Here is a 57,671-nt window from a genome sequence, read left to right as displayed (position 1 = left end):
CCTAGTGAAGACCCCGAGGAACCTGGTTTGCCGGACGAATTCCATTTATTGCAACCTGAACTCCTGCGCCAAACGTTTTGTCCTCCTACCTATGAAGCCGACGAGATCTTTGCTGCGAGTGACTTGAACCTGTATTACGATCTGCGCCATCCCCAATGGTATAAACGTCCAGATTGGTTTGCGGTATTAGGAGTCCCGCGTCTTTATGATGATCAAGACTTGCGCTTAAGTTATGTCATGTGGCAGGAGGGTATTGCGCCTTTTGTGGTGCTGGAATTGTTATCCCCAGGCCCGGAAAAAGAAGATTTGGGCCGCAGTTTACGGGATGCGAGTCAACCACCGAACAAATGGACGGTCTATGAGCAAATTTTGAGAGTTCCCTACTACTTTGTTTTTAATCGCTACACAGACGAGTTACAGGCTTTTGGCTTAGTCCACGAACGATATCAGCCGTTATCTGTGACAGGGCCTGGGTTTTGGTTGGCAGCCGCTGAGTTAGGCCTGGGGCTTTGGTGGGGACGGTATCAAGGTGTTGAGCGGTTGTGGTTGCGCTGGTATGACCGAGATTCCCAATGGATTCTGACTTCGGCTGAACGAGAGGCACAACGGGCAGACTTGGAACAGCAACGGGCAGATCTGGCAGAGATGGAAATCATCCGACTGCAACGACTTTTAGAACAAGCTGGCCTGAATCCTGATCCCTGACAGGACTCTCTTGTCTCCAGAACTAGGCTTGTAAATCCGAGTCCTTTCTAATGCCCTACACGCTTACTTTTTAGGAATTTTCTTATCCCGAACTCAGGTTAAAATAGCTCTAAACTTTTATAGAAAAGTATCTCCTTTCACTTGAACACCCCTGATGAAATTAGCAAATATCCTCAAAGACTCAAATTACAAGCTGTTGCAGTTTACGACCGCTGAGATTGAGCAGTTAGAGCAGAGCATTATTCTTAAAGAGGCTAAAAACGGTGAAGCTCCCTATACCGATTGTTTAGTACGCAAAAAACAAATCAAGCTCACACCAGAAGAAGTGATTCGGCAACTTTATTTACGAGTCTTGACCGAACGGTTGGACTATCCTCTCAGCCGCATTCAGGTGGAGTATGGAGTTAATTTCGGACGAGAAGTGAAACGGGCAGACATTGTGGTGATGGATAAAGACCGGCCCAATGCAGTGTACATGATTGTAGAGCTAAAGAAACCAAAACTTAAGGATGGGAAGGGACAGCTTCGCTCCTACTGTAATGCTACCGGGGCGCAGATTGCTGTTTGGACAAATGGGGAGCAAATTTCCTATTACCAGCGCAAGGATCCTAATTACTTTGAAGACATTCCAAGGCTACCCAATGCGAATGAAACCCTAGCGGATATTCTCAAAATCAAGTTTACGCTGGAAGATTTGATTGCCAATGACAAGTTAGTAAAGGAGAATAAATCCCTCAAGACATTGATTGAAGAAATGGAAGATGAGGTGCTGGCAAATGCTGGGGTAGATGTTTTTGAGGAATTGTTTAAGCTGATTTTTACTAAACTCTATGATGAGTGGTTTGCTGGGCAGGGTAACAGGCGATCTACGCACTCTCTTGAGTTCCGCAATACGGGACAAACAGAAAGTGATCTACATGCTAAGATTCAATCCCTTTTTGATAAAGCCAAGAAAAAATGGGAGGGTGTATTTAGTGAAGATACCAAGATTAGTCTGACGCGCTCTCATTTATCGGTGTGTGTATCGTCTTTAGAAAACGTTAAGTTATTCAATTCCAACCTTGAAGTTATTGATGAAGCCTTTGAGTATTTAATTAACAAGAGTAGTCGGGGTGAGAAAGGGCAGTTTTTTACACCTCGTTATGTCATTGATATGTGTGTAAGAATGCTCAATCCCCAAGAGGATGAGTACATCATTGATACAGCAGCGGGGTCTTCTGGCTTTCCAGTTCACACAATTTTTTATGTCTGGCGGCAGATTTTAGATGATGAAGGTTTAGAGGCAAGTCATTTATTTTCTTTAGAAGACAAGCCGCCTCGGTGCAAAGAGTATGTGGAGGATAAAGTTTTTGCGATTGATTTTGATGAAAAGGCAGTGCGCGTGGCCCGGACGTTAAATCTGATTGCGGGTGATGGACAGACGAATGTGTTGCATTTGAACACGCTGGATTATGAACTTTGGGATGAAGTGACAGAGCAGGAGAATTGGGATGATGTTTATCATGAGGGTTTCAGACGACTCAAAAAACTGAGACCTAAAGGCAGCAAGGACTATCGAGAATTCCAGTTTGATGTGTTGATGGCGAATCCGCCTTTTGCCGGAGATATTAAGGAACCGCGGATGATTGCCCGCTATGACCTGGCGAAAAAGTCAAATGGGAAATGGGAAACCAAGGTTGGGCGCGACATTTTATTTATTGAACGCAACCTGGATTTTTTGAAACCGGGGGGCAGAATGGCGATTGTGCTTCCTCAAGGGCGGTTTAACAACTCTTCTGATAAACACATTCGAGACTATATTGCAGCGCGCTGTCGAATTTTGGCGGTGATCGGACTACATGGCAACACGTTTAAGCCTCACACAGGGACAAAAACTTCGGTGTTGTTCGTGCAGAAGTGGAATGATGACTCCAAAGCTGGCGCACTCTGTCCCCAACAGGATGACTACAATATCTTTTTTGCCACAATGCGGAAGTCCGGGAAAGATAATTCCGGTGAAAAGATTTATGTGAAGAAGCCTGGTGATTCGGGTGGTTTACTCTTTGATAACCATAATCATTGGATTGTTGATCATGATTTGTTTAACCATGAGGGCCTGACAGAAGACGGGATTACGGAAGCCTTTATTGAGTTTGCCAAAAAGGAGAATCTCAGTTTTTTTAAACCCGGCCCATCTGTTACGCCGTTTGATGCTGTGAGGTATCAGCAGTTAATGGATGGGCTTGAAGCAGTTCAAATTTCTTTCAGTCAGTTGGAAAAGTCACTAAGATTTGACCCAGAATTTTACAAAAAGGAACATCTTGAAGTAGAAACAATCTTAATGAGAAAGGAACCTCACAGGTTGGGAAGTCTATGTAATCTTTTTGATGGCCCCTTTGGCTCTGAATTACTTGCTGATACCTACGCCGCAGATGGAATTCCTATTCTAAGAATGCAGAATGTATCTAAAATTGGCTCTCTTGAGCTAGATGATGTACTTTTTGTTTCAGAAGAAGATGCTGGTAATCTAAAAAAATATGAAGCTTTTCCTGGAGAGGTAGTTTCTACGAAGATCGGCTTCCTAGGGTATTCAACCGTCTTAACTTCAGCGTACCAAAAATATATTTTTAGACGAGAGCTAACTAGGTTCAAAATCAATAAAACTATCAAGCTAAACCCATATTACTTAGCTACTTTTTTTAACTCAAAGTTTGGTCGTAGCCAATTTTATAGATATGCAAGTGGTACAACAAGAGACAGAGTTTTATTGATTAGCCAAAGAGAAATTCTAGCGGTTATACCTCATGTTGATTTTCAAAATCTTATTCAGAGAACTATCCGATATTCGTACAACTTGAAACAGAAATCGAAAGACATTTATCAACAAGCTGAGAATTTGTTATTGTCGGAGCTTGGTTTACAGGCCTGGCAACCCACGGAAGAAGCCATTGCAGTTAAGAGTTATTCAGAGTCATTTCTGTCTTCTGGTCGCTTTGATGCCGAGTATTACCAGCCAAAATTTGATCAACTGATTGAACGACTGGAGGAAAAAGTTGAGCTAACTGCCCTCGATAATTTACTCATCCTTAATCAACGTGGGAAACAACCCGAATATATTGAAGAACAAGATAAAAATAAATTAGGTTTGCCTGTTGTTAATTCCAAGCACGTCCGAGAAGGCGAAGTCATCCTGGCAGATAATCGCTATGCCTATTTACCGGAAACCGATGATCCACTGACGATTCAAACTGACGATGTTTTAATCAATGGTACAGGTGTTGGCACAATTGGACGGTGTGCGCCTTACCTCTATGAGCAAGAAGCTTTACCAGATAACCATGTCACGATTTTGAGAACGGATTCACTCGATCCGGTTTATCTGTCAATTTACCTCAACAGTATTATTGGAAAGTTATTCGTTGAAAAGCATTTCAAGGGATCATCTGGTCAGATTGAACTGTACCCTAACGAAATTGCTCAATTTTTAGTTTGGGAAGCACCTAGTTCTATTCAACAGAAAATCAGAAACAATGTTGAAGCCTCTCACCAAAAGCGGGAGCAGTCGAAACAGTTGTTAGAAATTGCTAAAACAGGAGTAGAACGCGCGATTGAAACCGATGAAGTCATTGCAATAACTTGGATTAACCAGCAGCTAGAAGTCTTGGGGATAGAATTAACATGAAACTTAAAAATATTGAAATTCCTGTTGATAAAATTTCAGCACTCTGTCAACAATGGCATATTTCTAAACTTTCGTTATTTGGCTCAGTTTTGCGAGATGATTTTTCACCCACTAGTGACATTGATATTTTAGTTGAGTTTGAATCTGGCTTTACCCCTGGTTTCTTCAAGCTATATCAAATTCAAGAGGAACTTTCAGCTTTATTTGATAACCGACCCATTGATCTGATCACGACTAAATTTCTTAATCAACGAATTCGTGATCGCGTTTTAGCCACAGCTAAGGTTTTTTATGTCGCAACGTGATGACCTAGTTTATATTGGACACATGATGGATACTGCCAGAAAAGCGATTGATTTTGTAGCAGGTTTAAGCCGAGAAGACTTTGATGATAATGAGCAACTGAGATTAGCAATCACTTATCTATTACAAATTATTGGCGAAGCTGCTCGAAGAGTTTCCTTAGAGTTTCGAGATACCCATCCAGAAATTCCCTGGAAAGCAATCGTTGGGATGAGAAGTAAGGTTGTTCATGACTACTTAAACGTAGATGAAGATGTAGTTTGGGACACTGTAAAAAATGATCTTGCTCCCTATAGTTCTGGAACTAGAAAAACTTTTGCTCAAATTTTAAACAACTGCTTGAAATTTATAAAACAGGAGTAGTTCAAGCAATTGAAACTGATGAAACTACCGCAACAACATAGATTAATTAGGAACTTCAAATTTTGGGTATTCACTTAAATTAAAGCCACAAAGTAAAACTTTAAGTTGTGAAGTCAGACCCCCCAACGGAAAATAGCTGAACCCCAGGTTAAACCCGCCCCAAACCCCGCGGTGGCAATGACATGGCCTGGTTTTATCTTGCCTTGATTAATAGATTCTGCCAAAGCTAAGGGAATTGAAGCTGCTGAGGTATTGCCGTAGTTGGCCAAATTACTAATAACTTTCTCTTTGGGAATCTCTAAGCGTTGGGCGACCGAATCTAAAATTCGTTGATTCGCTTGATGAAGGACTAACCAATCCATATCAGCAGCGGTAAGGTTCGCTCGATGCAGGGTTTTTGTAATCACTTCTGGGACTTGGGTAACGGCAAAGCGATAAATTTCTTGACCGTTCATGTAGATGGGTTGATATTTCCCTTGGGCAATTTTCGTGTGGACTAAGGCCTGGGGTTCCGGTTGAAATGCCAAGGTTAAATGGTGATTTAGTTTGCCATCACTGCGAAGTTCAAACCCAAGGAGCGCGTTTTCATTGGTGGGAGCCGCATCCAGAATCATGGCCCCGGCCCCATCGCCAAACAAAATACAGGTGCGCCGATCCGTCCAATCCACCCAGCGGGAAAGAATATCAGCCCCAATCACTAAGGCCCGCCGGTAAGTGCCTGTTTGCAAATATTGGGAGGCAGTCACCAGGCCAAAAATAAATCCCGAACAGGCCGCGGTGAGATCAAAGGCAACGGCATGGGACGCGCCAATTTTTGACTGGATTAAACTGGCACTGCCAAATAAATCATCTGGAGTTGAAGTGGCCAGGATGATTAAATCAATCGTGGTCGGATCAATCTTGGCCTGGGTGATCGCGTTTTGGGCCGCAGTTGTAGCGAGTTCCGTTAGGGTAATGTCTGGGGTGGCAATCCGGCGCTGGCAAATTCCGGTGCGGGTCTGAATCCACTCATCGGAGGTTTCAACTAAGGCAGTTAAGTCATGATTACTCAGGGCAACAGGGGGGGCGGCGGCTCCAATACCAATAAAATTTACGCCAAAGGGCAACTCCACTAATCTCCCTCTCCAACGACACTGGATGCTTGATAACAGGCCTGGATCCGTTGCGAGACTTGGTGCTCGACCGCTTCTTGGGCCAGACGAATGGCATTAAAAATGGATGGGGCCTGGGCACTGCCATGACTGATGATGCAAATTCCATCCACCCCCAAGAGCAAACCGCCCCCATGTTCGGCATGATCAATCCGTTGTTTGATATTCCGTAAGTTAGGGCGTAACAGGGCTGTTCCTAAGCGACCCCGCCAACCTTTGGGGAGTTCTTCCCGGAGAATTTGAACTAACACGCCCCCGAGGGATTCAGCAAATTTCAATAAAACATTCCCGACAAAGCCATCACAAACTACGACATCAAACTGCCCCGACATGACATCACGCCCTTCTGCATTACCCAAAAAGGAAATCCGGGGATTGTCCCGCAACAAGCTGTGGGCCTGGAGGGCGAGGTCATTGCCTTTGCAGTCTTCTTCGCCAATATTGAGCAGGCCAACCTTGGGTTCTTCAACCCCTAAAACAAATTGACTGTAAATGGAACCCATCAAGGCAAATTGTTCAAGGTAGCGGGGTTTACAGTCCACGTTGGCCCCAACATCGAGAATTAAGACCGATTTACTGGGGAGGAGGGTCGGGAACATGGCTCCAATCGCTGGTCGGTCAATCCCGGGTAATTTTCCCAGTCGGAGTAATGCCGCTGCCATCGCCGCCCCAGAATGTCCGGCCGAAACCACCGCATCAGCTTCCCCTTTCTTCACCAAGGTCATGGCGACATTGATTGAGGCATTGGGTTTGCGGCGCAGGGCAATCAACGGCTCTTCATGCATTTCCACCACATCAGCGGCGGGGACTATTTTTAGCTTAATCCCGCTTTCATGTTCATCTAAATACCGCTGGATTGGCTCAGGATCGCCCACCAGGATAATTTCTGCTGCCAATTCTGCTTGGGCCCGAATCGCTCCAGCAACTATTTCGTCGGGGGCATAGTCGCCGCCCATGGCATCTACCGCAATCCGTGGACAAGTCATTCCTAAACTCTTGTGACAAAATCCTTCAGAATTTTAGCAGATGAACTTGCCCTCCCTTGCACTTTAGGCGCGTAAATGACGGAAAACCTCGGATCGTTTGGCTCATTTCCCAGGCCTGGCCAGGGGCCCCTGTTACGGCAAGTTTCTCCAGAAACCCAGGACTTTTGGTTATCAACATCGGCATCAACCCTGATTGGACGGGATCCGCAAAGCTGTCAGGTGGTTCTAGATTCCCAACGCTATGGGGCTGTCTCTCGCCATCATGTTTCCTTACGACCCGGCCCTGGGGCTACAGAACCCTGGATCTGGCAAATTGAGGATTTGAACAGTATTAACGGGACATTTTTGAATCACCGCCGCATTACGGCCCCCCATGTGTTGACCCCTGGTGATCGGTTTCGGTTGGGCACGGAGGGGCCGGAGTTTGAGTTTAATTACATTGCTGCCACTGAAATCCCTGCAACCCTGACCCGCCCGCCTGTGAGTACCTTAACCCTGTCCCAATTAATGCCCCTGTTAGCGGCTGGCCAGGATTTAGCCCGCAAGGCCTATTTAATGCCGGGGATGGTGACGGTGTTGGCCGTGATTTTGCTATTTATGACTACGGCTAATGGCTCCCTGTTTAAGGTGGTGTTGGCGGTTTATCTGGGCCTGGCAGGGTATTACTTTATCTATCAACTCTGTGGCAAACCAAAACCAATTTGGGTCTTGGCGGCGGCGGTAATTTTGGAAATTTTATTAATTCGGAGTCCCATTACCCTTGGCCTGGCCTGGTTTTTTCGGCAGGTGCTACCGGGAACAGTCAATCCAAGTCAGATGAATTTTGGGCAGCAGTTTATTGGTTACTTTTTTGGGGCGGGGCTGCTGGAGGAGTTACTCAAAGCAATTCCTGTGTTGATGGCCTGGGGGTTGGGACGGCTGTTGCGCTCTCCTCGCCGGGAACAGATTGGGGTTTGGGAACCGTTGGATGGGATTTTATTGGCCACAGCCGCTGCCTTGGGCTTTACGTGGTTAGAGACGCTGGGGCAGTATGTCCCCAATTTAATTGCCCAAACGGGAGATTTAACCGGCTTACAGGTCTTGATTCCGCGGGTCTTAGGGTCGGTGGCCGGACATATGGCCTACAGTGGCTATTTTGGTTATTGTATTGGTTTGGCGGTGCTGTACCCGCGACAACGTTGGTTTATCTTGGGCTTGGGTTGGTTTGTGGCGGCTTTAATTCATGCCCTTTGGAATACTTCGGCCACCAGTTTTGGCCCCTTGGGCTTAGTCGGGGTGGGCATTTTGGCCTATGCGTTACTAACCGCAACAATTCTTAAGGCGCGTCAACTCTCCCCGACGCGAGCCTTGAACTTTGCGACCCGTTTTTATGACCGTTAACATCTCTCACCCGGCCTGGCGGTATATTCCCCCGATAACGGCGACCGGTTTAACCCAAATGGCTATTGATACCTGGCTTTGGCAACAACAACAACAGGGCTTGCTCACGTCTTGTCTGCGATTTTATCAGTGGGAGGGGGCGGCAATTTCCTGTGGCTATCATCAGCAAGGCTTACCGGAGCATTGGCAAACCTTGGCCTGGGAGAGAAAACCCTTAGATATCGTCAGACGACCCACAGGGGGGCGGGCTGTTTTACATCAGGGGGATTTAACCTATGGCCTGGTGACAACCCTAGCAGCACCCCAGAGACGCTTAGCCTACGAAACCCTCTGTCGGTTTTTGATCAAAGGTTGGGGCCGTTTGGGCATGGAGTTATCTTTCGGGTCTGACCAGAGGCATGATCAGCGGACTGTGAACTGTTTTAGCCGTGCCACCAGAGCAGATTTAGTCTTGGCGGGGGGCTATAAATTAATTGGTAGTGCCCAGGCCTGGAGTGGGTTAACTGTTTTACAACATGGTTCAATGCGGCTACGGCCTGATCCAAATTTATGGCAACAGGTATTCCAAGCCCCGTTAATTCTGCCTAACTGTCAATTCCCTGATCCTGAAATTATTATCTCAACCCTCTGCCAGGCCCTCGAGGATGATTTGGGGATTTCCCTAGTCTCAGAACCCTTAACTCCAGCGGAATGGCAAGCCATTAAAAATATCCAGAACAACCCGCAATTCACCTGCTCAAACTAATACCAAACCTAAGCAAACAAAGTTGTTGTCGAATTTTTGTAAGAAAGGCTACAATCAATGAGGTTTTAGCTAGAATATTGCAGAACAATGTTGAAAGCCTCACCGGATTAGGGGTTGACCAGCCTGGGATGTTTTTACATCACGCTAAAGTTCAGGCTAATTCCCACTCTCGGTGACCGGCTTCAACCTTAGTTTTACGACTATCGCCAATTTTTCATGTCACTTAGAGAGAAGAGATGAGGACACCCGCATGACCCAGGCCACTGTACTCGAGGCAACCCCGGCGGCCGAAATGGCCCTTGATGCATTACTCATTGAGGCTGAGGATGAACTGGATGAAGAGCTTGATGAGTTAGAAGATGATGAGGCCTCCGATGATGGTGAGGGCAAAGCGGGTAAGGCTAAGGGGCGGCGGCGGGCCACGGCCAAGAAAAAACATTACACCGAAGATTCCATTCGCCTCTACTTACAAGAAATTGGCCGGATTCGCTTGCTGCGGGCCGATGAAGAAATTGAACTGGCACGGAAAATCGCTGACCTATTGGAACTGGAGCGGATTCGTGACCGGATTAGTGAGCAATTAGACTGTGACCCAGAGGACTTAGAGCGACATCCCGAACCCTGGGCCAGTGAAGTTAAGATGACCTTGCCCGCATTTCGGCATCGCTTATTTATTGGGCGGCGGGCGAAAGAAAAAATGGTCCAGTCGAACCTCCGTTTGGTGGTGTCCATTGCCAAGAAATATATGAACCGGGGCCTGTCCTTCCAAGATTTGATTCAAGAAGGGAGCTTGGGCCTAATTCGGGCAGCGGAAAAGTTTGATCACGAGAAAGGCTATAAATTCTCCACCTATGCCACTTGGTGGATCCGCCAGGCCATCACTCGCGCCATTGCTGATCAATCCCGAACCATTCGCCTTCCTGTCCACCTTTACGAAACCATCTCTCGGATTAAGAAAACCACTAAACTCCTCTCCCAAGAAATGGGCCGCAAACCCACCGAGGAAGAAATTGCCGAACGGATGGAAATGACCATTGAAAAACTCCGGTTTATTGCCAAGTCGGCCCAACTGCCAATTTCCTTAGAAACCCCCATCGGTAAAGAAGAAGATTCTCGGTTGGGGGATTTTATTGAGTCCGATGGCGAAACCCCAGAAGATCAGGTTTCCAAACATTTGCTCCGGGAAGACTTGGAAACAGTTTTATGTACCCTCAGTCCGCGGGAACGAGATGTTTTGAAACTGCGTTATGGCCTGGACGATGGGCGGATGAAAACCCTGGAAGAAATTGGGCAAATTTTCAATGTAACGCGGGAACGGATTCGCCAAATTGAAGCCAAAGCCCTGCGCAAACTCCGCCATCCCAACCGTAATAGTGTCCTGAAGGAATATATCCGCTAGGTTTTAGTCATCTCCCAATGTGGTGTTCAAAGCCAGTGATCAGTTGTTTCATGTTCCCTGGTTTTGAGCTTTGGCAGTTTTGGGCCCAATTTTGAGTCGGATGCTGGTTTATGGGTGATCTGCATCGCGCCTCGGAATGGGACTAGGCCTGGAGAGATTGGATTGCCCCTCGAATAATGGCTGGCGGAACTTGATCGTGGATGATCACTTGACCAATGGCCTGGGGCAGAATAAAGCGGACTTGACCATCTTTAACTTTCTTGTCGCTGCTTAACAGGGTGAGCACTGTATCCAAATCTAAATCCCCAGGCCAGGCCGAGGGCAACTTAACTTTTTCCACCAACTGCATCTGACGACTTTGATCCACTTCTGTCCACAGGCCCATCCTGACCGCAATTTCCCCCGCTGCTAACATTCCCAGGCCCACCGCTTCTCCATGATTAAACTGCCGATATTGGGTAATACTTTCTAGAGCATGACCGAGGGTGTGGCCGTAGTTGAGAATCGCCCGTAACCCTGATTCCCGCTCGTCTTTTGTCACCACATCTACCTTGGCCTGGCAGGAACGAATCAGAATTTGACCTAAGAGATCATCCCCCAGAGCTTCCACCCGGTCTAGGACAAGAGCATTTTCCAGCAAGTCAAATAACTCTGCATCCCAGATCACCCCATATTTAATCACTTCTGCCATGGCTGCCCGAAATTCTCGCCGGGGGAGGGTTTGCAAGGTATGAGGATCAATCAGGACTAAGCGGGGTTGATGAAAGGCCCCAATTAAATTTTTGCCCTGGGGATGGTTAACGCCTGTTTTCCCTCCAATTGCGGCATCCACCATCGCTAATAAACTGGTGGGAACTTGAATCACGCCAATCCCTCGCAACCAAGTCGCCGCCGCAAATCCGGTCATATCCCCGACCACACCGCCCCCCAAGGCCACCAAGGCCGAGCCGCGTTCCAGTCTGTGAGCTAAGGCTGCATCATAGATTTTCTGGAGGGTTTTCGGGGTCTTGTAGCGTTCACCGGCCGGGATCAGGCATTTCTCCACATCTGCCCCTGCATTGAGCAATGAGTCCATGATGTCTGGCCCATAATGGCGAAAAATTTGCGAGTTAGAAACGACTAGAAGCTTTTGACCGGGTTTAACCAGTCCTTGGGCTTGGAGAATTGATCCGAGGTCTGCTTGTCCCCCAGCTTGAATCACCACTTTGTAGGCCTGGTTGGGCAGATTGACGGGAATGGATCGAGATAACATCGTTAAACTAGCTTTAGGGTTTATGACTCTAGCATCCCATAGATGGAAATAGGAGTTTAGGGCGATGACAGTTGATGGCATGGCAATTCATACTTCTTTGGAGGAGCGAGTCACCGCAGCAGAAAAGGCAATCGTAGAACTACAAATGCACGTTCTAACATCTCAGCCAATCAATTGGCTACAAGAAATTACCGGGTCTTTTAAGGATGAGCCTGAGTTTGAAGAAGTGCTTGCTTATGGTCGGGCAGTGCGTCAGGATGAATCGCTTCTTAAACTGCAAGACGAGTCATGAAATATTTATTGGACACAGATCATTTGAGCATTCTTCAGAGAAAAGCAGGGCAAGACTACACAAACCTTTCGACTCGCATGGCTCAATATGCATTGTCAGATTTTGCTGTCTCGATTGTGACATTTCAAGAACAGATGCTAGGTAGCCATACTTACATTAACCGTGCCAACAATCTGGAGCAATTAGTCAAAGGATACGAGCGGATTCAACTCGGAAAGATGGATGCTCGGATTGCAGCGATCGCGTTGTGCCGTGGCCTAATCCTATTAACTCGTAATCACCAGGATTTTAGCAAAGTATCAGGGCTACTTATCGAAAATTGGACAGTTTGAAGTGTCAATGGAAATAGAATTGGTTCTAATGACTTGCTTCTCTTAGTTACTGATAATTAAAGAGTTGTGATTAGAGTTTTTATATGGAATGGAAGATTTGGCCAAGTGTGGAATTTGAGCAACGAGAAAGTTTACCATCAACACCAGGAATTTATGTTGTAGTTGATGCCTCTGATAAAGTTTGGTATGTTGGGCTTTCAACTAATCTTTGTTCTCGTTGGGAAGGAAGAAAACATCATCGGCATGATCAACTTAAACGAACAAATATGAGGCGACAGTATCAAATTCATTGGAAAAGTATACCTATTCATCAGCTCAAAGAAACAGAAACAGAGTACATTAGTAAATTTAAGCCATCTCTAAACTTCACTCAAGTTAAAAACTACACAAGACCAAACTTAAGTGCAGATGAGGAATTTACGCGTATATTAAAGGTCATTACTGATAAAGCCACAAACTCGCCAAGATATAGATCCGCAGTTTTAGGATATTATAATCAACTTGAAATCAATAAAAATGACCAACTAAATGAAGCAATATCTATCTTGATTATTATAGGATACAAGGATTGCAATATAATTGAAAAATCATATTTGAAGTCTCAAAAAAGAAAAGGAATTCTGTTTAGAGATTCATGGTGTGCTCATAAAAGTTATTGTCATCAGGATAAATTATCAATAAATCCCCTAAAAATCTATAGCTTTTCCTTAAATCCAGTCCTTTATGAGTTTGTTGCATTCTCATCTATATCAAACTGGCTTGAAGAACATGAAGATAAGCTGATGCTATTTGATATTTGCAATCAACCAATTTTCGCTCTTAAAAATCCAGCAAATTTACAAGAGGCCATAACCATACAACAAGAGAACTGGGATATTTATTATTCCCATTTCAAGCGACGTAGGCAATTGACTCATGAGGATTACATTGCATATCGAATGCCGGAGTTGAAACCCATTGAGCAGCTTTTGGGGGTTTGATAGATGACTATTGCATTGATTACTTTGAACCAGGCCAGCCTGATCACCGCCCGCAAAATTACGGCCCAGTTCCCCCATGCAAGAATTTATGGATTAGCCAATCGCACCCAGGCCCCGGATATTGCCTATACAGACTTTGGCGAGACCGTGCGGGAATTATTTCAAGCTGGAGTGCCGATTATTGGGTTTTGTGCGGCGGGAATTTTGATTCGGACATTAGCTCCACTCCTAAGCAATAAATGGCAGGAACCCCCGGTATTGGCGGTGGCGGAAGATGGGAGTGCGGTTGTACCGTTGTTGGGGGGTCTAAAGGGGTCTAATCAGTTAGCGCGACAGATTGCCAATATTTTAGAAGTAAATGCAGCCATCACCACGACTGGAGAGATTCGCTTTCAAACTGCCTTACTTGCACCACCCCCAAACTATCAGCTCGTTAACCCTGAAGATGCCAAAGATTTTTTAGCGGACTTGCTGGCTGGAGCTTCAATTAAACTCATCGGAACAGCCCCTTGGTTAACCGAGAGTAAAATTCCCTTTTTAGCATCCGACCAGGCCAGTGATCTTGTCATTGAAATTACTAACTTAGAAACACCCTTATCTGAATTTAATCCCAGTTCTAAGCAGTTAATTTATCGGTATTATCCAGAATTGACTGAAGCTAAACCCGGAAAGTTAGTCATTGTTGGTACTGGGCCGGGGGATTTGGCCTGGATGTCGCCGGAAGTGAAAACGGCTTTGCTCTCAGCTACGGATTGGGTCGGCTATAAAACCTATTTGAACTTAGTTGAATCCCTGCGTTTACCCCAGATTAACCGCCACGAATCTGATAATCGGGTGGAATTAGATCGGGCAGAAATGGCCTTAGACTTAGCCGCAACGGGAAAATCTGTCGCAGTCGTGTCATCAGGAGATCCGGGCATTTTTGCCATGGCGGCGGCAGTGTTTGAAGTCTTGGAGCAGCGCGCTAAACCAGAGTGGGAAGGCATTGAACTTGAAGTCTGTCCGGGAATTTCCGCGTTCCAGGCCGCCGGGGCATTAGTGGGCGCACCGATGGGGCATGATTTCTGTGTGATTTCTTTGTCCGATATTCTCAAGCCTTGGGAGACCATTGCCCAGCGAATTACCGCCGCTGCCCAGGCCGATTTTGTCATTGCCTTTTATAATCCCGTCTCGTCCCAACGCACCTGGCAATTAGAAACCGCAAAGGAAATACTCTTAAGGTATCGCCCCCCAGAAACCCCCGGCAGTTTAGGGCGGAATTTGGGCCGGCCTGGGCAAACCGTAATCATCCAAACCTTAGAAACCTTAGATGTTAGTCAAGTGGATATGCGAACGGTTGTGATTATGGGTTCGAGTCAAACAAAACTGATTCAGCATAACTCCCGCCAGTGGGTCTATACACCGCGTTTTTATCCTGATTCTGTCTCTGAGTTATCGTGAGCCAAGGAGTCAAAAGTAAGACCCTTAACTGCCACTGATTAAATCTAATGCTTGCTGTTGGAGTTCTATTGGATTTATTTTTTCTAACAGTTGCATTTCTGTATAAATCCCCCCAAAGGCCTCCAATGCTGACTTTCTTAAAGCAATATCAAAGGCATCATTAAGAATCTCATTTAATTGTTCTGTGTTGGCATAGAATCCCCCTGCTTTTCGCCGCTGATTGATTCGTTTAATACTTTTGATACTGTTGTAGATTGAAAAATCCCAAGAGCGGGTAGTCCGTTCCTCGGCGGCCTGCTTAATTAAATGCACTAACAAGACCACGGCATGGCTGTAGATTTTGGCTAATTTGTCTTCCCTGGACATTTCTTCTAGTTCATCAATCAATAACAGGGCTTTTTTATAGTCTTGATTTTCAACCAGTTCTCGTAACTCCATTAACTCATCCATCGCTGATTAACCCCTGTACCTTTAGGAATGGTTTAGATAACATTCAGGCTTGCCCCTGCCCCATTTTCTAATGATATTTGTCCCCGGGCCTGGATAGCTTTAAAATAAACGCCCCATAGGCAGGTCTAGTCCCTCTACAATAGACAAAGCTACCACGTAAATCATGAGCACACTTAACAAAATGGCCCGCCTCGAAGCCCAGATCAATCCAGAAACCCAAGCTCTTTTACAAAAAGCCGCTGATCTTAAAGGCTGTTCCCTCACGAAATTTGTCATTACCATGGTTGAAGCAGAAGCCTATGGAGTCATTGTCAAACATCAAGTTATAAAACTCAATCAGGCGGATAGTCAAGCATTTGTTGAGTCTATGCTAAATCCACCTCAACCTGATTCCGCTCTAAATGCTGCGACTCATTTTTATCAAGATATGTGTTAGGTACATGAAGCTTAAAATTAACCCTTAGATAGTCAGAAGCACTTTCCTTGGTCTTTGCTCGATGAAACCTTTACTAAACAGTTACCACGCTATCCTTTACTGCCTACGACCATGTTAGTCTGTCTGGGGGTTAATCAGAAACAGTAAGGAAAGAGACTTGGTGAACTGATCTTGATTAATTCAATCAAAAGGGCTTTAGTTAGTTCTGTTCATGTGGCATCATTGGCTGTAATTACTGAGGCATTGGATGAACGAGTAACACATTTCCATCTTAAATATGAATTTCAACAATTTCAGAAAAATCTACACAAACTATATCTGCCGATAAGAACCATGTAAAATCTGTATCAAAATCTGAATATGCAATTGAAAATAAGAGTATGGCATTAGTGATTGCAGGTGAACGGAGCGGAGTTGGCAAAACAACCGTCACTCTCGCGCTTTTAGCAGCCTTAGCCCAACAGCACTCCAAAATAATTCAATCCTTCAAAGTTGGCCCCGACTATATCGATCCGATGTTTCATCGCCGCCTGACGGGTCGCCCTTGTCGGAATTTGGATGTCATTTTAACCTCAGAAACTTACGTTCAAGATTGCTTTGCCCACCATACGGCTGCTTGTGATTATGCTGTGATTGAGGGGGTAATGGGCTTATTTGATGGGGCTAGTTCTAGTCTGATTAACCCGGCCATCCCTTGGGATCGAGGCAGCACGGCCCATATTGCCGATTTATTACAGTTACCCATTGTTTTAGTGGTAAATGCCGGGGGAACCTCGCGCTCGATTGCGGCCCTTGTGCATGGCTATCAAACCTATGCCCCCCAGTTAAGGATTGCCGGTGTTGTCTTGAACCGAGTTAGTAGTGAACGTCATTTAGAGTTGTTGTCAAAGGCCTTATCAAGCCTGAATATGCCACTGCTGGGGGTGTTTTATCGGCAAGCAGACATTACTATCCCGGATCGCCATCTGGGCCTGGTTCCCACCGATGAACTTCCTGAACTGCCAGCGTTGATTCAGCGTCTCGCCACCTTGGGCCAGGCCAGTTTTGTTTGGGATCACCTACTTCCCCTCTTAAGCCCACCAATCCCACAACCGTTAATCTCTGACCTAGACCATTCAACCCCTAAGTCAGAACGATTGACCTCTAAGCTGGACATTTCAACCTCTGAACTAGACTACCCGACCTCTGAGCTACAACTTGCAAGTTCTGAACCCCAACATCAACCTGAGGCCCCCTGTCGGTTAGCCATTGCCCAAGATGCCGCCTTTAACTTCTACTACGCCGATAACTTGGATATTTTGGCATCTGTGGGCTTTGAACTCGTGGCCTGGAGTCCCCTCAAGGATCGGGAATTACCGAACAACATTCACGGCCTATATTTGGGCGGTGGGTTCCCCGAAATGTTTGCCGCTGAGTTGAGTGCCAATCAATCCCTCCTCCAGCAATTACATCACCTCATTTCCCAAGGCTTGCCAACCTATGCCGAATGTGGCGGGCTAATGTATCTCTGCCAGGCCATTGTGGACTTTGAGCAACATTCTTATCCAATGCTGGGAATTTTACCCACCACGGCCCAAATGGGAAAACGGCTCACCCTCGGTTATCGGCAGATCCAACCCAATCCAGGCCTGGTTAACGCCCTCATTCCCGATGCTCAGATCATGGTTGGCCATGAGTTTCATCGCTCAACCTTAACAACCCGACCGACTCTTCCCCTCTATCACCTGACCAACTATGACGGGAGCAGGCCCCAAACAGAAGGCTGGCAGTTAGGCAATGTCTATGCGTCCTATGTCCATTTGCATTTTGGGGGCTGTCTGAATGTGCCAAAACGGTTTTTAGAACTCTGTCAAACCTATCGCCAAAGCAATCACCTGTAGCAACAATGCAACTCTCAGGCATCATAGTGATCACAAAACAGCAAATTAGTCGTCATCGTGTTAAAGAGACCGCTATCAACGAGTCAAAATTCTTATGATCCGGGTAAGAATATATTATATATCCAAGGAAATAGCCAACTCAAAAATGCGTCACGCGCTACTGTTCAGGCCCCCGCCCCCCGCTATGGTACAGGGTATGATGAGCTTGTTTTGTGGAGTATCCCCCCGTGTTCCAGGCCTGGCCCCGTCTTGTTTTGAGTGGCATTTTGATCATTTTTCTAGCTATTTCTAGCTGTACTCGCAGTGATCAAGAACTTCCAAAGATATTGCAAGTTGGCATGGAACCTACCTTCGCTCCCTTTGAATTTCAACCAGGGGGAGGCGAGGTAATTGGCTTTGATGTGGACTTAATGCGGGCGGTGGGGGCAGCGGCTGGCCTGGAGGTGGAATTCAAAACCATGAACTTTGATGGTCTGATTCCGGCTTTAGCGGTCGGACAAATTCAAGCAGCGACTTCTGGGATCACAATTACGGCGGATCGGCTCAAGGTGGTGGATTTCTCGCGCCCCTACTTTGAAGCTACCCTCGCGATTGGGGTTTTACCGGCCAACCGTAACCTAAAAACCTTTAAGGACTTAGAAGGTAAAAGAATTGCGGTTCAAATTGGTACGGCTTCTGCAGACGAGGCTAAAAAAATCCCCAACGCCAATGTGATTATTTACGACTCCACCGATTTGAGTATCCAATCCCTGATTAGCAAAAATGTCGATGCCATCATTAACGACACACCGACCTTGCTTTACAGTATTGCTCGCGGTGGATTCAGCCAAATTCAAGTCTTTCGGCAAGAAGAAACCAGACAATATTATGGAGTCGCCACCCAACAGCAATCTCCCTACCTAAAACTGATTAACCAAGGCCTGGACAAAATTCTTAAAGATGGTACCTATGACAAAATTTATACCCAGTGGTTCAAGGCCCCGGCTCCAGCCCTCCCAGCATTGGCCCCAGCCCAACAAGAAAGGGTTTCCACGCAATCAGGACTGTGGGACAGTCTGAAAACTTCCCTTCGTGCCGTTCCTGCCCTGCTTCAAGGCACTGTGATCACCCTCCAACTCACCACCGCATCCATTGTTTTGGGAATTGCGGGGGGCCTGGTTTTAGCCTTGGTGCGTCTATCTCAAAACAAATGGGGCCTGGGACTGAGTGCCATCTACATTGACTTTTTCCGGGGTACACCGCTACTGGTGCAAATTTTCATGATCTACTTTGGGATTCCGGGAGTTGTCCAGGGCCTGGGCTTAGATTTTAGTCCCAACCGCTTTGTCGCCTCTGTGGCCGCCCTCAGTTTGAATGAAGCCGCCTACATGGCCGAGATTTTACGCAGTGGCCTCCAAGCGGTCGAAAAAGGACAACAGGAAGCGGCCGAGTCTTTGGGATTTAGTGGCTGGCAAACCTTACGTCATGTCGTCTTTCCCCAGGCCTTTCGGCAAATGGTTCCGGCCCTGGGGAATGAATTTATTTCGATGCTGAAAAACACCAGTTTGGTGGCCGTGATTGGCTATGAAGAACTGTTTCGGAAAGGGCAGTTAATTGTCGCGGATGAGTATCGGCCCTTTGAAATTTACACTACTGTCGCGATTATTTACTTGATCATGACTGTGATTGCGGCCCGTGGGTTTGATTATTTGGAATACCGGCTCTATCCTGACAAACAGCCCCACAAGATCATCACCTCGGTTAAATAATCGCCGCCTAAGCAATGACCCTTGGCCTGCTCATTTTTACCCGCTACCCTGAACCTGGCCGCAGCAAAACCCGGTTAATTCCGGCCTTAGGAGCCACAGGAGCCGCCCAGTTCCACCAAAAAATGGCCGAGCATACCCTTCACCAGGCCAGAACCTTTGCCCAAGCCATCAAATCTCGGCAAATCACCGTTTGGTTTACCGGGGGAAATGTCAAGCTGATGCAGGCCTGGTTAGGAACCGGAATCAACTATCAAATACAACCAGAAGGAGACTTGGGAGCGCGATTGCTCTATGCCTTGGGCCACCACTTTCAAACCACTGACCACCCTGCCTTAGTCATCGGGACTGACTGCCCAGAATTAACGGTTCCCATCCTCACCCAGGCCCAAGAGGCATTAACCAATCATGATCTTGTCATTGGCCCAGCCCAAGATGGCGGCTATTACTTAATTGGCCTGAAAAAAGTCATTCCAGAATTATTTCAAACCATGGCCTGGGGTAGCGATCAAGTCTTTAGAAAATCCTTCGCCATTGCCCAAGATTTAGGATTATCCACCGCCCTGTTACCCGAATTAACCGACATTGATCGCCCCGACGATTTACCCCAGTTAGACCTGGCCGGGTTTGGACATTGGCTAAAGGAATCATCACCATAGGCTCATTGTTCTGATTGATAGAGAGGAGAGTAATTCAAGGTAGAAATCTAAGATAGATTTAAGATTAGGAGAAGTCAACTTTACTGTGGTTGGAGTGTTGTATGTTATTCACTCGCGAAGCTCTTAAGCAAAACATTGATCAACTTACTAACGAGCAGCTTCAACAGATAGCAACTCTTGGAAAATCGCTCCTCCTGTCAATGTTGAATAAGATTTTGATGAGCGATACCAAAACTTTTAACCATGTAGTCTCAATAACTAAGAGATTTCTCTGGCCTGTGATTAGATATTAGACAACATGACCGCCGCTAGAGAGATTGTGAACTATGCCCGCGCAGTTATACCAGGCCGATGCCATTTTATGGGGATTAGCCTTCATTATTGGGCTGTACTTGGGGGGTTCCCCTTGGGGGTGGGTCATTGCATTAGTCCTCGGGCTTCTGATGAGTTTTTGTCGCAACCAGGCCCCGATTTGGCCCAAGTTTTGGCGCAGTCTGCCCCCAGACCGGAGTTGGTTAATTGCCACCGGAATTGCCTTAATTGCCATGGCCTATATGTTTTTGCGAACCCCTACCCCTGGCGCAACGGATATTAGTCGAGTCGTGACGCGGTTAACAGCCATGGGGGGTGAGCCGACCGTGATGGTAGAAGGCAATGTCCAAACCTATCCCCTCCCCAATCGAGCCGGTAAATTACGGTTTTTTCTGGAAGCTGAGCGGTATCAACACGTTCCAGGGCGTGGCGGTGAATCCTTATTACAGGGGCGGGCCAGTGGGCGATTGTATGTAACCATAGATGCCAAAGATGGGGCAGACATTCGGCCGGGTCAAACCATTGCGGTGACGGGCTTTCTCTATCAACCCAAAGCGGGCGGCAATCAGTTTTATCGAGCCTTTAATTTTCAGCGCCAACTGCAACTGGAACATACCTTTGCCGGATTAGCAGGTCGCCAGGCCAAAATTCTTAAAGCCGGATCACCCTGGGGCCTGTGGGCATTACGAGAACGCATCTTTATGGCCCAAGGGGAAAAGCTGGGGGCTGAACAGGGGCCACTCCTCAGTGCCATGTTGCTGGGTAGTCGGGCAGTCGGGGTTCCCTTTGATATTCGCGACGCCTTTCGCCGAGTAGGTCTGTCCCATGCCATTGCCGCCTCTGGATTCCACACCTCAGTCATTTTGGGGGTAGTCATGCTCCTAACCCGGCCTTTGCCCAAAAATCGCCAGTTACAAGTGGGGGGCGCGGCCTTAATTTTATTTGCAGCCCTGAGTGGGTTTGCCCCTTCCGCCGTGCGGGCCGTATTGATGGGTTTAGCGGGCCTGGCAGCATTATCAGGAGAGACCAAAACTCAACCGGCCAGCTTATTGTTGGCAATTGCGGTGGGAATGTTGATTGTGAACCCACTCTGGAGTGAAGATCTAGGGTTTCAACTCAGTTTTTTGGCCACCCTCGGCTTAATTGTCTCGGCTCCTGCGATTGAAGCACGTCTCAGTTGGCTCCCCGGCCCAATGGCGAATCTAATGGCAATTCCTTTAGCCGCTAACATTTGGGTCTTTCCCCTGTCCCTGGCAATTTTCGGTGTGTTTCCCACCTATGGCCTGATTGTGAATGTGATCACGACCTTTTTACTCTCAGTGGTGACGGTGGGGAGTTTTATCAGTGGCCTGGGGGCTGTCCTTTGGCCGACATTGGGGGGACTCCTGGCCTGGGTCATGTACTATCCCATCGTGATTTTGCTCTGGCTTGTGGATTTCTTTGGCAGTTTACCCTACAGTCTGCTGGCGTTGGGGGCCTTGGGCTGGACACAGGTGTTTGCAATCTATGGGCTGATTTTGTTGGTCTGGCTGCATCCTTGGTGGCAAAAGCGATGGGTCTTGGCGTTGGGGACTAGCCTAAGTTTAGTGATTGTGCCATTTTTACTCGTGCAAACTAATACCTTTCGAGTCACAGTTCTCGATAATACCCAAACCCCAATTATGGTCATCCAACAGCCGGGCGGGAATGTCGTGATCAACAGTGGCGATCTCACCAGTGCCGGGACATCCCTCGGATCATTTTTGGCAGCGCAGGGGATTAACCAAATTCATTGGGCGATTGCGACAACTCGGCAAAGTCAAGATCAAGGCGGTTGGGCCGATTTAGCCAAAATAACCCCGATCATTCGCCTCAGTGAAGTGCCAACTGCCAGTAGTGATCCGGACTATCGGGAAATGCTCACCCAACTCCCAACCGAAAAGCAATCCCTACGTTTAGATCAAGAGGCGCAACTGGGGGATGTGGCCATTAAGCTGCTCCGGGCCGATCCGGCGGTGATTCAAATGCAAATTAAGGACAAAAAATGGCTCTTGATCACCGAACCCCCGCGATCTTTAGGACAGTCAGTCTGGCTTCGCTCTGCCAATTTACCCAGGCCAGATGTCTTGTGGTGGTGGGGGCGTAAGTTTGATCCCAATCTCCTAGACATTCTCCAACCCCAGGCCCTCGTTTTAACCACCGCCCAACTCTCCTCAGGAGTCCAAGATGAACTCAAATCCCGCCGGATTCCCTTTTATTGGTCAGGGCAAGATGGGGCCGTCCAATGGCAGCCGAGCGGCAAATTTTTACCCAACCAAAGTACGGGGGATAGCGGCTTATAGTGATGATTTTGAAATAAACTCTAGCCTTACAGTACAGATTGTTCACGGCTCAACAGAAATTAACCCTGCCAGACAAACACTTTGGCTTCGTATTCTGCCAAGTCAATCATCATGTTATCGGCCCCAGACTCAACATCATAATCGCCTGTCCATTCGTGCCAGGTTCCATTGGCTGGGAAGTGAGAAATGGTATAGCCAGCCCAGAAGTTACCCGAAAAATTAGCAACAACCGCAACCCGTGAGCCTTCCTCATTCCAGCGCGTGTAAGCAAGCACATGGGAATTGGGATCCTGGTGAAAAAAGTTAATATTTTCTGCATAGAGAGCCTGATTGTTTTTGCGCAGATGAATCAACCCTTTATAATATTCAAACAAATCCCGATTTAAATCATTTCCTAACAGATCCCATTCAATTTTGGCCTGCTCTTGGGTGTTATGTTTACACTCACCAAATTCTTCTCCCATCCAAATCAAGGGCACACCGACCGCCGTCATCAGGATCGCCGCGCCTAACTTTGCTCGCTTAAAGGCTTCTTCATTAAAAATATTCCGGTTACCCAGTTCTGCCAGGACATGATTGTGATCGTGATTGGTCAGATAATTGACTACATTACTCGCACCCATAAAGCCCTGGCGTTTGCAGTCAATCACATCTTTAAGTTGTTCAATATCAAACATATCGCTGTAAATATGTCCGGAAATGACCCCCCGGAAACTATCGTGCCAGCAACCATCCATTGGGCCATCGACATTTGTAATACTAGTTGTCTCTGGAATATGTTCGGCAATGTTATAAAATGGCCTAACTCCGGCTGTTTTTTTAGTCTCGGCAACGATCCAATGCATAAAGTCATAATTGGCAATTTGCCGGGCCGCATCATAGCGAATGCCATCCACATGATATTCTTCAATCCAATAGCGAACAACATCACCAATGAATGTCCAGGCCGGTTTAACATCTAGGTTTTCATCATAAAAGTCATAATTAAATTCTGGCCCCCAGTTATTATCAGGATCCCGGGGAGAATGATGGTACCAGTAATCATGGTCAATCTGCGTCAGGGGGCTAGACGATTCTGAGTGATTGTAAATCCCATCCATAATGACCCGAATCCCGCGGGCGTGGCATTCATCAATCAGATTTTTTAACTCGTCTGTCGAGCCGTAACTTGATTCTGCGGCAAAAAAGTAACGCGGGTTATACCCCCAGCTATAATCACCCGGATATTCTTTGAGCGGCATCAGTTCAATGGCATTAATACCCAGGTCAGCGAGAAAATCTAACTTTTCGACAACGTGTTTATATTTACCGCGCACATAGCGGTCTGGTTCGCCCCCAGAAAAGTCAGCCACGTGCAGCTCATAGATGACTAACTCGCGATCGCTGGGCAAGGGCTTATTGTCATGTTTCCAAATGTAGGTATCAACAATTTTTTGGCCATTTTTGATTTGGACAACCCCATTTTGGGTTGAATTATCAATATCTGTAGCATAGGGGTCAACAACCTCTAACCATTGATCCGGCTCGACAAACCAGCTTTTTGACTGAACCCGGAATTTATAGTGATAGGTGCCATCCTCCAGCTCAACTTGAGCGCGGAAATAGCCATCTTCTCCTTGTTGCATTGGAATATCTTCCCAGGCCGAGAATGACCCAATCAAGGCAACTGCTTTGTTGTAGGGGGCAAATAATTGAAATTCAATCGGGTGTATCATAAAATCCCCTATGGTAAAAAGCATTGATTAGAATGAATATTGACCTGCGATCTAAAACCTTTTTCAAACTTGGGAGATGTAGGGGAATGAGGCACACTGAATCTGTTAATTCTATCCTCTCTCGATTGGTTGGTGATTGGTGAGAAAATTGTGGGGGCTTCAACGTTGGTACTATCTTTGCTGATAAAGTTCGCGTTTGATTGACAGCCATCCCAGGCCCTGATGGGTAAACCCTCGTTGAGTCAAAGGCCGCTAGAGATACCCAATGGGTTCTATAAAAAGGGCTTAGGCGGCCAAGTAGGTTTCCACGGAGGTCACTAACTTGCTTGTCCAATGCTCAGCCAAGGTAGCCGAAACCGCCTCCACCATGACCCGAATTACTGGTTCTGTTCCCGAAGCCCGCACGAGAATCCGCCCTTGATCGCCCATGTCAGCGGTGGCTTGCGCAATCAGGGTTTGGAGCGGTTGACAGTCTTGCCAGGCCAGGCGGCGTTCCCGATCCATAACCTTGACATTCCGGAGAATTTGGGGATAGGACTCAAAGCTGACATCTTTCAAGTGCCGCAAGGAACAGCCCGCCCGTTTGACCAAGGCCGCCAAGTGAATTGCGGTTAACAGCCCATCCCCACCAATCCCGTAATGGCGACAGAGGATATGGCCCGACTGCTCACCCCCCAACATGGCCCCGTAACGCAGCATTTCCGCATGGACATATTGATCTCCCACCGCTGCCCGCACCAAGGTCCCACCCCGTTGCTCCCAGGCCCGCTCAAAGCCTAAATTGGACATCACCGTCGCGACAATTAAATCGCCGGGGAGTTGCTGGGCCTGCTGTAACGTTTGGCCCCAGAAATAGAGAATATGATCTCCATCAATCGTCCGTCCCAGGCCATCCACCGCCAAAACCCGATCCGCATCCCCATCAAAGGCAAAGCCCAAATCGGCTTCAAATTCCTGTACGGCCTGGCGGAGGGGGTCTAAATGGGTCGAGCCACAGTTGACGTTAATTTTTTCCCCATTGGCCTGGTTATGGAGGCAAATGACTGTGGCCCCCAGTTGCTGAAAAATTTGTGGTGCTAAGGAAACCGCCGCCCCATAGGCCAAATCCAACACCACCTTCATCCCTGCCAAAGGTTGATCTGTCCCCAAGGAGCTTCTCAAGGCCTGGCCATAGGTGTGGAGTAACTCTGGCCGATTCAGGTTATGGCCCCAATGGTGACTGGTTTCCCAGGCCCCGCCCTGATTCAAATGGGTTTCAATCGCCCTTTGCAATTCTTGGGACAGCTTATTGCCCTGGGCATCAAAAATCTTAATTCCATTATCTTCTGGGGGATTGTGACTCGCAGAAATCATTGCCCCCCCCACCGCCTCAGAATGATGCACCAAATAAGCGACACAGGGGGTTGGACATAGGCCGACTTGCCAAACCTCTAGGCCCGCTGCTGTTAAGCCCGCCGCCAAGCCCATGGCCAACATATCGCCAGAGGCGCGGGAGTCCTGGCCTAAGATGAATGGCTGCCCAGGGGATTGAGATGGGGCTAATTCCCGCCCGGCCCAGTAGCCCAACTCCATCGCCAAGTTAGGAGTTAATAATTCACCCGCCCGCCCCCGAATACCATCGGTACCAAAGCGAACCAGGGTAGATTTAACCGCAGACATGATTTAGTCACTCCTCAGGTCAGTCAAGATGATGGCGGGCAGACAGGGTATCGTTAAGATGAGGGGCCACAAAAGAAATACTTACTCTTCTGCTAAACTTGCGCCATCATGCAATCATGAGTTGGCCCGTAAACTTAACATAAGTTCACCCACGACCGAATATAGCATTTTCTTTATACTTCTCCGCTATTTTTTGAGTATTTCTGCTTATGCCCCTGGCACAGTCCAAATTACCTCCTAAGGGAATCTACTCCTTTAATTACCAGCCCTATCAGCGCACCTTTGGCCAAAATGGGCGGGGCTTGGCCTTGATGATTTTTGTCTCCCTGCTCTTGTTTGGGGGGATTGGGACGCGCCTAGCCTATTTGCAAATTGTGGAAGGGCAACATAACCGCAAATTAGCCGATGAAAACCGGATTCGTCTGATTCCTAAACCTCCAGAGCGGGGCAAAATCCTTGATCGAAAGGGGCGCATTTTGGCGGGGAATCAATTTTCCTATTCGGTGTTCGTCTGGCCCATTGCCAAGAAACGGGCGGAATGGCCCCAAACCCTCGAATTGCTCTCCGAAATCCTCAATGTCCCAGCGGCAGAGATTGAAAAAACCATTGAAAAAGCAGGCTATAACTCCCCATCCCTGTTACGGGTTGCCAAGGGGATTACCCAGGCCCAGATTGTCGCCTTAGAGGAGCATAAATCCCAACTGGCAGGGGTGGAGGTAGATCGGGAGGCCCAGCGGTTTTATCCCCTTGGGGAAGTAGCCTCCCATGTCTTGGGCTATATCGGTGAATTAGACGAAGAAGAGTTGGCTCAAAATAAAGAACGGGGTTATCGTCTCGGGGATGTCATTGGCAAGATGGGGATTGAGGCCAGCTATGAATCCCAACTACGGGGTACTTGGGGCGGCCAACAGGTGGAAGTGGATGGAGCCGGTAAGGTCTTGCGGATTTTAGGCCAAAAGAGAGCCAGGCCGGGAAATGACTTAACCCTGACCCTCGATTTAGATGTTCAAAAAGCCGCAGAAGCAGCCCTGGGGAATCGGCGAGGAGCGATTGTGGCCCTGGATCCGCGGGATGGCAGTGTCTTAGCCATGGCCAGTCGGCCGGCCTTTGACCCCAACTGGTTTGCGAATCGGATGACAGAACGCCAATGGCAAGAGCTACAGCAGCGGCAAAATCCCTTTGTGAACCGGGCCATCCAAGGCTTTCCACCCGCCAGTACCTTCAAAATTGTCACCACCACCGCAGGGTTAGAGTCGGGTAAATTTAGCCCAGATACGGTTTTGATGACCTACGCCGCCTTGAATAGTGGGAGTTTTGCCTTTCATGATTGGAATCGGGCTGGGTTTGGCCCCTTGACCTTTGCCGGAGCCATGGCCTGGAGCAGTAATACCTTTTTCGGGCAAGTGGGGCGGCGTGTGGGGGAAAAAACCTTAATTGATTGGGCCCATCGCTATGGGTTTGGACAAAAAACGGGTCTGGATTTACCAGGGGAAGCGGCGGGGTTAGTCCCAGATCTGGCCTGGAAACGGAAAACCTTTGGCGATGATTGGTATGACGGGGATACCTTAATTTTTTCCATTGGTCAAGGTGCGCTCCAAACGAGTCCTTTGCAGGTGGCAGTGATGTTTGCGGTTCCGGCCAATGGTGGGTTTAAGGTACGGCCCCATTTTGTCCAACTGCCCAATAAAAGCCCCCAGGCCTGGCGAGAGTCTCTTAATCTCAAGCCCAGCACCATTCAAGTTTTGCACCAGGGATTGCGGCAAGTGATCACCAATGGCACAGGGTCAGGGTTAAATAATCCGAGCATCCCCCCCTTGGCTGGTAAAAGCGGTACAGGAGAGGATCCGCCGCGCCCGCTGCACACTTGGTTTGGGGCCTATGCCCCGGCAGACAAGCCAGAAATTGTTGTGGTTGTCTTTTTAGAAAACTCTGGCGGTGGCGGTGGCTCAACGGCTGGGCCCTTGATGTTACAAACAATGCAAGCCTACTTCAAAGCAAACCCGCCTCCCAAAAATACCCCGCGTTAACAGGATAGTCATTTTGATCGTCGGCTATGGCCGGGTTGGGTGGGCATAGGGATCATCATCTAATGCCAATATTCCAGGTTCCGGCTGAGTTGTTGATAAAGGTGCGGCTGAATGGGAGGAGAAATTAACAGCCGAGGGAGCAAAGGTGAGACGCAATCGCTTTTTAACGAAACAGGTTGTACTTGAGAATGCAGATAATTGCCCAGACACCATCTTGCCAATTAATTTTTTTACCTTCTTTATAGCTCCTGCCGTAATAGGAAATCCCCACTTCATAAATACGACAATTGAGTTTGGCGACTTTTGCTGTAATTTCTGGCTCAAAGCCAAACCGATTTTCTTCAATCCGAATTTGCTGAATGATCTCTTTCCGAAAGGCCTTATAGCAGGTTTCCATATCCGTTAAGTTAATGTTAGTAAACATATTGGAAAGTGTGGTTAAAAACCCATTCCCAACACGATGCCAATAATAAACCACCCGATGCGGTGCAGCCCCTTGAAATCGTGAACCATACACTACATCGGCCCGTCCTTGTAAAATGGGTTCCAGCATCAGCGGATAGTCCTGGGGAGAATATTCCAAATCCGCATCTTGAATAATGGCAATATCCCCGGTCATCTGCCCCAGGCCAGTTCTGAGAGCGGCTCCTTTACCCAAATTCCGGGGGTGATAAATTACTTGTGAGACTAAGGGTTCAATATCCTGTCTGAGAATCTCTTGTGTCCCATCACTAGAGCAGTCATCAACGACAATAATTTCTTGATCAACAATGGGGGAATTATGAATAGCATCAATGACTTGGCGAATGGTGGCAGCTTCGTTATAACAGGGGACGATCACGGATAATTTCAAATTACTCACTCCGGCATTGTTCACTAAACTGGTTCTGTGGCAAACCCAAGCAAATAAGCAACACTAACCAGGCCCAGAAGGCTAAAAATAACAATTCGATAGCGGACTGGATGGTAAGGCCACAAAAGAAGTAAAAACAAGTATAAATCCAAAAAGACCCGACTATAATCTGTAAATAAATTCAGAATTTGCAACTTGGCCAAGATAAACATCAAGCTATACAGCCCACCTGCCAAAACAATTTCTGGTTGCTTACCCCAGGCCTGCCTGACTGCTAAACCAATCCCAATCACAACTGCAATTTGCACCAAGAAGACAATTAGATCCAACCCTTGGGTCAAACTCATGGGGGTTGTGATTAGCTGTTGAACTTTGGCGATAATTCCAGTCAAGGGCCAGCTAAAATGTGTTCCCAAGCTCTGACTATCCCAGGCCGGGCCTAACCGCCAACGCAGATAAAAATTCCATAATCCCCATGGCACTAATGCTAGAGGTGCAAAAACCAAGTCCAGTTTGCGGCGTTTTAGCCCACTGGTCATCACCAAAGCGAACCAGACTAACAGGGTTGTTTCTCGAGTTAACAGGGCTAAAGCTTGCCAGCACCAGGTCTGCCATGGCCGTTTTTGTTGGTAACTACCCAGGGTCAGAATCACCAAGGTTGTACTCAATAAGTCAGCAGTGGCAATACTAAAGCTAATCCACAGGCCAGGAATGGTTAAAAACAGCAGTGGTAAGGAGGAGGGTTGCTGCGGTAATAATTTCCCCAGGCCCCAAACGCTGACCCCAAAGCAAAGGATGTTCACCAGCACTAAGGTATAGGGAATCCAGCCCGATTGCCCCAGGCCCAAAAGCCAGCCTAAAAATGGATAAAAAATCCGCCGATAGCGATAGGCCGGTACATCCAAGGACTTCAGGGTTTGGGGATTCCCCAGGCCTGGGTCTAAGGCAATGGTAAGGAACTGTTGACCGTCATGGCCTGTTTTGCCTTGGTGAATAAAGACTGATTGCGCCGATAAATAGGGGGAAACCGGTATCACATCCCCAATCCGAAAAAAACCAGTCACATTGCCGTCAAACTTCCCCAACCCTAAGATCAGGGCAATCACCAAACCCAAGCCACTGGCCAGCAAGGGATAGAGAACGTGACGGCCAATGGGGCCAGAAAGATTGTTGATCATTAGCTTCTAAGTCTCTACAACGCTCCAAAATAACTGGGGAACTGCCCTAATTTTGTCTGTCGTGGCCCAACATACCCCGACTCTGACCGTTTTGGACTAGACCCAGGCCTGGGACTCTGACCAAATCACCGAAACCGTCTAAAGTGGAAAAAATACCCCCATCATCTGCACCTTTCCGAAGCGTCTTCCTATGGCCAGTAGCGACACCCCCTTTCTTCCCATTGCTTACCTCCAGGGTGAATTTATTCCTTTTACGGATGCCAAACTTTCTGTGGCCACCCATGCCCTCCATTACGGAACAGCCGCTCTCGGTGGTTTACGGGGTATCCCCAATCCAAATAACTCCCAGGAAGTATTTTTGTTTCGCTTAGAGGATCATGCCCGCCGCCTCAGCAATTCTGCCCGTTATCTGGCCTATGATTTACCGGCGAGTCAGATTAAACATCTCTTGATTGAATGGGTTCAGCAAAACAAACCCCAGGCCCCGTTTTATATTCGCCCATTGGTGTATACCTCTGGGTTAGGGATTGCCCCCCGCTTACATCAAGTTGAAAAAGATTTTCTCATCTATGGCCTGGAATTGGGGGATTACTTGTCGCCGGATGGGGTAAGTTGTCGGATTAGTTCCTGGGAGCGGCAGAGTGATCGGAGTTTTCCATTACGGGGTAAGTTAACTGCCTCCTATATTGTCTCGGCCTTGGCGAAAACGGAAGCGGTGGAATCGGGGTTTGACGAAGCGATTTTATTGAATGATCAAGGCAAAATCTGTGAAGCATCGGGGATGAATTTGTTTATTGTCCGCAATGGGGCGCTGATTACCCCTAGTGTTGATCAAGACATTCTCGAAGGCATTACCCGTAATACGGTGATCCAGTTGGCCCGAGATTTGGGCATTAGCGTGATTGAGCGGGGGGTGGATCGAACAGAGGTGTTAATTGCCGATGAAGTCTTTTTGACCGGCACTGCGGCGCGAGTTGTCCCTGTTTCCAAAATTGAAAGTTATACCCTCCCGACCGAACGCCCCATAACCCAACAACTCCAGGCCTTGCTGAAGTCCATTACCTTGGGGCAAGAACCAAACTATCGACAATGGGTGGATGCGATTTCCATTAACTAAAAAATAATTCAGGCCTGGATGATGTGGCAGGAGCATGACTTAAAGAGTTTATGAGTTTGGACGATAGGCCAGGGACAAACAAGTTTTGCGAGCTCAATGGTGCGGTTAGACCCGGATTTGGCAGAAATGTCTCCGAATCTTGATGCCGTTCATAAGGCGTGAGGATTTTTGATCCAAGGGATGATCGCGTGACTCATTTAGGGCTCTGATTGGGACAAGTCAGAAAATACTTTATAGGTAGTCTTCTTAAGATTTCTAATCTTTCGGAACAGTCTGCATAATGCTAGGGTGTATTATCCTTCTACTCTACTCAGTTAGATTCAGCCAGGCCCGGTTAAATCGTCCCAGTGAGCCAAGGATCTAGTTTCTTTCCGGTGGTCTATTCTGTGCGGTTTTTGCTCAGCCGACTTGACAGGCATTGGACAATATAAGAAGTAGTTACTGGAGCGATTCACTTTGCCTGACCTATGAAACACGTTCAAAATTCGGCTCGGATGGTTTTAGGGATCCTGTTTGGTCTAATTGGGATTATTGGCATTATTCTACCCCTGATCCCTGGGACTCCTTTTCTCCTCTTGGCTGCGGCCTGCCTCAGTGGCCTGGAGGAAGAGACAACCGCCGATCCTGTCCACAAAACGGAACATCAAACCGTAGTAGATTAGGGACATCCCCGGCTCCACTGGTTGCGTTACCCATTTCAAAGACTTATTACGGGCTAAGACACAAAGGCTGACACCCCGATAAACAAATTTATAGTTAAATTAACCGATGCAATGCCGATCTGTTTTGTGAGGCGCGGTTTCTAAAGGTCAATGTATCCCCCCAACCTGGATAATCAAAACTCAGTCTTTGAGACGGGTGTTTCCTTAGCGCCCTCGTTGCAAGGGTTATTTGCCCTGTCTTGGGAGGGCCTGATTTTCACCGATCGGCTGGGGATTTGTCACCACATTAACAATAGTGCTGGCATCATGCTGGGCCTGGACTCCGCAGCTCCTCCACAATCCTATAATCTCCATCAGTTTTTAGGCGTAACCCAAGACCCGGCCTGGCATACGTGGCAACAAAGTCATGACCCCTCTGTTGTAGAGGGTAACAGCCCTGCCTATTTTCGTGGCACAACTACGCTGACCCGTACCAATGGCCAAACCGCTGATCTGACCTATGGTGTTACTGCCCAGGCCAATGGTTTTCTATGGATTCTACCCCCATCCCAACTGATTCAATGGCAAGAAGCAACCGGGGAGTCTGATTCTCCCGACAAATTAACCCCAGCTTCCTACCAGGCCATTCTGGAAACCCAAACGGAAATGGTTGTCCGGTTTTTACCCGACAGCACCTTTACCTATGTCAATCCGGCCTATTGTCAAATGATTGGCAAACCAGCGGCAGAACTCTTGGGGCGGCATTTTCTCGAAGTTATTCCCCCCGATGCCCAGGCCATGATGCGAGAAGAACTCTGGGCCATGAACACCCTCACCCCCAAGCATCCCTTTCGAGTTGTGATTAACCCCAGCATTGGTCACGATGGCAGTCAGATCTGGCATGAATGGACAAATATCGCCCTTTTTGATAGTAACGATACCCTTATCGAGTTCCAGGCTACAGGGCGCGACATCACGGCTGACTATAACTTCACTCGCACCCTGAAAGCGGCCAAAGATCGCCTACAACTGGCCTTGGAAATTGCCGAAATAGGTTACTGTGACTGGGACTTACGCAGCAATCGCCTCGTTTGGTCAGACGGTTATGAACAACTCATGGGCCTAGCTCCGGGAACCTTTGACCAGCGGATTGAAACCTTTATGGGCCTGGTACACCCTGAAGATCGGGCCCGAGTTCAAACCGTCATTGACGACATTATCCAATCTCACCAACAGCGAACCGTTGAATTTCGGATTATCAGACCCAGTGGGGAAATTCGCTGGTTTTTGGCCCGTGGGACAGCGATTTACGATGATCACGGCCATCCAGTGCGCTTTACGGGTGTGGACATGGATATTACAGCGCAAAAACTCCGAGAACAGGAATTGCAATATCAACGGGATTTACGGGAACTGTTGTTTAACGAATCTACAGATGCGATGTTTTTGGTGGATCCGAACACTGTCCAAATTGTCGATTGTAATCCCCGTGCTGTTGAATTATTTGAAGCTGATAAAAAATCAAATCTGATTGGTTTAGCCGGCCATACCCTCCATGTCCGCCCCTTCACTGCAGCAGAAGTCGAGGCCAACGTTACCCAAATGCATAGCCAGGGGTTTTGGACAATGGAAATCGAATATCAAACCCTAAAAGGCAATCGGTTCTGGGGAAATATTGCTGCTAAACCTGTCACCATTGCTGGCCACCCCCACAGCTTTGTCCGCGTTAGCGATATTTCACCGTGGAAACAAGTCACCCTCGCCTCGGAGTTAAGTGAACTGCGGTTTCGGGCCATTTTTGACCAGGCCGAGTTGGGCATTGCCATCTGTAGTGCTCCAGACTTTCGGATTGATCAGAGTAATCCTTGTTTACAAAATCTCCTGGGTTACACAGCAGAAAAACTTAAATGCTTGGGGTTTGCACACATTACCCATCCCGATGACCTTGGCCTGGAGCAACCCTTTATTAATGAGTGTTTGGCTGGAACCCGTGATCATTACCAACTCGAAAAGCGGTGTCTCACTAAAACGGGAGAAATTCGCTGGGTTAGTGTTTATCACACGGCTGTCCGGGATGCCACTGGGCAGATTCAATTCGCTTTTGTTTTTTTTAAGGACATTAGCAACCGCAAACAGGCAGAACTTGCACTCCAGGCCAGTGAAGGACGCTTCCGAGCTTTGTTTGAGCAGGCTGTCTTTGGGATTGTCTATGGTGAACTTTCCGGTGAGTTTGTATCGGTAAATCAAGCCTTTACGGCAATTACAGGCTACACCCAAGTTGAATTGCAAAACCACAGCTTTCGTACCATTACTTACCCTCCCGATTTAGAACGCGAACAACCGCTAGTTCAAGCCCTGATGGCTGGCGAAATCCATTCCTATACACTCGAAAAACGCTATATCCGCAAAGATGGTTCCTTAGTTTGGGTTTCGGTAACCATTAACAAAATTTTTGATGATGCCGGTCAGGTGATCGGGGGGATGGGAATCATCCAAGATATTTCCCAAAGCAAAGTCTTAGAACTAGAACTGGAAGCGGCCCGTCTCAAATACCAAACTCTGTTTGCAGTCATGCCCGTGGGAATCATGATTACCGATGAGCAAGGCCACATCATCGAAGCCAACCCTGCTTCAAAACACATTCTTGACCTAGATCTTGAGGAACAACAGCGGTGGGTTTTGGAGGATAACCAATGGCTCTGTTATCGCAGTGATGGCAGCTTGATACCCAGCCAGGACTCTCCAGCCGTGATTGCGTTACGCGAAAATCGGGTAATTCAAGGTTTTGAAATGGGGTATCAACGTCCCGATGGCGAATTGATTTGGTTAGATGTCACCGCCGCGCCAATTCCAATCCCAGGCCTGGGCGTAGTTTTAACCTATATGGACGTAACTGAGCGCAAACGCACCAGCCAAGCTCTTCGAGATAAAGAAACCAGTTTACGCCTGGCCCTAGAAGCGTCTAATCAAGGGTTTTATGATCTCGATATTGTGACTGGCGAGGCCCAAACCGACTTTGGCTATGATGAAATGCTCGGCTATGCCCCCGGTGAATTAGTTCATAGCCTTGACTCTTGGCAAGCCAGTCTTCACCCGGAGGATCGAGACCCAACCCTAAAAACCCTGCAAGATTATCTCAGCGGGCAATTGGATCACTATCGTGTGGAGTTCCGAATTCAAACTAAGGCTGGGGATTGGAAATGGGTCTTATCGACAGGCAAAATCGTGGCCTGGGATGCTGAAGGACAGCCCACTCGGATGCTGGGAACCCATATTGACATTGATCAACGTAAAGATGCCGAACTTGCCTTAGCCAAACAAGCCGCACAAGAACGCGTTTTTGTCGAAATTACCAATGACATTCGCCGCTCTCTTGATCTGCATCTAATTCTTGACTCAGCTGTAGAAAACATCCGCGATCTTCTCCGCGCAGATCGGGTTCTGGTGCTAAGAATTCTCCCAAACTACCATGCTGAAACCCTGGCCGAATCCCTAGAGGCAGGATTAACATCTCTCCACAATCGCTGCTGGCTCAACTTTGAACTGCCCGGTATGTGCTGGTCAGATTATTTGATGGGAGACTATCGCCTTGTTGATCGCGGGCATCAATCCCGTTGCGATACCTGTTGGATTCCCAACCTCACAGATGATGATATTCAGGCCAAAATTATTGCGCCGATCAATCAAGCTAGGGGGGGAAATTCTTATCTTTGGGGACTTTTGATTGTTCAAAGCCAAGCCCCTATTTCCAGTTGGACTGATGATGATGGCCGCCTTATCGCTAGAATTTGCCAACAACTAGCAATTGCCATTCAACAGGCCGAACTCTATGAATCTCTCCAGGCCGCCAACAGCGAGTTGCAAGCTGCTAATCAGGAACTTGAATATCTGGCTCGCTACGATGGGTTAACTCAGGTGGCCAATCGCCGTCACTTTGACGAATATCTCAACCAAGAATGGGGACGGATGAACCGGGAACAACAGCCCCTCGCCGTGATCATCTGTGATATTGATTTCTTCAAAGCCTATAACGACCACTATGGCCATATTGCTGGGGATAGTTGCTTGCAAAAGGTTGCCCTAGCCTTACAGAAAACCGTCAATCGGGCTGGAGATTTAGTAGCTCGCTACGGCGGAGAAGAATTTGCCTTGATTTTACCCAATACCAACCTGGCCGGGGCCTTAGCAGTCGCAGATAGAATCCAATTAGGCATTCGTCAGTTGAACCTGCCCCATCACCATTCAGCCATTGCTCAGACCGTGACCCTTAGCCTTGGTATTACCGCACATATCCCCGATCCTGACTCCTCTCTCCAGGCCCTCGTTGCCCAAGCTGATCATGCCCTTTATGCCGCCAAACAAACCGGTAGAAATCGTTACTGCTATTGGGATAGAACATTACCTAGGAGTTGGAATGGGGATCTCTAGCCAATCTTTGTGATGGATCCTGAAAGCCAGGTCAAGGGTTAGGGCCTGGGAAATCAGAGCTAGGTTGGCTCGGGCCGCATCCTGGTACTCTGCTAAAAAAGTTAGAAAATCTCTCAGGGCTGCTTGGGTTTGTTGGCTGGTGTCGAGTTGAGGCCGTATTTGGAGAACGTAGCTTAACTTTAGCCCGATTCAACCTAGACAGGGGGTTCCGCCGATCATCTGCCCAAAATGGTCTAGGAGAAAACTTATCCGTTATTGCCAGTTAGAGTGCATCAGCCTGGAATCTTAAGAAACTCAAATAATTCTTGAAACCCACCCCATTTACTCTTAGTTTTATAGGTGTCTTCTTTGCCTTAAATTTTGTTGGTTGGGAGTGGCCTGATGAATAGCACTGATGTCTCTGGGAAAAAAATTGCGGCGGGAATTTGTGGCATCCTCTTAGGTGCGTTGGGGATCCATAAATTTATTCTCGGCTATACCACTGAAGGGTTGGTGATGTTATTGGTAACTGTGTTAACTTGCGGATTTGGTGGGGTTGTCATGGGCATTATTGGCCTAATTGAAGGAATCATATATCTAGCCAAGCCAGATCAGGAGTTTTATAACACCTATGTTCTCTCCAAAAAAGGCTGGTTCTAAGGGCTAATAGCGGATACGTGGATCAATCCAGGCGTTGCAAATATCAATCATCAGGCTAACTACGACCACAATTACCGCAAAAAAGACCATGATGCCTTGGACTGTGGCATAGTCGCGCAGGGAGATTGCCTCATAAAGACGGTTGCCCAGGCCTGGCCATGAGAATGTTACCTCTGTTAACACTGCCCCACCCAACAAGCTGGCAAAGGTTAACCCCAAGACCGTAATCACGGGAATGAAGGCATTTTTCAGCGCGTGGTTGAATAAAATCTTGATTTCTGGGATGCCCCTGGCTCTGGCCGCTTCGACATAATCGGCCTGGAGAGTTTGCTGCAAGTTAACTCGGACAATCCGCTCAAAAATCCCACTCAGAACAATCCCTAAACTCAAGGCCGGCAGAATCAGATAATAGATGGAAATTCCTAGCTCCTGCCACTGCCCACTGAGTAAACTATCAATCGTATAAAGTCCTGTCCAACCCTGAGGTGGTGGTAATGTGACCGGATATCGAGTTCCCAAGGGGAGCCAGCGCAGTTCTACGGCAAAGACTAATTGTAAAAGCATCCCCAGCCAAAATAAGGGCAAGGCATAGGTGACAATCCCAAACAACCGCCCCCCCACATCCCAAATACTGTTCCGGTTCACCGCTGCCACAGTTCCAACCCCAATCCCAAGCAAAAATGCTAACCCCAAACTGTAAAGGGCTAGTTCGGCTGTAGCTGGAAAATGGGCCTGGATAATGCTGACTACAGGTTCCCCTTGGCTAGTTAGAGATGTACCTAAATTGAGATGGAGTAACTGCCCCAAATACTTAAAATATTGTTCCCAGAGGGGAGCCGCCAGGCCAAGTTGTTCCCGCAGTGCTTCTTTGACAGCTACAGGCGCGCGTGGCCCCAAAATGGCATCAACCGGATCTCCAGGGGTAGCCCGCAAGAGCAAAAACACAATGGTGACAATGGTTAACAGCATCAGTGGAGCCAATAACAATCGCACCAAAATATAAGCTTGCAAAGCCCGCAATCGCGACATACAGGATTAGACAGACGGTTCTCAATCAGTATAACGAGGTCGTGGAGTGCCTTTAGAGAGGGGATGACCTAGATTTTTGATTCATTTTGTCAAGCCTAATGGGGCATCTTTAATCGGAAATCTTCTAGTTCTGCGCTGGCCCCTGCGGAGGGAATACGTTAAGTCCAAACCGATCCTCTCGAAATGGTTAATCATCGCCCTCATCCCCGGCCGGGGCCTTTTCCCACCCCAAAATGTAGCCGCCAATGCCGACTTCAGGGATGACCATCTGTTAAAAGTTAAATTAAATTGAGGTAAGTCCTTAAGTTTTTCTAAATAATCTGGCATCATTCTCTGTATCACACCACATCGAGCGCGGCCCCCTGCTGAGGAACCCGGCTAGATTTTGGTCGCTCCTTCCTTTCACCTGCCTATGCTACAACTTGAATCCCTATTTGCTCGGAACCCAGTTTCCCCTGCCTTAAAATGTGCTGTGATGGCCATCGGCGGGGCAGAAGATAAAGTTCGGGGGCGACAAATTTTAACTGCATTTGTCCAACGCTCCGGGGGAAGTGATGCTGTCATTGGGGTTATTCCCTCCGCCTCTCGAGAACCCGATGCCATGGGGCGGCTCTATCACGACATCTTTATGGAAATTGGGGCCAAGGATGTCGAAATTCTTTTGGTCGCGGATCGCAGTGATGCTGAATCGGCAGAAATCCTGGCCAAAATGGCCCGCTGTAGTGGCTTGTTCATGTCTGGGGGAGATCAACTCCGACTTTCAGCCCTGCTGGATGAAACCCCACTCCTGGAGCAATTACGGACTCAGGTTTGGCAAGGCCAATCGGTGTTAGCAGGAACAAGTGCGGGGGCGGCAGTGATGGGCCATGTCATGATTGCCAGTGGAGGGAGCAATGAACCCCCGAATCGCTCCTTGGTGGATATGGCCACGGGCCTGGGGATTATTCCCGATGTGATTGTGGATCAGCATTTTCACAACCGGAATCGTTTAGCCCGCCTGATCAGTGCCATTTCTGCCCACCCCGATAAGCTAGGGATTGGAATTGATGAAGATACCTGTGCCCTGTTTGAGCCGGATGGAACGGTGCGGGTGATGGGTAAAGGCGCCGTGACGATTGTGGATCCGCGGGATGTCAACTATACCAATTTCAGCCAAGTGGAAGTCACTTCGCCGTTAAGTATTTACAATTTGCGAGTGCATATCCTCAGCCATGCCGATTGCTACAACCTGAATACCCATCAAGTTCAACATCAAAGCTCCAGCTTGCCGTCTCTTTAGGATTTAGTTGCAACCGAACTGTTCACCACAAACAGTTTACCGCCCTCCTAACTCTAAGACTAGAATGGTGGCAGATTTTACTCCCCTTGCGCCTGGTTTCCTATGAAAATTCTCAAGATTCAAACGCTGCGTGGCCCCAACTATTGGAGTATCCGCCGGGGTAAGTTGATCATTTTGCGCTTGGATTTAGAGGAGTTGGCCGAAACTACATCCAATTTAATTCCTGGCTTTGTGGATGGCCTGGTGCGTATTTTACCGAGCCTATACCAACATCATTGCTCCCCAGGCCATGAGGGGGGGTTTTTAATGCGCTTGCGGGAGGGAACCTTACTCGGTCATGTCATTGAGCACGTTGCCTTAGAGTTACAGGAATTGGCCGGGATGCCTGTGGGGTTTGGTCGGACGCGGATGACGGGGACTGAAGGCATTTATCAAGTCGTTTTTGAATACCAGAATGAGCAAGCGGGACGATATGCCGGCCGGGCCGCCGTCAGACTTTGCCAAAGCATTATTGATACGGGGACATATCCGCAGCGGGAACTGGAGCAAGACTTAGCGGATTTACGGGATTTCAAAGCCAAAGCCTCCTTGGGGCCAAGTACCGATACCCTAGTTAAAGAAGCGGAAGCCCGGAATATCCCCTGGCAAGAACTGAGTAGCCGCTCTATCATCCAGTTTGGCTATGGGGTTCACAGTCACCGGATGCAGGCCACCCTCAGCGATTTGACTGGGATTCTAGGGGTTGAGTTAGCGGGCGATAAAGAAGGGGCGAAAAAACTCCTGGCCGATGTAGGTATCCCGGTTCCCAAGGGTGTCGTGATTGAATACCTTGATGAATTGGAAGATGCGATTCAGGATATTGGTGGCTATCCGATTGTGATTAAACCCCTGGATGGCAATCATGGGCGGGGCATTTCCGTGGATATTGAAACCATCGAACGGGCCGAGGAAGCCTTTGAAATTGCCAGTGGTGTTTCCAAATCGGTGATTGTCGAGCGGTATCACCCCGGCCGAGATTTCCGGGTGCTGGTGATCAATGGCAAAGTGGTGGCGGTTTCGGAGCGAGTGCCAGCCCATGTGGTCGGTGATGGTCACTCCACGATTCAAGAATTGATTGATATTACGAACCAGGATCCCCAGCGGGGCGAAGGCCATGATAACGTCCTGACTAAAATTGAGATGAATCATGACAGTTGGGAACTACTGGATCGGCAAAATTACACCTTGGAAACTGTTCTGCCCGAAGGACAAGTTTGTTATTTGCGCTTTACCGCCAACCTCAGCACCGGGGGGATTGCGGTTGATCATACGGATGAAATCCATCCCCAAAATGTTTGGATTTGTCAACGGGCGGCTCGTACCATTGGCCTAGATATTGCCGGGATTGATGTAGTTAGCCCCGATATTTCCAAGCCGATGCCGGACGTGGGGGGGGTGATTGTGGAAGTCAATGCGGCCCCAGGGTTTCGGATGCACACCTGCCCAAGTCGCGGCATTGCCCGGAATGTGGCCGAGCCGGTCTTGAATATGCTCTTTCCCCCCGGCCAGCCGTCGCGGATTCCGATTTTGGCGATTACCGGCACCAACGGCAAAACCACGACGACCCGCCTAATTGCCCACATCTGTAAACAAACCGGAAAAAATGTCGGCTACACCACCACCGATGGGATTTATATTGGCGATTACCTGGTGGAAAAAGGGGATACCACTGGCCCCCAAAGCGCGCAACTCATTCTCCGGGATCCAACGGTGGAAATTGCGGTTTTAGAAACGGCGCGGGGCGGGATTTTGCGCTCTGGCTTGGGCTTTGATCACTGTGATGTCGGGGTGGTTCTGAATGTCCAGGCCGATCACTTAGGGATTGGGGATATTGATACGGTTGAGCAATTGGCAGATTTGAAGGCGGTTGTGGTCGAGTCGGCCTGGCCTGCGGGCTATGCGGTTTTGAATGCCGATGATCCCCTGGTGGCCGATATGGCCGAACAGGTGAAAGCCCAGGTTGCCTTTTTTTCGATGGATCCGGGGAATCGCCTGGTTAAAGAGCACATTGAATCGGGGGGCCTGGCGGCGGTCTATGAAAATGGTTATCTTTCAATTTTGAAGGGGGATTGGACGCTCCGAATTGAGCAGGCTGTGAATGTGCCGATGACGATGGGAGCCCGGGCCAACTTCATGATTGCCAATGCCTTAGCAGCCTGTTTAGCGGCCTATGCCCAAGGCATCTCAATTACCGATATTCGCACTGCCCTGACCACCTTTAAGATGTCCGTGGAGCAAACCCCCGGCCGGATGAACTTGATTGATTTAGGTGAGTTTAGTGCCTTGGTTGACTATGCCCATAATCCCGCTGGGTATGAAGCCGTGGGAGAGTTTGTCCAAAAATGGCCAGGTGAACGGATTGGGGTGATTGGCGGGCCTGGGGATCGGCGCGATGAAGACTTAGCCCAACTTGGGGAGTTGTCTGCCAAAATCTTTAATCGGATTCTGATCAAAGAAGATGATGATACCCGTGGTCGGCCCCGCGGTGATGCGGCTCATTTTATTGAAATGGGTGTGATCCGAGTTCCTCACCACTGTACCTATGAAATTATCCACGACGAAGTGACCGCCATTAACCAGGCCTTGGGGACAGCTAGCCCAGGGGCCTTGGTCGTGGTTTTACCCTGTGAAGTGGGCCGAACAATTCGGTTGATTGAAAACTATGGTGAAAACCACAAGCTCGCCAGTAAACCCTATTTTGAAAATGGGAATGGCCACAAAATTGAAGAGGTGGAACTCGGTACAGAGGTGAATATTGGCTAGGGGGAAACTGCTGCCAGCACCTAACCTAAGGCATGGGTTAATCTATACGCTGCTTGCGGATTCTGATTAGCGGATAGTCAACCCTAGATGAACCAAGGCAGTCTCAATCACATTCACTCGCTCGATCAAGGTCTGCCAGTTGTTGGCTCTGATATCATAAAGTTGGCGAAAATGCTGACGGGCGGTGGGAAAATTCTTAAACTGCCGCCGCATTAGGCTAATTGTCCAGGCCGATTGGGGAATGATGGGTAAGTGACTGAGGGTTTGTAAGTCTTGGGTTAATTCCTGTTCCTTGGCCTGAACTAAGTTTGTGGTTAACGTTAATAGCTCCGCCTGGTTTCGTTGCGACTGATGCAGGAGTTTTTTAACTTCGCTAACTTTCCGGACGGCGGACTGGTCATGTTCCATCTTGTTCTCCTCAATGTCTGGTATGGCTGAATGGCTCCTTTGGGGCGAACTTTAGGCAACGGGTTTGATGGGGTGCAAAATTTGCAAGAGTTGTCGCTGATAGGCTTCAGGCAATGCCTCGGCAAACAAAGTAACCCGATCTAAGATCATTTCTAACTGTTCAAAGTCGGCAATAAATAGGGCAAACTTTGCTTCAATTTGCTGCCGTTCTTGGATGATAGCCATCAATTTCTGCTTTGTTACGTCTAGCTCCAGCCGCTCATGCAGGAGTTTTGTCATTTGGCGGTTGAGAATCCCATTGCGAGCTTCGACTTCTGCGGCTAAGGCCAATCCAGTTTCTGCTTCGGCCTGGAAATGCATCAGTTCAGCTTCTAGGGTAGCAATTCGGGCCTCCTGGTGCGTCAGTTTTTGCTGGGTGATCTGCTCAAGGATAGTTTGGGCGGCTCGATTCAGTTCTGCCCGGATTGGTTCTGCCAGAGCTTGTAAAATCCCCAAGGCTGTTCCCCGTTTCAAGGTTCGGCTGCTGCCATGGCCGCAAATTACCACAGGTGAATATCCAGGCCGAATGGCTTTGACCGGATGTTTTCCACCACCTTTGACCACTTGCCAACCCCAATCTTTTGCTTGGCTGACGAGTTTACCTTGATTGGTGTTAACGTGTTGCGCTTGAATTAAGCGGCTGATGGCCCGCTCGGCCTGGCGGATTTCCTCAAGACGCTGCTGATCAGAATCTAGGGGGACTAGGGACATATTCATCAGGTAATTCCTCGGGGGGATGAACCACTAGAACTACCCTAAAACAGAGGGATGTAACGATTCTAATATTTCATGCGACTAACAACCTGATTGTCTGAACCGTCTCCACTGCGGCGACATGAACCTTAGAGGGCAATTGGATTGTGGACGGTGACTAACTTTGTCCCATCGGGAAAGGTGGCTTCAACTTGAACTTCGACAATCATTTCTGGGACACCGTCCATCACATCTTCGCGGGTTAAGAGGGTTGCCCCATAGCTCATTAAGTCTGCGACAGTGCGGCCGTCTCTGGCTCCTTCTAAAATTGCGGCACTGATATAGGCGATGGCTTCGGGATAATTTAACTTCAGGCCGCGGGCCCGGCGACGTTCGGCCACCAAGGCAGCGGTGAAGATTAGTAACTTGTCTTTTTCCTGTGGTGTCAGTTGCATTAATTTTTAGACTCCCCAAACTCTGGGTACACAAACAACACGCCCTAAAAATAATACTCGCAATAGCCCCCAAACAGCGATAAACCAGGCCTGGGCGGCTCCTCGATCTTGACCTCGATAGCGACAAATCATCCCGGCGGCTAAGCGACTTACGCCAATATCCGTCAGCGGGCCTGGCCATAATACTCTGGCTTCCTGAATGACGGTACTGCTAACCTCTTGACCAATGAACACTAAACTTCCCACAACGGGACAGCCATTTAAGCCATGCAGGCCATAGAACGTCTCAGATGTGCCAGGGAGCCATTGCCGATCAATCCAGAGGGGAAGGCCATCCTGCCAGACTTCCGTATGGGATTGCCAATTTCCCGCCGTAAAAATTTCCTCCCGCGCGGTGCGTCCAAACCGAGTCATCTCCCAGGCCAGCCAAAGGCCCCCCGGAGCTAAATTCACCCGCATGGATTGGTGATAGCGGGCCTGGTTAAAAATAATGGTGTCTTGGGGCAGCCATTCTAAACAGGCCTGGGGAGCAATATTCAGTTCAATGGTTTGGCTGACGGGGTGAATGGGGGCGCGATAGACTTTACTGGCCGCCGCCGTGGTTAAGAGTACCTGGGCCTGGGCCTGGAGATCGAGTTGGACATTAAGACGATCCCCCCCGACCATCCCGCCGGCCGTATGGAGCATTACGCTATGGCAGACTTGGGGAGATTCGGGATAAAAGGGGCGTTGAATCCTCAGGGGAGCTTTGGCATAGGCCTGGATTACCTCGGTGCGGTCATGATGCCAGCGATACCCCAAGCGTAAATCACCGCGCCAAGAAGAAAATTCTGAATCTCCCAGGAGTTGATTATTTTTCAGAGTTGGCTGTCCCACTGGGCCGTTCCTGGTTGTCAATGAAGGTCGCTAAGTCCCAGGCCTCCTGGGGAGTCAGATTACCATCAAACTGATAGGGCATATTCCCATGGATAAACTCAGCGAGGGTCGGGACTCGGGCCAGGCCAGCTAATTTGTTAAATGACTGTTGACCCCAAAGGGCTGGCCGGTAATAGGTATCACTTTGATAACGTCCCTGCCCGCTTGTGTTGTGACAAAAACTGCATTTCTGCTGAAAAATGGCTTGCCCCCGTTGTGCATTGCCTGTGAGTTGGGGAATCGGCGGAAAGGGCGTTTTCGGGCGGGGTATTTCTAAGACTTGGGCCTGTTCATCCAGCCATTGCATATAGCTAATAAACGCTGTGAATTCCGGTTGATTGGGCGTAATTGGGAACGGGTGGCCATTGAGGCTATGGGCAAAGCATTGATTGATCCGTTTTTGTAAGTTGGTGGTTTGGGGATATTCATACTTTGACATCATCCCCAACCAGGCCGAGGCTTTCGGATTTCCACCCCCATTTAAGTGACAGCTTTGGCAATGGAGTTTGGCCACGGGGACATTTTTCGGCAAGAGTTCATAGGTTTGGGTGGTTAGCTGATAGCCCCGCAGAATACTATTCCAATGCTCTGTATCCCAGGCCGAGATGGGTTTGGCAGGGGGGGGAATCATTTGCGTCTGAGCAGGTTGGGGTTGGGCATAGGCCAGGGTAAAGGTAAAGTCTGAGGCGGCATACTGGTTAGGATTCACACTGCGAGCAATGGCATGACAGCCCATACAGGAGGAGGTTTTCTGGATATAGGTCTCCATCGTGGTGTTGGCTAAGAGGGCCGGATTAACCTGGAAAACCGTTTCGGGAGTGGAATCAGTTTTGGCTTTCGGTAAGGGCCATTGGGTGTTGATCAGTTCGTAATGTTGCCAGACGGAATTTTTCAGACCGGCTTGGATGGTTTTATTGAGTTCGACCACATTATCCTTGGCCTGGGTGGGTTGGTTGCAATCGGGGTCTTGGTTGGGAATCGGGGTTAAGCGGATAACTTGATTGGGGACATGGGCCTGGGTTTGATGATTCGCCAGACAATCGGGACAGTGGGGATTAAAAAAGGAAGGATTTTCACCCCGGACATTCTCCACTTGCTCATAGGTTGACCAAATCCACTGGGGCGCGCTGGCGGTTTTATGCATAATGTGAAAGCCCACCAGGCCCATCCGTTTTTCTTGATAGGTGGCTTGGGTGAGATCAGAACGATCAGAAACGTAGGCCGAAACGGTATGAAATCGTTTTTCTTCCTGTGGATTGACTTCTCGCCAGGCCGCTTTAATTAAAATTGCCCCATTGGGAAAGTTAAAGGTATCCAACTTGGCCTGGTGGTTGGCATCGTAAAGTTTGTTTTGCACCACATAATCAAAGGCGATTTGGTTCATCCGAATTTCGTAGCGGACAATCCGACCTTTTTGATCCGTCAACGTTCCGGGTAAGGCGAGATCGGCTTTCGTGGGTTGAAATTCATCGGATAACACTTCATCCACTTTGCTTTGGCGATAGAGAAGTTTTAAGGGTTTTCCGTTAACCAGGCCTGGGGGTAAGGGGGCCGTAGCATTCCACGGCAAGGGTTGACGGCCATCAGGTAAATAGACTTCACTGGTTTCTTTCCAGGTTTCCCAAACCCGTTGGCCTGGGGTATTGATCCCAACCGCCTGATCCGGAACCCCTCTGACCCCCGATTTAGCCGGCCAATTCAAGGCGATAAATTCCTGCCAGGCAAAGATATCCGCCGCCCGTTGGACTACATTTAAGTTGTTCTGTTCTAAATTTCCTTCCACATCTTCGGGAACTTGCCAGGAAATTTCTGGAGATTTCAGCCGGGCCTGGCAAACGGTGGGTAAGGGAATGATAGGGGGGGCAGTGGCGCGACTCGGCACGACAGAACTCCCGACCACAATGACTGCACTGACAATAATGACCGTAAACACCAGGCCGGGGAGGGTGAGCCATGCTTTCACTCGCTGCAACGTGATTCCCTTCATTTATTTAAGATTGTCCTAACCTAGTCAGGTGTGTTGATTTGCCAGTGACATGAGTCAGGAGCGTTGATGAAAACCGATAAGCTATTTTAGGCGATTTTTCTATTTCAGGCTCGTTTGATTACGGAATTGATACCTGATCTGCCCTAAAACTGTGATTTTAAGTATCGTGCGCCTGTGGTTAAGGGATCGGAATATCGGATTGATGGTGTGTTTACCCCGATTGATGAGAATCCTGGCTTGCCGATTGTATTTATTGAAGCCCAGATGCAACCCGATGGCGGATTCCATGGCGAATTTTTTGCAGAGGTTTATGTCTATCTCCATCCATACCGAGTTGTACGGCTGTGGTGAGGGTTGTTACTTTTGGCTTCTCGATTCCAAGGGGTTGGGGTTGATCTGCCTGACGACATCCATTTTGATGATCAAGTCCAGAGAGTGTATTTATGAAGACTTAGCCACCGCAACCAATTTATCCCCAGGCCTGGCTTGACCACAGGTGATTGGGATCGAAGCGTGCCAAACCACTGAAGCAGGGCAAAATCTCCTCCAAGCTGTAGCCAACACCCCAAATTTTTCCCAATGGCTAGATTTGAATGAGGCTATATTAGGGAATAAGTTTCCAAATCAAAGTTATCATCTGAGGAGCTTTAAGCGTTAGGTAAAGCAATAGTACATTTTGAAGATATTTCAGAGTCATCGGCCTGGTTCGCTAATTTAGATTGAGTAGTGTTTGCTGATGCTCTTAGTTGAATTACTTTGGACTAAAAATTTAAAAGTAAATATATTTGAGTTCTTGAGTTATTGTTTAAAACTCTACTAACTGGTAAATATCAGACTTTAGGAACGTTGTTGGATAGCGGGCCTGGAGAAATTTTTAGTTTTTGCCTATGCAGACAAGTAATTAGCTCTAGATTGTCAGGATAAAAAGTTTCGGATGTAATCAATAAGACCATCAATCATACATTTCTTGTTCCGACAACCCAGGCCTTGATGGCAATGATTATGAATCTCATCTCTAATGGTAATGCTCTTATCCACAGAATCAGCTAAATGAGGATACTCAGACACACAATACAAATGATGGCCAGCTAGTTTTATAGGATTACTTTAACCCCTTCTTAATTTTTGGCCCGGCTGCATCACTAGACTAGATCAGTGGGTTCGGGAGGGACTATGGGGCTAAAAGTAATTAATCGCACCTATGAACGGTTGATGGCCATCTTGGCCAGTGCAAATTTACTATTGGTTTTATTTAATCTCAGCTATGTTCCCTGGCGAGATTTTTGGTTACAGGGGCGTGTTTCCATTCCCTTAGTGAATCGGGTGCTATACATTCCCATGCCCCTAGACATAACCAAATTCTACGACCCGATTAAAGGCATTGAACCCCACCGCGACACCCAGGCCTATCTGGAACTGGTTGATCAACTAGAAGCCAGCATTGAGAGAACAGGTTACAGCAGCCCAGCAACCGAGAGCATCTTAGCCGCCCTCCGCGCCGGCAGTATTGAAATGGTAGATACCAATCCCTTTGCCATTGCCAATAAGTCCGGCAGTTTGGAGCGGATTAAAAACCAAATGCGGCTCCGGGTCTTCAGCACCAAACGCAATGTTTCCTCCAAAGCAGCCTTTGAACAGTTTTGGAGTGATCGCTACATCAACTCCGTCACCGGAGCCACTAACCTGGCCTGGTTTAATCGCACCATTCGCCCCTTGATGGCCGCCAATTATTACCGAGGCATCGGAGAAGACGGGGAATATATTGATAATTTTGGGGTCTTAGATATTCCCTTCGGGCTGATCTTTTGCCTTGAGTTTTTCGCCCGCACCTTTTGGATGAGTCGTCACCAGGCCAGGCTGCGCTGGTTTGATGCCATGATTATCCGCTGGTATGATGGGCTGCTCTTTTTTCCCTTTTGGTGGATTGCTCCCGGCTGGGCCTGGTTACGGATCATTCCGGTGGAAATTCGCCTCGACCAAGCTCAAATTATTAGCCTGCAACGGATTCGGAAACAAGCCTCACAAGGGATCGTAGCCACCATTGCCGATGATGTGACGGAAGTTGTGGTGATCCAAGTCCTCTCCCAAATGCAGGCAGCGATTCGCCGCGGTCAGTTCATGCGCTTTTTACCTAGTCAAGGGGCACAATCCGGCCAGCAACCCCTTCATCCTGGCAACGAAATTGATGAGCTTGGGGAAATGGCTGCCCTAGTCTTGCAAGTGACCCTGAAAAAAGTCCTCCCCCAACTGCGCCCAGAACTGGAAAAACTGATTCAATACAACGTGGATCAAGCCCTCCGCCAGGCCCCACCCTATCGCCAACTGGCTAATTTTCCAGGGTTACAAACCATTCCCCAACAGTGGTCAGCCCAACTGGCTAGCGAAATTACCAATCGGGTTTATCAAGTCCTCACCCGGCTGGAATCCGAAGACAAGACCGCTGCCCTCCTCACCAGTCAACTTGTCCAGAAATTTGGGACAACCCTCAGCTATGAATTGCAACAACAACAGGTCGGCCAGGCCCTGCGTGACCTTTTAATAGATTGGTTAGAAGAGGTGAAAGCCAGTTTTATGGCCCAAAAACGTCAAGCTCGCCTGCCGGAATCCAACACCCCTTAACAACAGGCCTGGCTGAGTTTATATTCCTGAATATGCTTTAGCTGACTGGGTGGCCCCTGTTCAATCACCTGTCCGCTTTCCATCACCACCGCCCCATCCGCTGCTTCTAATTCTTCTAAACGATGTGTGACCCAAAGAGCCGTCATCCCCCGTTGTGTCACCAGTTCCCGCACATTGGCTAAGAGTTCTTGCTGACTTTCCGGATCCAAGAGGGAAGTCGGTTCGTCTAACAATAAAACCTCGCAATGTCTCGCAATCGCCCCCGCAATCGCTACCCGTTGTTTTTGGCCCCCACTGAGGGCATAGATGGGACGGCGGGCCAGGCCAGAGAGGTTCACCGTTGCCAGGGCATCTTGGACTCGTAAGCGCACTTCGGTTGAGGTTAAGCCCTGATTGGTCAGACTAAAGGCAATATCCGCCCCCACAGTCGGCATCACCAATTGCTGATCTGGATTTTGAAACACAAACCCGACTGGCTGATGAATGTGAACATATCCTGTTTGGGGTAACAACAGCCCGGCCAAAAGCTTCATTAAGGTTGATTTACCACTGCCATTGCGCCCCAACAGCATCCAAAACTCTCCCGCCGGAATCTGTAGATGACAGTGATTCAACAGCAGGGCCTGGGATGACCAACCAAAACTTACATCCTGGACATCAATGGCATGGGGCATGGCAGCAGTGTATCGCAATCCCGAAAACTGGGGCATTGGGTCGGGCGGGGATTCCTAAGACTGCTCCAAGAGTTGGGCAAAAAATCCGGGGGCCCGCCCTGAGGATCCGGCTGCACCTTTTTGCGACAGTTGAATCCCAACAATTTCTGAACTCAGCACCGCGACTTTCTTTTCCGGTTGTTTTTCGCAGGTGAGTTCAATCATCTGGGCGGGAGTCTGGGCCACCGCAGCTAAGAGTTCACGATAGAGGGCCTGGGCGGCTGATTCTTCTTTGCGCTCCACGGATAAGGGAATGGGGGTTGTTTTCAAAACAAGATCAATCGTGAACATGGGTACTCAGATAAGGAACGATGAAGTTGTGCTATCTCCACTGTAGAGTTTCCGGCTTCATTAGGGGAGAGGATTGAGCGATAGACTGAAATTAAAACTATTTTTTGTCCCCTCCCATATTGTTGTTCTTGAGTCAGATCCATGGCCTCTACCTTACCGCTTTCTCTGTCGCAACCTCCCCCAAGCCAGACCACAGAGCCAAGCCTGCACCAATCCTTACGCCCCGCTATTAAAGCCTTGCAACCAGAACTAGTGGCCTGGAGACGCTACCTGCATCAACGTCCTGAACTGGCGTTTAAGGAACAACTCACGGCCAGCTTTGTAGCCGAGAAACTGCGGGAATGGGGGATCCCCCATCAAACCGGAATTGCCGAAACTGGAATTGTTGCGATCCTAGAAGGTTCCCGGCCCGGCCCAGTCTTAGGGATTCGGGCGGATATGGATGCTCTACCGATTCAGGAAGAAAATCAAGTTCCCTATCGCTCTAGCCATGACGGGGTAATGCACGCCTGCGGTCATGATGGCCACACAACCATTGCCCTCGGCACTGCCCGTTACTTATCCCAACATCCTGACTTTGCCGGAACCGTCAAGATTATTTTCCAACCCGCCGAAGAGGGGCCTGGGGGGGCGAAACCGATGATCCAGGCCGGGGTGCTGGATAACCCTAAAGTGGATGCGATTATTGGCCTCCATGTCTGGAATGTTTTGCCTGTGGGCACTGTCGGGGTACGGAGTGGGCCTTTCATGGCCGCGGCTGAGTTTTTCCATTGTCAAGTGTTGGGCAAAGGCGGGCATGGGGCAATTCCCCAACAAACCATTGACGCGGTGCTAGTAGCCTCCCAAATTGTCACCACCCTGCAAACCATTGTGGCGCGCAATATTAACCCCCTGGATACTGCGGTGATTTCTGTCGGATCCTTTCATGGGGGGACGGCCAAAAATATTATTGCCGATACGGCTTCCCTCAGTGGGACAGTGCGCTATTTCAATCCTGAATTGGCTGATAAATTACCCCAACGGATTGAGGAAATTATTGCCGGAGTTTGTGCCTGTCACGGGGCGAAGTATGAATTGAATTATCAACGGATGTATCCGGCGACCATCAATGATCCAACCATGGCCGAGTTAGTCCGCTCCGTAGCGACAACAGTGATTGAGACGGAATTGGGCGTTGTGCCTGAATGTCAAACCATGGCCGCTGAGGATATGTCATTTTTCTTACAGCAAGTGCCTGGTTGCTATTTCTTTTTAGGTTCAGCGAATGCAGAATTAGGGTTAGATTTCCCCCATCATCACCCCCGCTTTGATTTTGATGAAACGGTTCTGGGCCTGGGAGTAGAAATTTTTGTCCGTTGTCTGGAAAAGTTTTTTGCCCAGGCCCAGCGATCCTAACCCCTTGACTCTAAGTTTGCCGATTAATTCAAGGGGGCAAAAACTGATGGCTGAACAGGCCCTGTCTCTTGAAAAAGTTGAGCCCGCATCTTCAGGTTCTCATGAGTTTACCCCGCTTTGTAGTTACAAACAACATCCCATTTTTCAGCCGCTGGCCTGGAATGATCAGGGTGATTACCGCAAGGGGTGTTGAGTTGGCACTTTGATGATGGAGTTGATCAACGTTATATTCCTTGCTGTTGGATGAGTATTGCCAAGCTGGGGGCTTCCACCTGATTGTGACTGTCCTGAATTGAGAAACCTTGGTGGATGCGATGGATCATTCTGCGCTTTACCCGCAGTTAATGCTTTGGGTCTCTAGCTATGTCGTGAATTTCATCAAACTGACCCAGGAGCAGCACCTGGATGTTATCAATCGCACTTTCCACGAATCCCATTAAGGAGTCATTAAGGAGGTGTAAGCCCAACAACATCCCAGGCCCCGGTTATCCCCAGAGTTTTCCACAGGTTTTTATGGTTTGTGAGGTGGGTTTAATGAATAAAATCCGAAAGAGTTACTCACTCATCTAGATCTGAATTATGGTGTCGTTTATCGGTCTAAACAACGCTATTATGACCTATTTTCTGATGCTGGAATTAGCTGGGAGAAATCTCAGAAGCGAAGTCAAAAAACTAATCTTGAACTCATTAGAGAAAACACTAGAAATTCAAGAGTTTATTTGAGTTCATGAGCCTGAAATTAAGTCCAGTCAATTGATTGTTCTGTTTCTAGATGTTGGCGTAGTCTTCCAGAAGAACAGTATGATTTGTACTGGGGAGATAGAGCAATCCTTCTGGAATTTGGAACGTGGGGTATTGATTTTGCTAAAGTTACAGCCTTGAATCGTTCTTGACTCAGGTAGGATTGCGATGTTGCCTTTAGGGAAATTGGGATGAATCCTAGGCTAGTAATCCGATACTTGCAATATTGGTTGGTTACAATAATTTTGCCTTGCCTCCAGGCCGGGTCAGTTTAGTTCTCCCTGATGAAAAGGGCTAAGGCTTCATGGCATATTTCAGGACTAGGGGGGGAATTTGGGAATCCTAATGTTAAAATACGCCTACACACCGCGACAACAAACTGAGGATAATAAAACGACTATGGAAGCGATGATGTTCTTGGCTAAACTCCCAGAAGCCTACTCCATCTTTGATCCCCTTGTAGATGTTTTACCCGTTATTCCCGTCTTATTCTTAGCTTTGGCCTTCGTGTGGCAGGCGGCTGTGGGTTTTCGTTAACGACAGTCTGATAAAATTCTCAACAGTGGTTTAACTGAGTCGGCTTTGACGGGTGATCAGATTTACGCTATGCAGTAAGTCTCAGGCCTGGTCAGGGTCGGCTTAGTTGGTTTTGACCTAAAGGCTGCCTGAACCTGTCCCAGTCTGAACCATAAGAGTCCCGGTTGATCTTAGCCCAAAGGGAGCATCCGATGACTTTGATCCAATTTACTCAGCCCCGCCCCGGCAACTTATTCAGCCTCACCTGAGAGTGTGACCTTCCCCCGAAAGACCACGTAATTGTAGATGTTGTAGAACAACATAATTGGGATTAAGAACCCGATAAAAATAATCATAAAGACCAGGGAACTGGGAGCCGCCGCGGCCTGGTAGATGGTGACACTGGGAGGAATGATGTAGGGGAAAATTACCAGGCCCAGGCCGACAAAGGACAACATAAAAATCAAGATAGTCAAAATAAAGGGCATTCGTTCTTCCTGCTTGCCCAGACTTTGCAACAATAGCCCAATCAAGAAAATCCCCAACAATGGTATTCCCAAAAAGATAAAGACAAGGGGTGGCTCAAACAGGGTCGGGCGAATATGGTCGGAGAGAATTGGGGTACTAATTGTAATAAAGCCGGCCCCGATTAAGGTCGTCCAGGCTGCAAGTTTAGCCGTCTTAAAGTGAACCAGTTGGAGACTACCCGTGGTTTTCATAATCAGATAAGTAGAGCCAATCAGGACATAGCCTTGGATGAGAGTTAATGCGACCAGAATTGACCGCCAACTCAGCCAGTCCCACATCGTCCCGACAAAATGCCCCGCTGCATCTACGGCAATCCCTTCAAAAATACTTCCCAAGGCAAAACCCTGGCCCAAGGCCGCCAGAAAACTCCCGACCCCAAAGGCCCAATTCCAAAACAACTTGCGATTAGCATTCTCCCGAAATTCAAAGGCTACCGCCCGCAAAATTAGCCCGACAATCATCACCACCGCGGGCAGATAGAGCGCATTCAGAACCGTGCCATAAGCCAAGGGAAAAGCCCCAAACAAGGCCCCTCCCATCAATACCAGCCAGGTTTCATTGGCATCCCAAACATTACCTAAGCTGGTCATCAGGATACTGCGGCGTTCTTCGCTAGAGCTAGTAAGAGAGAGAATCCCAATCCCGAGATCAAACCCATCGAGGAGGACATACAGAAATAAGAAAAGTCCGAGAATAAAAAACCAGACTTGGGGGAGAAATTGAGCTAAGGGGTCCATGGTCATCCTCACTTTCCGGGTTAAGGGTTACTGCTGGGCTTCGAGGGGGCGTTGATCCGGCTGGTGTTGGGTGGGAAGTTCCAGGCTGGGTAAAACTTCCACCCCCGGAATCGGTAAAGAGAGGTTCGGGCCTTTGCGAATAATCCGACTGCCAAAGTAAAGCGCGGCGATAAACAGGGCAGAGTAGAGAAGGGTAAAGCCAATCAGTGAAAAAAGGATTTCCCCGGCTGGTAAGTGGGAGGCGGCATCGGCGGTGCGAATTTCCCCATAGACAGTCCAAGGTTGGCGACCCACACAGCGGACAATCCAGCCTGTTTCCACCGCTAAGTAACCCAGAGGAGCCGCAAAAATCCAGGCCCGTAATGTCCAAGTTTGCCGGGCAATCACCCCCGGTTTTAACCGCCCCAGGCCCCATTGAATTGCGGTGACAAGCATTAAGCCCACCAGGAAAAAGCCAATCCCACTCATGATCCGAAAGGAATAAAAGATTAAGCCAATCAAACGAGGGCGATTTTCAGGCGGGAAGTCCTTCAGGCCTTGCACGGGTTCGCTCAGGTTGGGTTTAAGTTCCAGGATGTAACCGAGGGCCTGGGGAATTTGAATCGCCCAATCATTGGTTTCAGCTTTTTCATTGGGTAAGGCGAGGAGCGTCCAATCCGCAGGTTGTCCCGCCGGAAGCGTTTCCCATTGGCTTTCGATCGCGGCTAGTTTGGTGGGTTGGTAGTGATAGACCTGCTCGGCACTGAGGTGGCCAATAAAAATCTGGAGCGGGGCAACGGCAATGGCAGCAGCCAGAACAATTTTGAAGGAACGGCTAAAGAACTCCACATGGCGTTTTTGGAGGATATACCAAGCACTGATGCCGCCAATGACAAACAAAGAGGTTTCCAGGGTGGCAAAAAACATATGGAGCACACTGTTAAGCATAAAGGGATTAAAAATGGCCTGGAAGTAATCTGCCACCAGGAATTTACCCTCAACAAATGTGCCCCCCGCCGGAGTTTGTAACCAGGAATTAGCCACTAAAATCCAAAATGTCGAGAGATTGGCTCCAAAGGCGACCATGATTGTGGCGAGGTAGTGAATAGCAGGCGGAACGCGGCCCCAACCAAAGAGCATAATGCCTAAAAAGCCCGCCTCTAGCATAAAGGCCATGGAGGCTTCAAACCCTAAAATGCTGCCAAAAAAGTCACCTACGGCTTCGGAAAAGGGGGCCCAGTTTGTCCCAAATTGAAATTCCATCGGTAAACCAGAGGCGACCCCAATCCCAAAATTTAATACATACAACTTTGACCAAAAACGGGCGTGATGGTAATAATCTGAGTTGCGGGTTTTCAGCCACAGGCCTTCGACAATCACTAAATAAATCGCCATCCCCGTGGTTAAAATTGGCCAAAGCATATGAAAAATCGCCGTCAATGCAAACTGCATCCGGGAAAGGGCAACTGAATTCGCAAGGATATCCATAACCAGGCCTGGGTAATAACACCCCGTAAATCAACAGAATGTAACAAAATGTTCCTAACCGTAACAGCTAGTAATTCCGGTTTAACAGATTGTCATGTTGCTGGCTAGTCATAGTTGATACACCTAAGCCAAGCTATAGATTTTGTTTAGAATTAGGAGGGTTATTGGCCATTAAAAGAGGTGCTTCTAGGGGCGTGCCATCCGCAGCTTCTAGCACAAATCCCGCATCCCTAATCATTTGCCAGTCGGTTTGGGCAGCCTGTCCGGGGGTGGTGAGGTAGTCCCCGACAAAAATTGAGTTAGCTGGATAAAGTCCCAAGGGTTGGAGGGAGCGTAAATGGACTTCTCGACCACCGGCAATGCGAATTTCTTGACTGGGAAGCAGAAACCGAAAAAGACAGAGGACGCGCAGGCAATAGCGGGGGTTGAGTGTATTTTGCCCGGCCAGAGGTGTGCCTTCAATAGGGATTAAAAAGTTAACGGGGACACTGGTAATGTTCAAAGCTCGCAGGGACAGGGCTAAATCCACCACATCTTGAGCCGACTCGCCCAGGCCAATGATGCCCCCCGAGCAGGTGGTAATCCCAGCCTTTTGCACTTGATTGATCGTGGTGGCTCGGTCAGCAAAGGTATGAGTGGTGCAAATATCCCCATGATGGGCCTCGGAGGTATTCAGATTATGATTGACCCGATCCACACCCGCTGCGGCCAAGGCTTGGGCCTGGGATTCATCTAGGAGGCCTAAACAGGCACAGACTTTCAGATCATGATTGGCTTTAATGGTGCGAATGGTGCTGAGAACCCGTTCAAAGTTTTTCGGACTGGGACTACGGCCGGAGAGGACTAAGCAAAATGTCCCAGCTTTTAATTGCTCGGCCTGGGCAGCGGCGGCTAATATTTTTTCTTCAGCCAAGAGGGGATAGGTGTCAATTTCGGCGGTGGAGATTTTGGATTGGGAGCAGTAGTGACAGTCCTCTGGGCAGAGTCCACTTTGGGCATTGAGGAGATAGTGAAGCCGGACTCGATTTTGCCAATAGTGATGCCGCACTCGATAGGCCGCTGCCAGTTGGTTCAGTAATTCCGTATCCGGGGCCTGGAGAACGGCCAGGGCTTGCTGATTAGTTAAAGGGATACCAGATAGGGCCTGGTCGGCAAAATGCTGCCAATTGGGGAGAGGTGTGTTAATTGTGGGGGCGGAAGGGGTTTGTAGCTGTGCCAAGAGATGATCCTTTTGCCCGATGTCATTAACCAGGCCCTTTTCTGTTGTACCACCTTATCAAACCCTCAGGATGCCCAGCCAAGCAAGGATGAGCGTTAATTTCTATCCCCAGGCCGGGAACCCAATTGAATTAATTCCACCTTGTAGCCATCGGGATCTTCCACAAAGGCAATCACTGTCGAGCCATGTTTCATGGGGCCGGGAGCGCGGGTAATGTTTCCACCCTTGGCCTGGATTGCGGCACAGGTTGCATAAATATCCTCCACACCCAGAGCAATGTGGCCATAGCCATTTCCGAGGTCGTAGGCTTGGGTGCCCCAGTTGTGGGTCAGTTCCAGAACGGTGTGACTGGCCTCATCGCCATAACCAACAAAGGCCAGGGTAAACTCTCCCCCCGGATAGTCCTTTTGGCGCAGGAGTTTCATCCCCAAAACATCACAGTAAAACTCAAGGGATTTTTCTAGGTTGCCCACTCGGAGCATGGTATGGAGCAGACGCATCGGGATTTTTGACCAAGTTATCTTACCCTTTGGCATTCTAAAGCATCTGTTCGCCAGAGTTACGACTTTATCAGCCCCAAAAGATTGAACCAAAGTGGCAAAACCATTGGTGTCAAGCAGGTTTAGGGTAAACTGGTACTGTTCCCAATGCACCGAAATTTGATAAAGATTGAACGAATGCTCGTGTTTTAATGTCAGGTTTTGTGTGAAAGTAACAAATAATTATCGAAATTAGGTAGTACTAAATCAGTAATGATGCATTGTAGTGGTGAATAAAATTCAAAAGTAA

Annotated in this window: 48 protein-coding genes and 1 pseudogene (1 of these 49 running past the window's edge); 29 read left to right on the top strand and 20 right to left on the bottom strand. The window is 48.4% G+C overall.

The window, feature by feature from the left end; translation table 11 throughout:
* From RIF25_RS11995 to RIF25_RS11980, 4 genes are all read left to right on the top strand, one after another.
* Nucleotides 1–705, top strand: partial view of a Uma2 family endonuclease gene (locus RIF25_RS11995; protein WP_322878779.1) — the 3' portion only. It extends 60 nt beyond the left edge of the window; 705 of the gene's 765 nt are visible here — the last part of the coding sequence; the start codon falls outside the window, past its left edge; the stop codon is at nt 703–705.
* 154 nt (nt 706–859) lie between these two features.
* On the top strand, nt 860–4,366 hold the full coding sequence (locus tag RIF25_RS11990; RefSeq protein ID WP_322878778.1) for an N-6 DNA methylase: 3,507 nt from the start codon (nt 860–862) through the stop codon (nt 4,364–4,366).
* A complete protein-coding gene (locus RIF25_RS11985; protein ID WP_322878777.1) occupies nt 4,363–4,671 on the top strand; it encodes a nucleotidyltransferase family protein in 309 nt (102 codons plus the stop codon). Before RIF25_RS11990 ends, RIF25_RS11985 begins: the two co-directional genes overlap by 4 nt.
* Entirely contained in the window at nt 4,658–5,032 is a 375-nt protein-coding gene (locus RIF25_RS11980; protein ID WP_322878776.1) for a HepT-like ribonuclease domain-containing protein, read from the top strand. Before RIF25_RS11985 ends, RIF25_RS11980 begins: the two co-directional genes overlap by 14 nt.
* 113 nt (nt 5,033–5,145) lie before the next feature.
* Here RIF25_RS11980 and RIF25_RS11975 read toward each other — a convergent pair whose 3' ends face one another.
* Nucleotides 5,146–6,144: a beta-ketoacyl-ACP synthase 3 gene (locus tag RIF25_RS11975; protein WP_322878775.1), complete on the bottom strand. Its 999-nt coding sequence runs from the start codon at nt 6,142–6,144 to the stop codon at nt 5,146–5,148.
* Nucleotides 6,144–7,169 carry a phosphate acyltransferase PlsX gene (plsX, locus tag RIF25_RS11970; protein WP_322878774.1) on the bottom strand — a complete coding sequence of 342 codons (1,026 nt, stop codon included), beginning with the start codon at nt 7,167–7,169 and terminating at the stop codon, nt 6,144–6,146. Before plsX ends, RIF25_RS11975 begins: the two co-directional genes overlap by 1 nt.
* 75 nt (nt 7,170–7,244) lie before the next feature.
* Here plsX and RIF25_RS11965 point away from each other — a divergent pair, with 75 nt between their 5' ends.
* The 3 genes from RIF25_RS11965 (at nt 7,245) to rpoD (ending at nt 10,693) form a co-directional block, all read left to right on the top strand.
* Complete coding sequence (locus RIF25_RS11965; protein WP_322878773.1) at nt 7,245–8,549, top strand: PrsW family glutamic-type intramembrane protease; 1,305 nt, start codon at nt 7,245–7,247, stop codon at nt 8,547–8,549.
* Nucleotides 8,539–9,294 (top strand): biotin/lipoate A/B protein ligase family protein, encoded by a 756-nt coding sequence (locus RIF25_RS11960; protein ID WP_322878772.1) that lies wholly within the window; start codon nt 8,539–8,541, stop codon nt 9,292–9,294. The genes RIF25_RS11965 and RIF25_RS11960 overlap by 11 nt, the downstream gene beginning before the upstream one ends.
* A 250-nt stretch (nt 9,295–9,544) precedes the next feature.
* Nucleotides 9,545–10,693: an RNA polymerase sigma factor RpoD gene (rpoD, locus tag RIF25_RS11955; RefSeq protein ID WP_322878771.1), complete on the top strand. Its 1,149-nt coding sequence runs from the start codon at nt 9,545–9,547 to the stop codon at nt 10,691–10,693.
* 142 nt (nt 10,694–10,835) lie between these two features.
* Here rpoD and aroB read toward each other — a convergent pair whose 3' ends face one another.
* On the bottom strand, nt 10,836–11,945 hold the full coding sequence (gene aroB / locus RIF25_RS11950) for a 3-dehydroquinate synthase (RefSeq protein WP_322878770.1): 1,110 nt from the start codon (nt 11,943–11,945) through the stop codon (nt 10,836–10,838).
* A gap of 64 nt (nt 11,946–12,009) precedes the next feature.
* Here aroB and RIF25_RS11945 point away from each other — a divergent pair, with 64 nt between their 5' ends.
* The 4 genes from RIF25_RS11945 (at nt 12,010) to cobJ (ending at nt 14,989) form a co-directional block, all read left to right on the top strand.
* Nucleotides 12,010–12,237: a hypothetical protein gene (locus tag RIF25_RS11945; protein ID WP_322878769.1), complete on the top strand. Its 228-nt coding sequence runs from the start codon at nt 12,010–12,012 to the stop codon at nt 12,235–12,237.
* Nucleotides 12,234–12,569, top strand: coding sequence for a type II toxin-antitoxin system VapC family toxin (locus RIF25_RS11940; RefSeq protein WP_322878768.1), 336 nt, complete (start codon nt 12,234–12,236; stop codon nt 12,567–12,569). Before RIF25_RS11945 ends, RIF25_RS11940 begins: the two co-directional genes overlap by 4 nt.
* Nucleotides 12,570–12,652: 83 nt before the next feature.
* The gene (locus tag RIF25_RS11935; protein ID WP_322878767.1) at nt 12,653–13,549 is read left to right on the top strand and encodes a GIY-YIG nuclease family protein; all 897 of its coding nucleotides are present in this window, start codon (nt 12,653–12,655) and stop codon (nt 13,547–13,549) included.
* A gap of 3 nt (nt 13,550–13,552) precedes the next feature.
* Nucleotides 13,553–14,989 carry a precorrin-3B C(17)-methyltransferase gene (gene cobJ, locus RIF25_RS11930; RefSeq protein WP_322878766.1) on the top strand — a complete coding sequence of 479 codons (1,437 nt, stop codon included), beginning with the start codon at nt 13,553–13,555 and terminating at the stop codon, nt 14,987–14,989.
* A 24-nt stretch (nt 14,990–15,013) separates the two neighbouring features.
* Here the strand turns inward: cobJ and RIF25_RS11925 are convergent, their stop codons facing one another.
* Nucleotides 15,014–15,439 (bottom strand): DUF29 family protein, encoded by a 426-nt coding sequence (locus tag RIF25_RS11925; protein ID WP_322878765.1) that lies wholly within the window; start codon nt 15,437–15,439, stop codon nt 15,014–15,016.
* A gap of 163 nt (nt 15,440–15,602) precedes the next feature.
* Here RIF25_RS11925 and RIF25_RS11920 point away from each other — a divergent pair, with 163 nt between their 5' ends.
* From RIF25_RS11920 to RIF25_RS11900, 5 genes are all read left to right on the top strand, one after another.
* Nucleotides 15,603–15,875, top strand: a complete 273-nt coding sequence (locus RIF25_RS11920; protein WP_322878764.1) for a type II toxin-antitoxin system TacA family antitoxin — start codon at nt 15,603–15,605, stop codon at nt 15,873–15,875.
* 380 nt (nt 15,876–16,255) lie between these two features.
* Nucleotides 16,256–17,755, top strand: coding sequence for a cobyrinate a,c-diamide synthase (locus RIF25_RS11915; RefSeq protein WP_322878763.1), 1,500 nt, complete (start codon nt 16,256–16,258; stop codon nt 17,753–17,755).
* A 212-nt stretch (nt 17,756–17,967) separates the two neighbouring features.
* On the top strand, nt 17,968–19,503 hold the full coding sequence (locus RIF25_RS11910) for an ABC transporter permease subunit (protein WP_322878762.1): 1,536 nt from the start codon (nt 17,968–17,970) through the stop codon (nt 19,501–19,503).
* Between the two features lie 14 nt (nt 19,504–19,517).
* Nucleotides 19,518–20,159, top strand: a complete 642-nt coding sequence (locus RIF25_RS11905; RefSeq protein ID WP_322878761.1) for a TIGR04282 family arsenosugar biosynthesis glycosyltransferase — start codon at nt 19,518–19,520, stop codon at nt 20,157–20,159.
* A 326-nt stretch (nt 20,160–20,485) separates the two neighbouring features.
* Entirely contained in the window at nt 20,486–22,792 is a 2,307-nt protein-coding gene (locus RIF25_RS11900) for a ComEC/Rec2 family competence protein (protein WP_322878760.1), read from the top strand.
* A gap of 59 nt (nt 22,793–22,851) precedes the next feature.
* Here RIF25_RS11900 and RIF25_RS11895 read toward each other — a convergent pair whose 3' ends face one another.
* Entirely contained in the window at nt 22,852–24,507 is a 1,656-nt protein-coding gene (locus tag RIF25_RS11895) for an alpha-amylase family glycosyl hydrolase (protein ID WP_322878759.1), read from the bottom strand.
* 285 nt (nt 24,508–24,792) lie between these two features.
* On the bottom strand, nt 24,793–26,166 hold the full coding sequence (gene glmM / locus RIF25_RS11890; RefSeq protein ID WP_322878758.1) for a phosphoglucosamine mutase: 1,374 nt from the start codon (nt 26,164–26,166) through the stop codon (nt 24,793–24,795).
* A gap of 209 nt (nt 26,167–26,375) precedes the next feature.
* Here glmM and mrdA point away from each other — a divergent pair, with 209 nt between their 5' ends.
* On the top strand, nt 26,376–28,193 hold the full coding sequence (mrdA, locus tag RIF25_RS11885) for a penicillin-binding protein 2 (RefSeq protein ID WP_322878757.1): 1,818 nt from the start codon (nt 26,376–26,378) through the stop codon (nt 28,191–28,193).
* 163 nt (nt 28,194–28,356) lie between these two features.
* Here the strand turns inward: mrdA and RIF25_RS11880 are convergent, their stop codons facing one another.
* Both RIF25_RS11880 and RIF25_RS11875 read right to left on the bottom strand, forming a co-directional pair.
* On the bottom strand, nt 28,357–29,046 hold the full coding sequence (locus tag RIF25_RS11880; RefSeq protein WP_407682404.1) for a glycosyltransferase family 2 protein: 690 nt from the start codon (nt 29,044–29,046) through the stop codon (nt 28,357–28,359).
* Nucleotides 29,047–29,069: 23 nt separating this feature from the next.
* Nucleotides 29,070–30,224, bottom strand: coding sequence for an AZOBR_p60025 family cell surface glycopolymer formation protein (locus RIF25_RS11875; protein WP_322878755.1), 1,155 nt, complete (start codon nt 30,222–30,224; stop codon nt 29,070–29,072).
* Nucleotides 30,225–30,414: 190 nt separating this feature from the next.
* On the opposite strand from RIF25_RS11875, the gene RIF25_RS11870 reads away from it, so the two are divergent.
* The 4 genes from RIF25_RS11870 to RIF25_RS11855 all read left to right on the top strand — a co-directional run bounded on the left by RIF25_RS11870 (nt 30,415) and on the right by RIF25_RS11855 (nt 37,049).
* Complete coding sequence (locus RIF25_RS11870) at nt 30,415–31,341, top strand: branched-chain amino acid transaminase (RefSeq protein WP_322878754.1); 927 nt, start codon at nt 30,415–30,417, stop codon at nt 31,339–31,341.
* Between the two features lie 467 nt (nt 31,342–31,808).
* Nucleotides 31,809–32,003: a DUF454 family protein gene (locus tag RIF25_RS11865; RefSeq protein WP_322878753.1), complete on the top strand. Its 195-nt coding sequence runs from the start codon at nt 31,809–31,811 to the stop codon at nt 32,001–32,003.
* A gap of 150 nt (nt 32,004–32,153) precedes the next feature.
* Entirely contained in the window at nt 32,154–36,410 is a 4,257-nt protein-coding gene (locus RIF25_RS11860) for a PAS domain S-box protein (RefSeq protein WP_322878752.1), read from the top strand.
* A gap of 381 nt (nt 36,411–36,791) precedes the next feature.
* Nucleotides 36,792–37,049, top strand: a complete 258-nt coding sequence (locus tag RIF25_RS11855; RefSeq protein WP_322878751.1) for a TM2 domain-containing protein — start codon at nt 36,792–36,794, stop codon at nt 37,047–37,049.
* 3 nt (nt 37,050–37,052) lie between these two features.
* On the opposite strand, the gene RIF25_RS11850 is transcribed toward RIF25_RS11855, so the two are convergent.
* Nucleotides 37,053–38,078: an ABC transporter permease gene (locus RIF25_RS11850; protein WP_322878750.1), complete on the bottom strand. Its 1,026-nt coding sequence runs from the start codon at nt 38,076–38,078 to the stop codon at nt 37,053–37,055.
* 412 nt (nt 38,079–38,490) lie between these two features.
* Here RIF25_RS11850 and RIF25_RS11845 point away from each other — a divergent pair, with 412 nt between their 5' ends.
* Nucleotides 38,491–39,357: a cyanophycinase gene (locus tag RIF25_RS11845; protein ID WP_322878749.1), complete on the top strand. Its 867-nt coding sequence runs from the start codon at nt 38,491–38,493 to the stop codon at nt 39,355–39,357.
* A 102-nt stretch (nt 39,358–39,459) separates the two neighbouring features.
* Nucleotides 39,460–42,159 carry a cyanophycin synthetase gene (cphA, locus tag RIF25_RS11840; RefSeq protein WP_322878748.1) on the top strand — a complete coding sequence of 900 codons (2,700 nt, stop codon included), beginning with the start codon at nt 39,460–39,462 and terminating at the stop codon, nt 42,157–42,159.
* Nucleotides 42,160–42,225: 66 nt separating this feature from the next.
* Here cphA and RIF25_RS11835 read toward each other — a convergent pair whose 3' ends face one another.
* From RIF25_RS11835 to RIF25_RS11815, 5 genes are all read right to left on the bottom strand, one after another.
* On the bottom strand, nt 42,226–42,567 hold the full coding sequence (locus RIF25_RS11835; protein ID WP_322878747.1) for a hypothetical protein: 342 nt from the start codon (nt 42,565–42,567) through the stop codon (nt 42,226–42,228).
* Between the two features lie 51 nt (nt 42,568–42,618).
* On the bottom strand, nt 42,619–43,323 hold the full coding sequence (locus RIF25_RS11830; RefSeq protein ID WP_322878746.1) for a hypothetical protein: 705 nt from the start codon (nt 43,321–43,323) through the stop codon (nt 42,619–42,621).
* A 125-nt stretch (nt 43,324–43,448) separates the two neighbouring features.
* The gene (ureA, locus tag RIF25_RS11825) at nt 43,449–43,754 is read right to left on the bottom strand and encodes an urease subunit gamma (RefSeq protein ID WP_322878745.1); all 306 of its coding nucleotides are present in this window, start codon (nt 43,752–43,754) and stop codon (nt 43,449–43,451) included.
* Between the two features lie 6 nt (nt 43,755–43,760).
* On the bottom strand, nt 43,761–44,630 hold the full coding sequence (locus RIF25_RS11820; RefSeq protein ID WP_322878744.1) for an urease accessory protein UreD: 870 nt from the start codon (nt 44,628–44,630) through the stop codon (nt 43,761–43,763).
* On the bottom strand, nt 44,605–46,656 hold the full coding sequence (locus RIF25_RS11815; protein WP_322878743.1) for a c-type cytochrome: 2,052 nt from the start codon (nt 46,654–46,656) through the stop codon (nt 44,605–44,607). The genes RIF25_RS11820 and RIF25_RS11815 overlap by 26 nt, the downstream gene beginning before the upstream one ends.
* A 174-nt stretch (nt 46,657–46,830) precedes the next feature.
* Here RIF25_RS11815 and RIF25_RS11810 point away from each other — a divergent pair, with 174 nt between their 5' ends.
* Together RIF25_RS11810 and RIF25_RS11805 are read left to right on the top strand one after the other, a co-directional pair.
* A complete protein-coding gene (locus RIF25_RS11810) occupies nt 46,831–47,007 on the top strand; it encodes a DUF2887 domain-containing protein (RefSeq protein WP_407682400.1) in 177 nt (58 codons plus the stop codon).
* An 822-nt stretch (nt 47,008–47,829) separates the two neighbouring features.
* Nucleotides 47,830–49,275, top strand: coding sequence for a hypothetical protein (locus RIF25_RS11805; RefSeq protein WP_322878742.1), 1,446 nt, complete (start codon nt 47,830–47,832; stop codon nt 49,273–49,275).
* Here the strand turns inward: RIF25_RS11805 and RIF25_RS11800 are convergent.
* Together RIF25_RS11800 and RIF25_RS11795 are read right to left on the bottom strand one after the other, a co-directional pair.
* Nucleotides 49,272–49,985: an energy-coupling factor ABC transporter ATP-binding protein gene (locus tag RIF25_RS11800; RefSeq protein ID WP_322878741.1), complete on the bottom strand. Its 714-nt coding sequence runs from the start codon at nt 49,983–49,985 to the stop codon at nt 49,272–49,274. The two genes, RIF25_RS11805 and RIF25_RS11800, sit on opposite strands and share 4 nt — an antisense overlap.
* Before the next feature lie 18 nt (nt 49,986–50,003).
* Nucleotides 50,004–50,279 carry a hypothetical protein gene (locus tag RIF25_RS11795; protein ID WP_322878740.1) on the bottom strand — a complete coding sequence of 92 codons (276 nt, stop codon included), beginning with the start codon at nt 50,277–50,279 and terminating at the stop codon, nt 50,004–50,006.
* 141 nt (nt 50,280–50,420) lie between these two features.
* Between RIF25_RS11795 and RIF25_RS11790 the strand changes: the two genes are divergently transcribed.
* The 4 genes and pseudogenes from RIF25_RS11790 to RIF25_RS11780 all read left to right on the top strand — a co-directional run bounded on the left by RIF25_RS11790 (nt 50,421) and on the right by RIF25_RS11780 (nt 52,952).
* Nucleotides 50,421–51,674 (top strand): M20 metallopeptidase family protein, encoded by a 1,254-nt coding sequence (locus RIF25_RS11790; protein WP_322878739.1) that lies wholly within the window; start codon nt 50,421–50,423, stop codon nt 51,672–51,674.
* A gap of 46 nt (nt 51,675–51,720) precedes the next feature.
* Nucleotides 51,721–51,867, top strand: a complete 147-nt coding sequence (locus RIF25_RS11785; protein ID WP_322878738.1) for a hypothetical protein — start codon at nt 51,721–51,723, stop codon at nt 51,865–51,867.
* A gap of 43 nt (nt 51,868–51,910) precedes the next feature.
* A pseudogene (locus tag RIF25_RS17300) lies at nt 51,911–52,114 on the top strand (glycine radical domain-containing protein); the annotation flags it as partial.
* 700 nt (nt 52,115–52,814) lie between these two features.
* Nucleotides 52,815–52,952: a photosystem II reaction center protein K gene (locus RIF25_RS11780; RefSeq protein WP_322878804.1), complete on the top strand. Its 138-nt coding sequence runs from the start codon at nt 52,815–52,817 to the stop codon at nt 52,950–52,952.
* A gap of 230 nt (nt 52,953–53,182) precedes the next feature.
* Here the strand turns inward: RIF25_RS11780 and cydB are convergent, their stop codons facing one another.
* The 4 genes from cydB to gloA all read right to left on the bottom strand — a co-directional run bounded on the left by cydB (nt 53,183) and on the right by gloA (nt 57,382).
* Nucleotides 53,183–54,196: a cytochrome d ubiquinol oxidase subunit II gene (gene cydB / locus RIF25_RS11775; protein ID WP_407682403.1), complete on the bottom strand. Its 1,014-nt coding sequence runs from the start codon at nt 54,194–54,196 to the stop codon at nt 53,183–53,185.
* Nucleotides 54,197–54,223: 27 nt separating this feature from the next.
* A complete protein-coding gene (locus tag RIF25_RS11770) occupies nt 54,224–55,663 on the bottom strand; it encodes a cytochrome ubiquinol oxidase subunit I (protein ID WP_322878736.1) in 1,440 nt (479 codons plus the stop codon).
* A gap of 133 nt (nt 55,664–55,796) precedes the next feature.
* On the bottom strand, nt 55,797–56,882 hold the full coding sequence (gene bioB, locus RIF25_RS11765) for a biotin synthase BioB (RefSeq protein WP_322878735.1): 1,086 nt from the start codon (nt 56,880–56,882) through the stop codon (nt 55,797–55,799).
* A 95-nt stretch (nt 56,883–56,977) separates the two neighbouring features.
* Entirely contained in the window at nt 56,978–57,382 is a 405-nt protein-coding gene (gloA, locus tag RIF25_RS11760; protein ID WP_322878734.1) for a lactoylglutathione lyase, read from the bottom strand.
* Nucleotides 57,383–57,671 lie beyond the last annotated feature (289 nt).

Source organism: Pseudocalidococcus azoricus BACA0444 (genome assembly GCF_031729055.1).
Lineage (GTDB): Bacteria > Cyanobacteriota > Cyanobacteriia > Thermosynechococcales > Thermosynechococcaceae > Pseudocalidococcus > Pseudocalidococcus azoricus.
This window is presented reverse-complemented; position numbering and strand designations above follow the sequence as displayed.

What these genes read in the sequence shown, in the direction of transcription:
- RIF25_RS11990 (WP_322878778.1), top strand. Translation starts at nt 860, where the DNA reads ATGAAATTAGCAAATATCCTCAAAGACTCAAATTACAAGCTGTTGCAG.
- RIF25_RS11985 (WP_322878777.1), top strand. Translation starts at nt 4,363, where the DNA reads ATGAAACTTAAAAATATTGAAATTCCTGTTGATAAAATTTCAGCACTC.
- RIF25_RS11980 (WP_322878776.1), top strand. Translation starts at nt 4,658, where the DNA reads ATGTCGCAACGTGATGACCTAGTTTATATTGGACACATGATGGATACT.
- plsX (WP_322878774.1), bottom strand. Translation starts at nt 7,169, where the DNA reads ATGACTTGTCCACGGATTGCGGTAGATGCCATGGGCGGCGACTATGCC.
- RIF25_RS11965 (WP_322878773.1), top strand. Translation starts at nt 7,245, where the DNA reads ATGACGGAAAACCTCGGATCGTTTGGCTCATTTCCCAGGCCTGGCCAG.
- RIF25_RS11960 (WP_322878772.1), top strand. Translation starts at nt 8,539, where the DNA reads ATGACCGTTAACATCTCTCACCCGGCCTGGCGGTATATTCCCCCGATA.
- rpoD (WP_322878771.1), top strand. Translation starts at nt 9,545, where the DNA reads ATGACCCAGGCCACTGTACTCGAGGCAACCCCGGCGGCCGAAATGGCC.
- aroB (WP_322878770.1), bottom strand. Translation starts at nt 11,945, where the DNA reads ATGTTATCTCGATCCATTCCCGTCAATCTGCCCAACCAGGCCTACAAA.
- RIF25_RS11945 (WP_322878769.1), top strand. Translation starts at nt 12,010, where the DNA reads ATGACAGTTGATGGCATGGCAATTCATACTTCTTTGGAGGAGCGAGTC.
- RIF25_RS11940 (WP_322878768.1), top strand. Translation starts at nt 12,234, where the DNA reads ATGAAATATTTATTGGACACAGATCATTTGAGCATTCTTCAGAGAAAA.
- RIF25_RS11935 (WP_322878767.1), top strand. Translation starts at nt 12,653, where the DNA reads ATGGAATGGAAGATTTGGCCAAGTGTGGAATTTGAGCAACGAGAAAGT.
- cobJ (WP_322878766.1), top strand. Translation starts at nt 13,553, where the DNA reads ATGACTATTGCATTGATTACTTTGAACCAGGCCAGCCTGATCACCGCC.
- RIF25_RS11925 (WP_322878765.1), bottom strand. Translation starts at nt 15,439, where the DNA reads ATGGATGAGTTAATGGAGTTACGAGAACTGGTTGAAAATCAAGACTAT.
- RIF25_RS11920 (WP_322878764.1), top strand. Translation starts at nt 15,603, where the DNA reads ATGAGCACACTTAACAAAATGGCCCGCCTCGAAGCCCAGATCAATCCA.
- RIF25_RS11915 (WP_322878763.1), top strand. Translation starts at nt 16,256, where the DNA reads ATGGCATTAGTGATTGCAGGTGAACGGAGCGGAGTTGGCAAAACAACC.
- RIF25_RS11905 (WP_322878761.1), top strand. Translation starts at nt 19,518, where the DNA reads ATGACCCTTGGCCTGCTCATTTTTACCCGCTACCCTGAACCTGGCCGC.
- RIF25_RS11900 (WP_322878760.1), top strand. Translation starts at nt 20,486, where the DNA reads ATGCCCGCGCAGTTATACCAGGCCGATGCCATTTTATGGGGATTAGCC.
- RIF25_RS11895 (WP_322878759.1), bottom strand. Translation starts at nt 24,507, where the DNA reads ATGATACACCCGATTGAATTTCAATTATTTGCCCCCTACAACAAAGCA.
- glmM (WP_322878758.1), bottom strand. Translation starts at nt 26,166, where the DNA reads ATGTCTGCGGTTAAATCTACCCTGGTTCGCTTTGGTACCGATGGTATT.
- mrdA (WP_322878757.1), top strand. Translation starts at nt 26,376, where the DNA reads ATGCCCCTGGCACAGTCCAAATTACCTCCTAAGGGAATCTACTCCTTT.
- RIF25_RS11875 (WP_322878755.1), bottom strand. Translation starts at nt 30,224, where the DNA reads ATGATCAACAATCTTTCTGGCCCCATTGGCCGTCACGTTCTCTATCCC.
- RIF25_RS11870 (WP_322878754.1), top strand. Translation starts at nt 30,415, where the DNA reads ATGGCCAGTAGCGACACCCCCTTTCTTCCCATTGCTTACCTCCAGGGT.
- RIF25_RS11865 (WP_322878753.1), top strand. Translation starts at nt 31,809, where the DNA reads ATGAAACACGTTCAAAATTCGGCTCGGATGGTTTTAGGGATCCTGTTT.
- RIF25_RS11860 (WP_322878752.1), top strand. Translation starts at nt 32,154, where the DNA reads ATGTATCCCCCCAACCTGGATAATCAAAACTCAGTCTTTGAGACGGGT.
- RIF25_RS11855 (WP_322878751.1), top strand. Translation starts at nt 36,792, where the DNA reads ATGAATAGCACTGATGTCTCTGGGAAAAAAATTGCGGCGGGAATTTGT.
- RIF25_RS11850 (WP_322878750.1), bottom strand. Translation starts at nt 38,078, where the DNA reads ATGTCGCGATTGCGGGCTTTGCAAGCTTATATTTTGGTGCGATTGTTA.
- RIF25_RS11845 (WP_322878749.1), top strand. Translation starts at nt 38,491, where the DNA reads ATGCTACAACTTGAATCCCTATTTGCTCGGAACCCAGTTTCCCCTGCC.
- cphA (WP_322878748.1), top strand. Translation starts at nt 39,460, where the DNA reads ATGAAAATTCTCAAGATTCAAACGCTGCGTGGCCCCAACTATTGGAGT.
- RIF25_RS11835 (WP_322878747.1), bottom strand. Translation starts at nt 42,567, where the DNA reads ATGGAACATGACCAGTCCGCCGTCCGGAAAGTTAGCGAAGTTAAAAAA.
- RIF25_RS11830 (WP_322878746.1), bottom strand. Translation starts at nt 43,323, where the DNA reads ATGAATATGTCCCTAGTCCCCCTAGATTCTGATCAGCAGCGTCTTGAG.
- ureA (WP_322878745.1), bottom strand. Translation starts at nt 43,754, where the DNA reads ATGCAACTGACACCACAGGAAAAAGACAAGTTACTAATCTTCACCGCT.
- RIF25_RS11815 (WP_322878743.1), bottom strand. Translation starts at nt 46,656, where the DNA reads ATGAAGGGAATCACGTTGCAGCGAGTGAAAGCATGGCTCACCCTCCCC.
- RIF25_RS11805 (WP_322878742.1), top strand. Translation starts at nt 47,830, where the DNA reads ATGGGGCTAAAAGTAATTAATCGCACCTATGAACGGTTGATGGCCATC.
- RIF25_RS11800 (WP_322878741.1), bottom strand. Translation starts at nt 49,985, where the DNA reads ATGCCCCAGTTTTCGGGATTGCGATACACTGCTGCCATGCCCCATGCC.
- RIF25_RS11795 (WP_322878740.1), bottom strand. Translation starts at nt 50,279, where the DNA reads ATGTTCACGATTGATCTTGTTTTGAAAACAACCCCCATTCCCTTATCC.
- RIF25_RS11790 (WP_322878739.1), top strand. Translation starts at nt 50,421, where the DNA reads ATGGCCTCTACCTTACCGCTTTCTCTGTCGCAACCTCCCCCAAGCCAG.
- RIF25_RS11785 (WP_322878738.1), top strand. Translation starts at nt 51,721, where the DNA reads ATGGCTGAACAGGCCCTGTCTCTTGAAAAAGTTGAGCCCGCATCTTCA.
- RIF25_RS11780 (WP_322878804.1), top strand. Translation starts at nt 52,815, where the DNA reads ATGGAAGCGATGATGTTCTTGGCTAAACTCCCAGAAGCCTACTCCATC.
- cydB (WP_407682403.1), bottom strand. Translation starts at nt 54,196, where the DNA reads ATGGACCCCTTAGCTCAATTTCTCCCCCAAGTCTGGTTTTTTATTCTC.
- RIF25_RS11770 (WP_322878736.1), bottom strand. Translation starts at nt 55,663, where the DNA reads ATGGATATCCTTGCGAATTCAGTTGCCCTTTCCCGGATGCAGTTTGCA.
- gloA (WP_322878734.1), bottom strand. Translation starts at nt 57,382, where the DNA reads ATGCGTCTGCTCCATACCATGCTCCGAGTGGGCAACCTAGAAAAATCC.